The 54,618-nt window shown below is 69.5% G+C and carries 58 protein-coding genes (1 of these 58 only partly in view); 39 read left to right on the top strand and 19 right to left on the bottom strand.

What is annotated here, in order from left to right; all coding sequences use genetic code 11:
- Positions 1–186, top strand: the 3' end of a protein-coding gene (locus tag Afe05nite_RS18795) for a hypothetical protein (RefSeq protein WP_239117959.1). 411 nt of this gene lie to the left of the window's left edge; the window shows 186 of its 597 coding nt (coding positions 412–597); the start codon falls outside the window, past its left edge; its stop codon occupies positions 184–186.
- 5 nt (positions 187–191) lie between these two features.
- Here Afe05nite_RS18795 and eccB read toward each other — a convergent pair whose 3' ends face one another.
- From eccB to Afe05nite_RS18780, 3 genes are all read right to left on the bottom strand, one after another.
- Complete coding sequence (gene eccB / locus Afe05nite_RS18790) at positions 192–1,619, bottom strand: type VII secretion protein EccB (protein WP_203818433.1); 1,428 nt, start codon at positions 1,617–1,619, stop codon at positions 192–194.
- 44 nt (positions 1,620–1,663) lie between these two features.
- On the bottom strand, positions 1,664–2,785 hold the full coding sequence (locus tag Afe05nite_RS18785) for a magnesium and cobalt transport protein CorA (protein ID WP_203818432.1): 1,122 nt from the start codon (positions 2,783–2,785) through the stop codon (positions 1,664–1,666).
- A gap of 80 nt (positions 2,786–2,865) precedes the next feature.
- Positions 2,866–3,960 carry an aminotransferase-like domain-containing protein gene (locus Afe05nite_RS18780; protein WP_203818431.1) on the bottom strand — a complete coding sequence of 365 codons (1,095 nt, stop codon included), beginning with the start codon at positions 3,958–3,960 and terminating at the stop codon, positions 2,866–2,868.
- Between the two features lie 116 nt (positions 3,961–4,076).
- On the opposite strand from Afe05nite_RS18780, the gene Afe05nite_RS18775 reads away from it, so the two are divergent.
- From Afe05nite_RS18775 to Afe05nite_RS18765, 3 genes are read left to right on the top strand one after another with little or no spacing between them, the layout of a single operon-like run.
- A complete protein-coding gene (locus Afe05nite_RS18775) occupies positions 4,077–4,808 on the top strand; it encodes a phosphocholine cytidylyltransferase family protein (RefSeq protein ID WP_203818430.1) in 732 nt (243 codons plus the stop codon).
- Positions 4,796–5,857, top strand: a complete 1,062-nt coding sequence (locus Afe05nite_RS18770; protein WP_203818429.1) for an iron-containing alcohol dehydrogenase family protein — start codon at positions 4,796–4,798, stop codon at positions 5,855–5,857. Before Afe05nite_RS18775 ends, Afe05nite_RS18770 begins: the two co-directional genes overlap by 13 nt.
- Complete coding sequence (locus tag Afe05nite_RS18765) at positions 5,832–6,572, top strand: CDP-alcohol phosphatidyltransferase family protein (protein ID WP_203818428.1); 741 nt, start codon at positions 5,832–5,834, stop codon at positions 6,570–6,572. Before Afe05nite_RS18770 ends, Afe05nite_RS18765 begins: the two co-directional genes overlap by 26 nt.
- Positions 6,573–6,805: 233 nt before the next feature.
- Here Afe05nite_RS18765 and Afe05nite_RS18760 read toward each other — a convergent pair whose 3' ends face one another.
- Together Afe05nite_RS18760 and Afe05nite_RS18755 are read right to left on the bottom strand one after the other, a co-directional pair.
- Positions 6,806–8,311 (bottom strand): arylsulfotransferase family protein, encoded by a 1,506-nt coding sequence (locus Afe05nite_RS18760; protein WP_239117957.1) that lies wholly within the window; start codon positions 8,309–8,311, stop codon positions 6,806–6,808.
- 34 nt (positions 8,312–8,345) lie between these two features.
- Positions 8,346–9,506, bottom strand: a complete 1,161-nt coding sequence (locus Afe05nite_RS18755) for a glycosyltransferase family 4 protein (RefSeq protein ID WP_203818426.1) — start codon at positions 9,504–9,506, stop codon at positions 8,346–8,348.
- 25 nt (positions 9,507–9,531) lie between these two features.
- Here Afe05nite_RS18755 and Afe05nite_RS18750 point away from each other — a divergent pair, with 25 nt between their 5' ends.
- Both Afe05nite_RS18750 and Afe05nite_RS18745 read left to right on the top strand, forming a co-directional pair.
- Positions 9,532–10,392, top strand: coding sequence for an Fpg/Nei family DNA glycosylase (locus Afe05nite_RS18750; protein ID WP_203818425.1), 861 nt, complete (start codon positions 9,532–9,534; stop codon positions 10,390–10,392).
- A gap of 181 nt (positions 10,393–10,573) precedes the next feature.
- Positions 10,574–12,163: a sugar transferase gene (locus tag Afe05nite_RS18745; RefSeq protein ID WP_203818424.1), complete on the top strand. Its 1,590-nt coding sequence runs from the start codon at positions 10,574–10,576 to the stop codon at positions 12,161–12,163.
- A 57-nt stretch (positions 12,164–12,220) separates the two neighbouring features.
- On the opposite strand, the gene Afe05nite_RS18740 is transcribed toward Afe05nite_RS18745, so the two are convergent.
- Complete coding sequence (locus Afe05nite_RS18740; RefSeq protein ID WP_203818423.1) at positions 12,221–13,108, bottom strand: alpha/beta hydrolase family protein; 888 nt, start codon at positions 13,106–13,108, stop codon at positions 12,221–12,223.
- Between the two features lie 167 nt (positions 13,109–13,275).
- Between Afe05nite_RS18740 and Afe05nite_RS18735 the strand changes: the two genes are divergently transcribed.
- The 10 genes from Afe05nite_RS18735 (at position 13,276) to Afe05nite_RS18690 (ending at position 24,302) form a co-directional block, all read left to right on the top strand.
- The gene (locus Afe05nite_RS18735; RefSeq protein ID WP_203818422.1) at positions 13,276–14,469 is read left to right on the top strand and encodes a sensor histidine kinase; all 1,194 of its coding nucleotides are present in this window, start codon (positions 13,276–13,278) and stop codon (positions 14,467–14,469) included.
- On the top strand, positions 14,466–15,209 hold the full coding sequence (locus Afe05nite_RS18730) for a LytR/AlgR family response regulator transcription factor (protein WP_203818421.1): 744 nt from the start codon (positions 14,466–14,468) through the stop codon (positions 15,207–15,209). The genes Afe05nite_RS18735 and Afe05nite_RS18730 overlap by 4 nt, the downstream gene beginning before the upstream one ends.
- Before the next feature lie 344 nt (positions 15,210–15,553).
- Positions 15,554–16,234, top strand: a complete 681-nt coding sequence (locus tag Afe05nite_RS18725; protein ID WP_275407486.1) for a response regulator transcription factor — start codon at positions 15,554–15,556, stop codon at positions 16,232–16,234.
- On the top strand, positions 16,231–17,241 hold the full coding sequence (locus Afe05nite_RS18720) for a HAMP domain-containing sensor histidine kinase (RefSeq protein ID WP_203818420.1): 1,011 nt from the start codon (positions 16,231–16,233) through the stop codon (positions 17,239–17,241). The genes Afe05nite_RS18725 and Afe05nite_RS18720 overlap by 4 nt, the downstream gene beginning before the upstream one ends.
- 286 nt (positions 17,242–17,527) lie before the next feature.
- Positions 17,528–19,081: a DUF4153 domain-containing protein gene (locus Afe05nite_RS18715; protein ID WP_239117955.1), complete on the top strand. Its 1,554-nt coding sequence runs from the start codon at positions 17,528–17,530 to the stop codon at positions 19,079–19,081.
- Between the two features lie 31 nt (positions 19,082–19,112).
- The gene (locus Afe05nite_RS18710) at positions 19,113–19,496 is read left to right on the top strand and encodes a DUF485 domain-containing protein (RefSeq protein WP_203818418.1); all 384 of its coding nucleotides are present in this window, start codon (positions 19,113–19,115) and stop codon (positions 19,494–19,496) included.
- Positions 19,493–21,118 carry a sodium/solute symporter gene (locus Afe05nite_RS18705; protein ID WP_203818417.1) on the top strand — a complete coding sequence of 542 codons (1,626 nt, stop codon included), beginning with the start codon at positions 19,493–19,495 and terminating at the stop codon, positions 21,116–21,118. The genes Afe05nite_RS18710 and Afe05nite_RS18705 overlap by 4 nt, the downstream gene beginning before the upstream one ends.
- An 80-nt stretch (positions 21,119–21,198) precedes the next feature.
- Entirely contained in the window at positions 21,199–21,876 is a 678-nt protein-coding gene (locus Afe05nite_RS18700; RefSeq protein ID WP_203818416.1) for an SCO2207 family protein, read from the top strand.
- A 69-nt stretch (positions 21,877–21,945) separates the two neighbouring features.
- Positions 21,946–22,725, top strand: coding sequence for an ABC transporter ATP-binding protein (locus tag Afe05nite_RS18695; protein ID WP_203818415.1), 780 nt, complete (start codon positions 21,946–21,948; stop codon positions 22,723–22,725).
- The gene (locus Afe05nite_RS18690) at positions 22,722–24,302 is read left to right on the top strand and encodes an ABC transporter permease (protein WP_203818414.1); all 1,581 of its coding nucleotides are present in this window, start codon (positions 22,722–22,724) and stop codon (positions 24,300–24,302) included. Before Afe05nite_RS18695 ends, Afe05nite_RS18690 begins: the two co-directional genes overlap by 4 nt.
- A 3-nt stretch (positions 24,303–24,305) precedes the next feature.
- Here the strand turns inward: Afe05nite_RS18690 and Afe05nite_RS18685 are convergent, their stop codons facing one another.
- Entirely contained in the window at positions 24,306–24,533 is a 228-nt protein-coding gene (locus Afe05nite_RS18685) for a hypothetical protein (RefSeq protein WP_203818413.1), read from the bottom strand.
- 95 nt (positions 24,534–24,628) lie between these two features.
- Between Afe05nite_RS18685 and Afe05nite_RS18680 the strand changes: the two genes are divergently transcribed.
- The 8 genes from Afe05nite_RS18680 to Afe05nite_RS18645 all read left to right on the top strand — a co-directional run bounded on the left by Afe05nite_RS18680 (position 24,629) and on the right by Afe05nite_RS18645 (position 31,773).
- The gene (locus Afe05nite_RS18680) at positions 24,629–25,150 is read left to right on the top strand and encodes a flavin reductase family protein (protein ID WP_203818412.1); all 522 of its coding nucleotides are present in this window, start codon (positions 24,629–24,631) and stop codon (positions 25,148–25,150) included.
- Positions 25,151–25,270: 120 nt separating this feature from the next.
- A complete protein-coding gene (locus tag Afe05nite_RS18675) occupies positions 25,271–25,630 on the top strand; it encodes a DUF485 domain-containing protein (protein ID WP_203818411.1) in 360 nt (119 codons plus the stop codon).
- On the top strand, positions 25,630–27,306 hold the full coding sequence (locus Afe05nite_RS18670) for a monocarboxylic acid transporter (protein WP_203818410.1): 1,677 nt from the start codon (positions 25,630–25,632) through the stop codon (positions 27,304–27,306). The genes Afe05nite_RS18675 and Afe05nite_RS18670 overlap by 1 nt, the downstream gene beginning before the upstream one ends.
- Before the next feature lie 106 nt (positions 27,307–27,412).
- Positions 27,413–28,513, top strand: coding sequence for an LCP family glycopolymer transferase (locus Afe05nite_RS18665; protein ID WP_203818409.1), 1,101 nt, complete (start codon positions 27,413–27,415; stop codon positions 28,511–28,513).
- A gap of 22 nt (positions 28,514–28,535) precedes the next feature.
- On the top strand, positions 28,536–28,871 hold the full coding sequence (locus Afe05nite_RS18660; protein ID WP_203818408.1) for a rhodanese-like domain-containing protein: 336 nt from the start codon (positions 28,536–28,538) through the stop codon (positions 28,869–28,871).
- On the top strand, positions 28,868–29,653 hold the full coding sequence (locus Afe05nite_RS18655; RefSeq protein WP_203818407.1) for a glycerophosphodiester phosphodiesterase: 786 nt from the start codon (positions 28,868–28,870) through the stop codon (positions 29,651–29,653). Before Afe05nite_RS18660 ends, Afe05nite_RS18655 begins: the two co-directional genes overlap by 4 nt.
- Before the next feature lie 84 nt (positions 29,654–29,737).
- A complete protein-coding gene (locus Afe05nite_RS18650) occupies positions 29,738–30,856 on the top strand; it encodes a sensor histidine kinase (RefSeq protein WP_203818406.1) in 1,119 nt (372 codons plus the stop codon).
- 38 nt (positions 30,857–30,894) lie between these two features.
- Positions 30,895–31,773, top strand: coding sequence for a DUF5926 family protein (locus tag Afe05nite_RS18645; RefSeq protein ID WP_203818405.1), 879 nt, complete (start codon positions 30,895–30,897; stop codon positions 31,771–31,773).
- A 174-nt stretch (positions 31,774–31,947) separates the two neighbouring features.
- On the opposite strand, the gene Afe05nite_RS18640 is transcribed toward Afe05nite_RS18645, so the two are convergent.
- The gene (locus Afe05nite_RS18640) at positions 31,948–33,147 is read right to left on the bottom strand and encodes an arginine deiminase (RefSeq protein ID WP_239117954.1); all 1,200 of its coding nucleotides are present in this window, start codon (positions 33,145–33,147) and stop codon (positions 31,948–31,950) included.
- A 287-nt stretch (positions 33,148–33,434) separates the two neighbouring features.
- Between Afe05nite_RS18640 and Afe05nite_RS18635 the strand changes: the two genes are divergently transcribed.
- The 5 genes from Afe05nite_RS18635 to pheA all read left to right on the top strand — a co-directional run bounded on the left by Afe05nite_RS18635 (position 33,435) and on the right by pheA (position 36,916).
- Positions 33,435–34,172, top strand: a complete 738-nt coding sequence (locus tag Afe05nite_RS18635; RefSeq protein ID WP_203818403.1) for a hypothetical protein — start codon at positions 33,435–33,437, stop codon at positions 34,170–34,172.
- Positions 34,173–34,255: 83 nt separating this feature from the next.
- On the top strand, positions 34,256–34,714 hold the full coding sequence (locus Afe05nite_RS18630; protein WP_203818545.1) for a hypothetical protein: 459 nt from the start codon (positions 34,256–34,258) through the stop codon (positions 34,712–34,714).
- A 61-nt stretch (positions 34,715–34,775) separates the two neighbouring features.
- A complete protein-coding gene (locus Afe05nite_RS18625) occupies positions 34,776–35,165 on the top strand; it encodes an ACT domain-containing protein (RefSeq protein WP_203818402.1) in 390 nt (129 codons plus the stop codon).
- A gap of 24 nt (positions 35,166–35,189) precedes the next feature.
- A complete protein-coding gene (locus tag Afe05nite_RS18620; protein ID WP_203818401.1) occupies positions 35,190–35,879 on the top strand; it encodes a hypothetical protein in 690 nt (229 codons plus the stop codon).
- Between the two features lie 89 nt (positions 35,880–35,968).
- Entirely contained in the window at positions 35,969–36,916 is a 948-nt protein-coding gene (gene pheA / locus Afe05nite_RS18615) for a prephenate dehydratase (RefSeq protein WP_203818400.1), read from the top strand.
- On the opposite strand, the gene Afe05nite_RS18610 is transcribed toward pheA, so the two are convergent.
- From Afe05nite_RS18610 to Afe05nite_RS18600, 3 genes are all read right to left on the bottom strand, one after another.
- A complete protein-coding gene (locus Afe05nite_RS18610) occupies positions 36,913–37,653 on the bottom strand; it encodes an AIM24 family protein (RefSeq protein WP_203818399.1) in 741 nt (246 codons plus the stop codon). The genes pheA and Afe05nite_RS18610 overlap by 4 nt on opposite strands.
- Positions 37,654–37,717: 64 nt before the next feature.
- Complete coding sequence (locus Afe05nite_RS18605; protein WP_203818398.1) at positions 37,718–38,080, bottom strand: metallopeptidase family protein; 363 nt, start codon at positions 38,078–38,080, stop codon at positions 37,718–37,720.
- Between the two features lie 50 nt (positions 38,081–38,130).
- A complete protein-coding gene (locus Afe05nite_RS18600) occupies positions 38,131–38,559 on the bottom strand; it encodes an OsmC family protein (protein WP_203818397.1) in 429 nt (142 codons plus the stop codon).
- Between the two features lie 66 nt (positions 38,560–38,625).
- Between Afe05nite_RS18600 and Afe05nite_RS18595 the strand changes: the two genes are divergently transcribed.
- From Afe05nite_RS18595 to Afe05nite_RS18580, 4 genes are all read left to right on the top strand, one after another.
- Positions 38,626–39,378 carry a hypothetical protein gene (locus Afe05nite_RS18595; RefSeq protein ID WP_203818396.1) on the top strand — a complete coding sequence of 251 codons (753 nt, stop codon included), beginning with the start codon at positions 38,626–38,628 and terminating at the stop codon, positions 39,376–39,378.
- Positions 39,379–39,410: 32 nt separating this feature from the next.
- Positions 39,411–40,673: a serine--tRNA ligase gene (serS, locus tag Afe05nite_RS18590; RefSeq protein ID WP_203818395.1), complete on the top strand. Its 1,263-nt coding sequence runs from the start codon at positions 39,411–39,413 to the stop codon at positions 40,671–40,673.
- Positions 40,674–40,784: 111 nt separating this feature from the next.
- Positions 40,785–41,597: a Cof-type HAD-IIB family hydrolase gene (locus Afe05nite_RS18585; RefSeq protein WP_203818394.1), complete on the top strand. Its 813-nt coding sequence runs from the start codon at positions 40,785–40,787 to the stop codon at positions 41,595–41,597.
- Positions 41,597–42,400 carry an HAD family hydrolase gene (locus Afe05nite_RS18580; RefSeq protein ID WP_203818393.1) on the top strand — a complete coding sequence of 268 codons (804 nt, stop codon included), beginning with the start codon at positions 41,597–41,599 and terminating at the stop codon, positions 42,398–42,400. Before Afe05nite_RS18585 ends, Afe05nite_RS18580 begins: the two co-directional genes overlap by 1 nt.
- Here Afe05nite_RS18580 and Afe05nite_RS18575 read toward each other — a convergent pair.
- A complete protein-coding gene (locus Afe05nite_RS18575; RefSeq protein WP_203818392.1) occupies positions 42,397–42,969 on the bottom strand; it encodes a bacterial proteasome activator family protein in 573 nt (190 codons plus the stop codon). The two genes, Afe05nite_RS18580 and Afe05nite_RS18575, sit on opposite strands and share 4 nt — an antisense overlap.
- Positions 42,970–43,005: 36 nt before the next feature.
- Complete coding sequence (gene ddaH / locus Afe05nite_RS18570; protein WP_203818391.1) at positions 43,006–43,833, bottom strand: dimethylargininase; 828 nt, start codon at positions 43,831–43,833, stop codon at positions 43,006–43,008.
- A gap of 67 nt (positions 43,834–43,900) precedes the next feature.
- Here ddaH and Afe05nite_RS18565 point away from each other — a divergent pair, with 67 nt between their 5' ends.
- Together Afe05nite_RS18565 and Afe05nite_RS18560 are read left to right on the top strand one after the other, a co-directional pair.
- Positions 43,901–44,374 carry an Lrp/AsnC family transcriptional regulator gene (locus Afe05nite_RS18565; protein ID WP_203818390.1) on the top strand — a complete coding sequence of 158 codons (474 nt, stop codon included), beginning with the start codon at positions 43,901–43,903 and terminating at the stop codon, positions 44,372–44,374.
- 13 nt (positions 44,375–44,387) lie between these two features.
- The gene (locus tag Afe05nite_RS18560; protein WP_203818389.1) at positions 44,388–46,118 is read left to right on the top strand and encodes a beta-propeller domain-containing protein; all 1,731 of its coding nucleotides are present in this window, start codon (positions 44,388–44,390) and stop codon (positions 46,116–46,118) included.
- Between the two features lie 8 nt (positions 46,119–46,126).
- On the opposite strand, the gene Afe05nite_RS18555 is transcribed toward Afe05nite_RS18560, so the two are convergent.
- The 3 genes from Afe05nite_RS18555 to mobA are packed head-to-tail and all read right to left on the bottom strand — an operon-like array spanning position 46,127 to position 48,138.
- Positions 46,127–47,215 carry a T3SS (YopN, CesT) and YbjN peptide-binding chaperone 1 gene (locus tag Afe05nite_RS18555; RefSeq protein WP_203818388.1) on the bottom strand — a complete coding sequence of 363 codons (1,089 nt, stop codon included), beginning with the start codon at positions 47,213–47,215 and terminating at the stop codon, positions 46,127–46,129.
- A gap of 37 nt (positions 47,216–47,252) precedes the next feature.
- The gene (locus Afe05nite_RS18550; protein WP_203818387.1) at positions 47,253–47,492 is read right to left on the bottom strand and encodes a DUF6457 domain-containing protein; all 240 of its coding nucleotides are present in this window, start codon (positions 47,490–47,492) and stop codon (positions 47,253–47,255) included.
- A 46-nt stretch (positions 47,493–47,538) separates the two neighbouring features.
- Positions 47,539–48,138 (bottom strand): molybdenum cofactor guanylyltransferase, encoded by a 600-nt coding sequence (gene mobA, locus Afe05nite_RS18545; RefSeq protein ID WP_239117953.1) that lies wholly within the window; start codon positions 48,136–48,138, stop codon positions 47,539–47,541.
- 126 nt (positions 48,139–48,264) lie between these two features.
- Between mobA and fdhD the strand changes: the two genes are divergently transcribed.
- Positions 48,265–49,092 (top strand): formate dehydrogenase accessory sulfurtransferase FdhD, encoded by an 828-nt coding sequence (gene fdhD, locus Afe05nite_RS18540; protein ID WP_203818386.1) that lies wholly within the window; start codon positions 48,265–48,267, stop codon positions 49,090–49,092.
- A 161-nt stretch (positions 49,093–49,253) separates the two neighbouring features.
- Here the strand turns inward: fdhD and Afe05nite_RS18535 are convergent, their stop codons facing one another.
- On the bottom strand, positions 49,254–50,342 hold the full coding sequence (locus Afe05nite_RS18535) for a DUF4192 domain-containing protein (protein WP_203818385.1): 1,089 nt from the start codon (positions 50,340–50,342) through the stop codon (positions 49,254–49,256).
- A gap of 100 nt (positions 50,343–50,442) precedes the next feature.
- Positions 50,443–50,856, bottom strand: a complete 414-nt coding sequence (locus tag Afe05nite_RS18530) for a GNAT family N-acetyltransferase (RefSeq protein WP_239117952.1) — start codon at positions 50,854–50,856, stop codon at positions 50,443–50,445.
- A 146-nt stretch (positions 50,857–51,002) separates the two neighbouring features.
- Here Afe05nite_RS18530 and Afe05nite_RS18525 point away from each other — a divergent pair, with 146 nt between their 5' ends.
- The gene (locus Afe05nite_RS18525; protein ID WP_203818383.1) at positions 51,003–51,884 is read left to right on the top strand and encodes a fructosamine kinase family protein; all 882 of its coding nucleotides are present in this window, start codon (positions 51,003–51,005) and stop codon (positions 51,882–51,884) included.
- 6 nt (positions 51,885–51,890) lie between these two features.
- Here Afe05nite_RS18525 and Afe05nite_RS18520 read toward each other — a convergent pair whose 3' ends face one another.
- A complete protein-coding gene (locus Afe05nite_RS18520; RefSeq protein WP_203818382.1) occupies positions 51,891–52,643 on the bottom strand; it encodes a methyltransferase domain-containing protein in 753 nt (250 codons plus the stop codon).
- A 322-nt stretch (positions 52,644–52,965) separates the two neighbouring features.
- On the opposite strand from Afe05nite_RS18520, the gene moaA reads away from it, so the two are divergent.
- Together moaA and Afe05nite_RS18510 are read left to right on the top strand one after the other, a co-directional pair.
- Entirely contained in the window at positions 52,966–53,982 is a 1,017-nt protein-coding gene (gene moaA / locus Afe05nite_RS18515) for a GTP 3',8-cyclase MoaA (protein ID WP_203818381.1), read from the top strand.
- Position 53,983: 1 nt separating this feature from the next.
- On the top strand, positions 53,984–54,235 hold the full coding sequence (locus Afe05nite_RS18510; RefSeq protein WP_203818380.1) for a MoaD/ThiS family protein: 252 nt from the start codon (positions 53,984–53,986) through the stop codon (positions 54,233–54,235).
- Positions 54,236–54,618: the final 383 nt, after the last annotated feature.

Here is a 54,618-nt window from a genome sequence, read left to right as displayed (position 1 = left end):
GTCGGTGTCGGTGCGGCGTACGCGGCCAAGCGCCGCAAGGCCGCTCAGTGGGACGAGTACGACCCGGCTTCCCCGACCGCTCAGGTCGGCGGGGCCGACGACGCCGCGTTCGAGCCGGTCGAGCCGACGGCGTACACCACGCCGAACGGCACCGTGTCGGACCCGGCTCAGCAAAGCCCCCGGTAACGCACTTATTGACCCCGGGTGGGTGACGTCGTCTTGACGTCGCTCTCCCGGGCTCGGGCCGGATCGAGTGCCGGCCCGGGCGGCAGCAGCGAGATCAGCGCCGACGGCACCCGCTGAACCGCCACGTCGCTGTCGTAGCCGAGCTTTTTCAGCAGGCTGCGGCCGGCCAGTGGATAGGCGCGGCCGGTGTCGGTCACCACGATGATCGTGCCGGTGCCGGCGGGCGCCTCCGGCGTCGCCGTCACCTCGGCCACCACGCCACGGCCGCGGGTGAGGTGCCAGAAGTCGGCAAGCATCCGGTTGGGCTGGGCGCCGGCGGTGTCGACCGCCTCACTGCTCGGCAGCGTCGGATCGATCCGCAGCCCGTCCCCGATCGGCTTGTTGTCGGCCGTCGTGGTCGGCAGCGTCATGCAGGCCACCCCCGGGTTGCCGGGGTGCAGTGCCGGCACCGTGGCGGGTAGCGCGCCCGGGTCCCTGGTGTCGTTGAACTTGGTCTTCGACGTCGGCATGGTCAGATAGTCGCCGCCGATGTCGCGTGGGCTCCCCCGGCCGGCGACCTGCATGAGGATTGTCTGCAGCGGGGTGAGGACGGCCGCGCCGTCGGACAGGATGATCGAGACTTCCTTGCTCTGCCCGGTCACCAACTGACCCACCTCGAGGTTGCCGACCGGTGAGTCGTCCCCCACATTTCTGATCGCCGGCGCGACCAGGTCACCGCCGCGCGGGATGGCGTTGAGCCAGGCGGTCGAGACCTGCCACGGGTCCTGCGAGGCCCAGCCGAACGCGCGGGTGGTCGCGAGCAGCCGCTCGTCGGGGATGACGAAGCGGCGGTTGGCGTAGACCAGGTCGGTCTCGAACTTGTCCTGCACCAGCAGGGCCTCGTTGCCGTTCTGCGCGACCGTGCCGTCCTTGAGCTTGTCGCCGATCAGCAGGGTGCTGCGCGCCTCACCCTGCTCACCCTTGTTGTCGGTGCAGATCGACCAGCGCTCGGTGATCAGACTGCCAGGCAACGGCAGTGAGTCGGGAGCGTCCGGAATGCCGAGCGGCGGACCCAGCGGCACCTTGGCCAGCCGATCGGCCGCGATGCTCTTGAGCTGGGGCTCGTCACTGCTGGCCAGCAGCAGGCCGGAGGTGAAGTTGAGCACCGGGTGCAGCTTGGCGTCGGACTCCAGATAGACGAATCGGGCGCCGGAGCCCTTCTCCTGGAAGACCACGCTCGTGTCGGTCGGCTCCACATTGCTGTGTCCGGTCAGGACGCCGTAGATCGTGGCGCCGAGCACGGCGAGACTCGCGATCAGCAGGCTGACCAGGGCTGTCGTGCCGGCCCGGCGGAGTGGCGACTTGGACGGATCGGGGTCGTGCGTGACCAGCGCGGCCACCACCCGCTGAAGCGAGTACTGGTATGAATGCAGCTGATCCTGACGCGACGGCACCCCATCACTTTAGGGGTGTGCGTCGATGTGGAGGGGGCGGCCTCTCACAGCCAGCCGTTGCGGCGCAGCGCCCGGTACAGCAGAACCGAGACGCCGAGGATGATCGCCCACCAGGCCGGATAGCTGTAGAGCCAGTCCAGCTCGGGCATGTGCTTGAAGTTCATGCCGTAGACGCCGGCCCCCGCGGTCCAGACCGTGGCGATGGCCGCCCACGCGGCGATCTTGCGCATGTCGTTGTTCTGGTCGACGGTGACCTGCGCGAGCCGGGCCTGCAGGATCGAGTTGAGCAGATCGTCGAAGGACGAGACCTGCTCGACCGTACGCGTCAGATGGTCCTGCACGTCGCGGAAGTATTTCCCGATCCGCTTGGGCACGATCGCGACGATCGTGGCGAGCGGACGCTGCAGCGGCACCACCGCGCGCCGGAACTCCACGAGTTCCCGCTTCATCTGGTAGATCGCCTGGATCGGGCTGCCCGCACCGCGGGTGAAGACGCCCTCCTCGATGATGTCGAGGTCGGCCTCGACCTGGTCGGCGACCGCCAGATAGTGGTCGACCACCCGGTCGGTCACCGCGTAGGCCACCGCCCACGGGCCCTGCTCGAGAAGCGCGGCCCGCTCGGTCTCCAGGTCCAGCCGCACCGAGCCCAGCTCGGAGGCGTCGCCGTGGCGGACCGTGATGACGAACTGCTCGCCCACGAAGAGCATCATCTGGCCGGTCTCGACGACCTGCGAGGTCTCGGTGATCTTGTCGTGCGGCACGTACCGGGCGGTCCGCATGACCAGGAAGTGCACCGTGCCGAAGTTCTCCAGCTTGGGCCGCTGCTCGGCCTTCACCGCGTCCTCCACCGCCAGCTCGTGCAGGCCGTACGAGTGCGCGATGGCGGTCATCTCCTCCTCGCCCGGCTCGTGCAGGCCCAGCCAGACGAACGCGTCGTCCCGGGAGCAGGCCTCGCGAAGCGCCTCGTCGGGGGAGAAGGTGCCGGGCAGGCGCACGCCGGCCGCGTACACCCCGCAGTCGACCACGGCGCTCGCGGCCGGGTGCGGCCGTGACCCGTTCGCGAGGCCGTCCGTCGTGCCGAGGAGCCGGTTCATCGCCCGCAGCGGGGCGAAGGCTCGAACCAGCGGCTTGCTCCGGCTCCAAGTGCCGTTTTCACGCTCGCTCATGAGACCTCCCCCACTTGTTACGACGGGCACACCGAATGCGCCGGACGGGAAACGGTTACCCGCCCGGCGCAACGAGAACCTTAGGCGCGGACCTCTTCGATGGCCTCGGCCAGTCGGCGGACACCTTCGTCGATCTGGTCGACGGTGACCGCGGAGAACGCCAGGCGCACCGAGCTCTTGCCACCGTCGAGCAGGAAGTCCGTGCCCTTGACGATAGCCACACCCTTCTTCATGGCGGCCGGGAACAGCTTGTCCACGTCCACGTCGGTGGGCAGGTCGACCCAGAGGAAGTAGCCGCCGTCGGGCTCGGTGAAGACCGCGCCCGGAATGTGCTTGCGCAGCGAGTCGGCGAGCACCGAGGCCCGCTCGGCGAGCGCGGCGCTGACCGTCTCGATCGACTTGGCGATGTCGCCGGAGACACAGAACTGGTGCACGATCGCCTCGGAAACCATGCCGGGCGAGATGTAGAGGTTGGTGGCCTTCTTCGCGATCGCGTCGATGAGCGCGGCCGGGCCGACCAGGTAACCGACGCGGACGCCGGGGCAGACCGTCTTGGTGAAGCTGGAGGCGTGGACCACGACGTTGTCGGAGTCCATCGACAGCATCGAGGGCAGCGCCTCGCCGCGGAAGCGGATGTCGACGTACGGGTCGTCCTCGAAAATGATGAACTCGTATTCGACGGCCAGCGCCACCAGCGCGCGCCGCTTCTCCTCGGACAGCGTCAGGCCGGCCGGGTTCTGGTAGTTCGGGATGATGTGGGCGAGCTTGGGACGAACACCCGATTCGAGCAGGGCGCGCAGCTCGTCGACGTCGATGCCGTCCTCGCGCAGCGTGACCTGGTGCACCTTGGCCCCGAGCTGCTGGAGGCTGAGCAGCGTACGGTCGTAGGTCGGCTTCTCCACCACCACGGTGTCGCCCGGCCGCACCAGGTGGTTGAAGAGGAAGGCGTCCGCCTGCAGTGACCCGTTGGTGACGATGACCTGGTCAGCCGACACCCCGTGCTTCTCCGCGATCCACTTGCGGAGCGGGACATAGCCGACGGAGGTGCCGTAAGCGGTCATGCCGGAGGGGTCGGCGTCGAAGGCGCGCACCGCGGCGGCCTTCAGGCCCTCGACGTCGATGATGTCCAGCGACGGAGCGCCACGGGCGAAGGAGATCAACTGCTCAGCGGTCATGGTTTCCAGCTTACGAGCAGCCTCTATAGGATTTTTCTCTACCTCGTGCGGTCCGCGGTGTGAGACACCGACGGTTATCCTCGCGGGGCCACACGCATGCTTTGACAGGAGATCCCATGATCGGCTTGATTCTCGCGGCGGGCGCCGGCCGCCGCCTTCGCCCCTACACGGACACGCTTCCGAAAGCGCTCGTCCCGGTGGACGGCGAAACCACGATCATGGATATCTCGTTGTCGAACCTGGCCGCGGCCGGGCTCACCGACGTCACGATCGTCGTGGGCTACCGCGCCGGCGCCGTCGAGGAGCGGGTCTCCACGTTCCAGGAGAAGTACGGCGTCAAGATCAGCCTGGTGCACAACGACAAGGCCGAGGAATGGAACAACGCCTACTCCCTCTGGCTCGCCCGTGACCACTTCGCCCAGGGTGCGTTGATGGTCAATGGCGACACCGTACATCCCGTGAGCGTCGAGCAGACCCTCCTGACGAGTCGTGGTCCGAGCATCCTGCTCGCCATCGACAATCTGAAGAAGCTGGCTGACGAGGAGATGAAGACGGTCTTCCGGGAAGATGGACAGCTGGCCAAAATCACCAAACTGATGGACCCGGCGGACGCGTTCGGCGAGTACATCGGCGCCAACATCATCGAGCCCGCGGCCGCGGCCGGCCTGGCCGACGCCCTCAAGACCACCTGGGAACGCGACCCCAACCTCTACTACGAGGACGGCTTCCAGGAATACGCGAACCGCGGCGGCGAGGTGCGCGCGGCGACGATCGGCCAGGTCAGCTGGGTCGAGGTCGACAATCACGAGGACCTCGCCAAGGCGCGGGAGATCGCATGCCGCTACTAGCGCGCAGCATCCAGACGCCCCTGCACATCGACGTACGTCGCGGTGCGGTCGCCGACCTGGGTCGCATCCTGGCCGACGGCCGCATCTCGGCCGGCGGCGACGTCGCCGTCGTGGTCGGCCCCGGCCTCGGTGAACGGGTGGTGAACCTGATCCGCCCCACACTCGGCGCGGCCGACGTCTACACCACCGTCGGCGGCACCCTGGACGCTGCGCTCGAACTCTCCGGCAAGCTTCGCGCCCGCAGCTACGACGCGGTCGTCGGGATCGGCGGCGGCACCACCGTGGACACCGCGAAATACGCGGCCAACCGGTGGGGCCTGCCGATGATCTCGGTGGCCACCAGCCTCGCCAACGACGGCATCGCCTCACCGGTCGCCAGCCTCATCCACGACGGCATCAAGAACTCGTACGGCGTGCACATCCCGTTCGGCGTCGTCGTCGACCTGGACTTCGTCGAGAACGGCTCGGAGCGCGTCAACCGTGGTGGCATCGGCGACGTGATCAGCAACATCTCCGCGCTCGCCGACTGGGAACTGGCCCGCGAAGTGCGCGGCGAACCGGTCGACGGGCTCGCCGCCTCGCTCGCCCGGATGGGCGCCGAGGCGGTGCTCAACATGCCCGGCGACATGTCCGACGACGCGTTCGTCACGGTGCTCGCCGAATCACTTATCGCCAGCGGCCTGGCCATGGCGGTCTGCGGCAGCAGCCGGCCCGCCTCCGGCGGCTGCCACGAGATCATGCACGCCGTCGACTCGCTGTTCCCCGGCACCGCCTCGCACGGCGAGTTGGCCGGCCTGGGCGCGCTGTTCTGCACGTTCCTGCGGGGCGACGAACGTCGCTTCACCCAGATGTCCGAATGCCTGGCCCGGCACCAGCTGCCGCGCCTGCCCGCCGACGTGGACCTTGACGCGGGCCAGTTCGTCGAGGCGGTCGCGTTCGCCCCGCGCACCCGGCCCGACCGCTACACGATCCTCGAACACCTGGCCATGAGCCCGGACGAGATAAGCCGAAAGCTGGCCGACTATGTCGAAGCCGTCACCAACCGCTGATTCCGGCCCGGTCGCGGCCGCCCCCTCCGCCGCCGACTACTACGCGGTCAACCGCGGGGGCGGGCTGTTCAGCGAGGCTGTCAGCCAGCACCTCGGCGCCCGGATCGCGGTCGGCGCCCACAAGCGTGGCCTCGCCCCGTCCGTGCTCACGGTGTTCAACCTCGGCCTCGGCTGCCTGGTGTCCTTCGTGGTCATCGCGGCCGCCGGCCCGGTGGCCGAGGGCCGGGTCTGGGCCTGGCCGATCGGCCTGCTCGCGCTGATCGGCTGGCAGCTGGCGTACGCGTTCGACTGCTCCGACGGCCAGCTGGCCCGAGTCACCCGGCAGACCTCGATCGCCGGCGGGCGGCTGGACGTGCTCTGCGACGTGGCCGTCCAGATCTCCCTGGTCTCGGCCCTGGCCGCCACCGCCAAGGCGCAGGTGTCCGACACTCCCGCGTGGCTGCTCGCCGCGTTCGCCGGCACCTGGATGGTCAACCTGGTCACCTCGGTGATGCAGGGCGGCGAGCAGGCCGCGAGCATGGTGACGAGCCGCTCGCTGCCGATCCGCCTGGTCAAGCTGGTCCGCGACTACGGCGCCGTGATCGCCCTGGCCGGCCTGGTGCTGGCCGTCGCACCACAGTGGACGGTCTGGTTCATCGGCTTGTTCACCCTGGTCAACGCCGCCTTCCTGGCCGCCAGCATCATCTTCTCCGCCCGCACCGCCCTACGCGGCTGACCCGGCCGAAGATGACGCTCGGGCGAGCGGCTCTGCTGCTCAAGCAGTACCGTGCGCTCGATTGGTACCGGCGGTCAGCGTTGGAGGTTCAGAAGCTCGCCTACTTCTTGCACTGAATCATGTGCTGATCGCCATGCGGCTCGACTGTTAAGGAAAGCCCGATAGATCGCGTCGTCGACCAGCTCGTACGGCACGATTGCGCTCCCGTCGTCGCCGTGCAGCAGTCGGGTGACCTAGACGCGTACCGGGATTGCTGAGGAGGTGCCGAGCAGTTTGCCGGTGGCGTCGAGGGCTTCGGCGACGACGTACTCCGGGGTGCCGGGGACGGTCAGGGTGGTCTCGAAGCCGGACCGCGGGGCCTCGAGGGTGCCGGTCAGAGCGCCGGGCTGGGCTCCGTAACGCGCCCGCCAGCGGTTCACCCGGGTGGTGCCGTTCCAGCTTGCGCTGACCACCACGTTGCCGCCCAGGACGGTCAGGCCCAGGGCGGGCTGGTCGAGTGGCTCGCCGGTCCAGTCGACCTTGTAGGCGCGGTAGGACTGGTTGTCGAGGGGGATGTGGCCGGCCAGGCGGACGCTGCCGTCGACGTTGTGTTCGGTGAAGTGCGGCATCTGACCCCAGCCGATGAACGAGCCGCCGTCGGCCAGTTCGCGGAAGTTGCCCTGGGTCGGGGCGGACACCCGCTCGGGGTGGAGGTACTCGGCGACGAAAGCCGCGGTTTTCGCCGTCTCGTCGAGCTTGAGCACCAGCCCGCGGGAGTAGTCGCGCACCTTGGTCACGCCGGCGCCGTTGTCGAAGACGCTGTAGGAGCCGTCGCGGCGTTGGCGGAAGTCGTGCTGCCAGGCGAACTTCGCCTTCTCCTCGACCGTGAAGTCGGACTTCTTGCCGCCGAGCCGCCAGATCACCTTGCCCGACGATTTGTCCAACTTGTAAGCCGTCCAGGTGTGCCGGGACGAGATGATGATGTTGCCGTCGGCGGCCAGGCCGACCGAGTTGGCGTGGAAGTAGTCGTAGGGCAGATGGGCCGAGTCGCCGCCGGGCAGCGGGGCGTACGACTCGTCGAGCGGCACGTGCTCGCTTGCCCGCCACTCGAACAGCTTCTTGCCGGTGGCGATGTCGATCTCCTGGATCACCCCGTCGTGCAGCACCCCGTCGGTCGGGCCGCCCACCGGGCTGAGGTCGTACGGGATCGGGTCGTAGATCCAGAAGAGTGCCGTGTCCCGCGGGGTGATGACGAAGTCGTGCTGGTCGGCCTGCTCGCTGCCGGCCGCCCGCACCCGGGTGACCTCTCGGTAGGACCGGTCGGCAAGCACGAACTCACCCTGGCCGACGCCCTGCCCACCGGTGCCCCCGATGGTCCCCTCCCACCAGGTGAGCACCGGTTGGTTCCGGTATTTCTGCACCTTGAAGTCGATGGCGACGGTGGCCGGGTCGGGCACCTTCTTGAACCAGATCGGCGAACCCTTCTCGTCGACCATGAGGGGGCCCCACAGGCCGGTGCCGGACGCCGGTGACAGGCAGATGTAGCCGCCGACGGTGGCGTTCGCGGGCGTCGTGATCGTGACGTCCGGCATGGTCCGCAGGTCGGGCCGGGACCGGTACTTGGCGGGTGTGGGCGCCGGCTCGGTCGCTTTGACCGCCGGGGGTTCGGAGCCGGAGCCGAGCGCATAGCCGACTCCACCTCCGGTCACGCCGACGATGGCCGCGCCGCCCACACCCAAGAGCAGTTTTCTTCGATCCACCCGGAGAGCATTCCCCCGTGCCCCCATGCTCTACCTAGGTGCCAGCTGTGACTTCCCGATAGATGTCGAGCAGCCTGGCGGTCAGCACGTCCGGATGGAATTCGCTCAGATAGCGACTCCGGGCAATCTTCCCAAGACCGGCGGCCTCGTCGCGGGCCACCGGCAGGGCGGCGGCCAGCGCCGCCGGCTCCGGGGGCACCAGCCAGCCGGCTTCCGCCCCGATGAGGTACGGCAGACCGCCGACCGCCGTGCCGAGAACCGGGCGGCCGTCGGCCATCGCCTCCAGGATCACCGTGGGCAGCACGTCGTTCCAGGTCGGCACGGCCAGCACGACCGCCGCCGCGCGCCGGGCCTCGACCATCCGCGACCGGTCCAGAATGCCCGCGTAGGTGATGTCGGAGCGCTCGGCCGCGGCTTTCTCGGCGAGCGGCCGCAGTTCCCCGTCGCCGGCGATGAGCAGCGGGCCCAGCGAGCCGTCCGGATGCCGCTGCCACGCGTCCAGCAGCAGTTCGAGGCCCTTCTCCGGGGACAGCCGGCCACCGAAGAGGAAGCCCTCGCCCGGCGGGGACGGCTCGCCCGGGTCGGGATAGGCGTTCGGCTTCACCACGATGCGTTCGTCGGGGATGCCGTAGTCGCGCAGGTGGGCGGCGATCCGGTCGGTCAGGGCGACGTATCGCTCGACGGACTTCCAGGTGGGCCGGTGCACGGCCAGGGTGGTGGCCATCAGAGCGCTCTGCGCGGCCGATCCCCGGTAGCAGCGGTGCTTGACGGCCGGCCAGCCGACCAGCTTGCCCCGGCAGTCCTGACAGTTGTGGCCGTCCCGGAAGTACAGGCCCGACGAGCAGACCTGGCGGTAGTTGTGCACGGTCTGGATCACCGGCACCCCATGGGCATGGGCCGTCTTGATGACCCAGGGCGACAGCAACGGGTACGGGTTGTGCAGGTGCAGCAGGTCCGGGCGTTCGTCGGTCAGCAGTCGAGCCAGGTCACGCTGGGCCGGGCCGCCATAGATCGGCGAGATCGGCAGAAGCGCCTTCTGCACGGCCGGGAGCTCGCCGATCGAGTCCGAGCTGCGCTGGAACGGCAACACCTCCACCCCGACCGCCCTGAGCTGGGCGATCTCGGTGTCCACGATGACGTTCTCGCCCGAGGGGATCGCTTCCCGATAACGGTTGTGCGCAACCACCACCTTCATGGCCGGAAACGCTACCGTTGACCTCGTGCCGGAACTTCCCGAGGTCGAGGCGCTCGCCGCATACCTGCGTGAGCGCGCGGTCGGCCACACCGTGCAACGCCTCGAGGTGTCCTCGTTCAGCGCGCTGAAGACGTTCGATCCGCCCGCCTCCGCCGTCGCCGGGATGCCGGTTCGTGACGCCGGCCGGCATGGCAAGTTCCTCGACATCGCCCTCGGCGACGACCTCCACCTGATCGTGCACCTCGCCCGAGCGGGTTGGCTGCATTACCGCGACGCGTTCAAGTCGCCCGCCCCGCTCAAGCCGGGCAGCGGGCCGATCGCGATCCGGATGCGGCTCGACGACGGCTCCGGGTTCGACCTGACCGAGGCCGGCACCCAGAAGTCGCTGGCCGCCTATCTGGTGCGCGATCCGGCCGAGGTGCCGGGCGTGTCGCGCCTCGGGCCCGACGCGCTCGCCCTCTCCGAGACGGAGTTCGCCGAGCGCATCCGCTCGCGCAACGGTCAGATCAAGGGTGTGCTCGTCGACCAGGAGGTGCTGGCCGGCATCGGGAACGCGTACTCCGATGAGATCTTGCACGTCGCCAAGATGTCGCCGTTCGCGCTCACCGGCAAGATCACCGACGAGCAGATGGGTGAGCTCTACCGGGCGATGCGCGAGGTCGAGACCGACGCGGTGACCCGGTCGGTCGGGCAGAAGGCGGCCGAGCTCAAGGGCGAGAAGCGCGCTGGGCTGCGGGTGCACGCTCGTACAGGTCTGCCCTGCCCGATCTGCGGGGACACCGTGCGTGAGGTTTCCTTCGCCGACAAGAGCTTGCAGTACTGCGCTACGTGTCAGACCGGCGGCAAACCGCTGGCCGACCGCCGCCTGTCGAAGCTGATTCGATAGGCCCGATAGTTACTTTGTGTGCCTGAACAACTCGGTGTGGTAGAGCCTGTGCGACGTGCGCTCCGTTCGGCCGGTTCCATCGGTATAGTGGCCCGGTCCCAGGCAACGCGCTAAGGGTCGACGGGTGCGGGCCGTGGTGGCCGACAGCCGAAAGCTCGTGGCGGTGCGTAATCTTTTCCGGATGCGGGAGGACGTAGGCGAGGTGTCGACAAGCCTGCATCACCCGGTTACCGACAGCAGCCGGAGCAAACCCGTGCCGTACGACAGCTTCGAGTGGCAGCAGGAGCCGCCACCGAGCAACGGCGTACCCCGATCGGCCTGGAACCGGACGCACAAGCGCCTGTCCCGCTGGCACCGGCCGTACACGTTGGCGCTTGTCTTCCTTGATCTTCTTTCGGTCCTGCTGGCGAGCTATCTGGCCGCGACCTACCTGGAGAAGTCGAAGTCCGGCTTCGACAACCGCAGCCTGCTCTTCCTGCACGGCCAGGAGCTGTTCAGCTTCTTCGCCTACATCGTCCTGCCGCTCGGCTGGCTGATCCTGCTGTGGGCCAACGGCACCTACGACCGGCGCTATCTGGGTCTGGGCAGCGAGGAGTTCAAGCGGATCGTCCGCACGTCGGTCACGGTCGTGGCCGCCGTGTCGCTGCTCGCCTTCGCCACCAAGACCGGCCTGTCCCGTGGGACGGTCGCGATGGTGTCGGCGAGCGCCGCCTTCTTCCTGCTCACCGACCGGGTGCTCGCCCGGCAGGTGCTGCACCTGGCCCGCCGCCGGTTCGGCCACGGCGCACACCGGATGGTCCTGGTCGGCACCCTGCCCGAGGCGCTCGAGGTCTACACGGCGGTCACCCGCTCGCCGGCGGCCGGCCTCATCCCGGTCGCGATCCACCTGACCGACGGCTACGCGGCGGCCCGCGGCATCGAGACCCCGGTTCCCGTCTACGCGACCCGTGACCTGCTGTCCCTGGTGCGCGAGGTGGGCGCCGACACGATCGCGGTCTGCGGTTCGGCGAGCGCCGAGCCGGGCGAGTTGCGCCGGCTGGCCTGGCAGCTCGAGGGCACCGGCGTCGACCTGGTGGTGGCGCCGCAGCTCACCGACATCGCCGGCCCGCGCGTGCACATCCGCCCGATCGAGGGTCTGCCGCTGCTGCACGTCGAGGAGCCGACTCTCTCCGGCCCCGGCTGGCTCGCGAAGAACCTGCTCGACCGGGTCGCGGCCGGGCTAGGCCTGCTCTTCCTGAGCCCGTTCCTGCTGCTCATCGCGCTCGGCATCAAGATCTCCGACCCCGGGCCGGTCTTCTTCCGGCAGCCCCGGGTCGGCCACGAGGGCCGCACGTTCCGAGTGTGGAAGTTCCGCACGATGTACGTGGACGCCGAGGAGCGCAAGGCCACGCTGGAGGAGCTCAACGAGTCCGACGGCATGATGTTCAAGATGAAGGTCGACCCTCGGATCTTCGCCTTCGGGCAGAAGCTCCGGGCCACCTCGATGGACGAGCTCCCGCAGCTGATCAACGTGCTGAAGGGCGAGATGTCGCTGGTCGGCCCCCGCCCGTTGCCCGCCGACGACGGCGACTACCTCGGCGACGTCCGCCGGCGCCTGCTCGTCCGCCCCGGCATGACCGGCCTGTGGCAGGTCTCCGGTCGTTCCGACCTGAGCTGGGACGAAGCGGTGCGGCTCGACCTCTACTACGTGGACAACTGGTCGCTCACCTACGACCTTGGCATCCTGTGGCGCACCATCTGGGTCGTCCTCAAGCGCAAGGGCGCCTACTGACCTTTTGATGTTCCTCGGCGGCGTGCCGCCGAGGAACTTCAATGACGGCCTGAGGCGTCAGCTGTAGCTGCAGGTGCTCTTGTACGACGAGATGGTGGCGTCCGTCGGGTTGGGGCACAGGAACTGGTCGTAGCGGGTGTCGTTGTCGATGAAGCGCTTCAGCCAGGAGATGCTGTACTTCGCGATCGTGGTGTTCGACGACGTCGGCGCGCTGTGCGAGGCGCCCTTCAGCTCCATGTACGCCTTGTCGAGGGTGCTCGGCAGGCTGTTGTAGAACGCCAGGCCGTGCGAGGACGGCGGCGCGACGGTGTCGCTCTGGCCGGCGATGACCAGGGTGGGGGTCTTCACCGCGGTCCAGCTCTTGGTGCCGTGGTACGGCGCCATCGGCACGCTTGCCTTGATCGACGTACGGGTCCGGGTCGCCGACAGTGCGCCACCGCCACCCATCGAGTAACCGCTCACCCCGAGCCGGGTCGCGTCGATGCGGCTCTTCACGGTGCTGGTCCTGGTCAGGTAGTCCAGGGCGGCCAGCAGTTGGGTGCCGCGGGAGTCGGGCTGGTCGTAGACGCTGTTCGTGTCGATGATGAACACGACGAAGCCCTGCGACGCGATGCGCGGGCCGAGCCAGGCGACGGCCGACTGCACGTTCGTGAAGCCGGGAACGATCGCGACAGCGCCGAACGTACCGTCCGCGGTGCTTGTCGGGTAATAGATCGTGCCGCCGCCGAAGCCGCTGACGGCCGACTTCGCGACAGTGACCTTGGCGGTGGCATAGGGGCCGGTGGTGGCCTCGATGCTGGCCTTGGAGGGGGCCGGGCCACGCTCATAGGGGTTGGCCGCCAGAACGGGAGCTGTTGGTGCCGCCACGAACGCCAGGAGCATGGCGAACACGGCGATCAGGGCGTTGCGGACGGCAGCCCTCGATCGCCAGGACGATGTGAACATTTAGCTCTCCCCAGGGTATGGGTGTTGCTGCGAGGGACCCGACGAGGCTTCTGACCTCACTGGATCGATATTGCTCGATGCTGTTAAAAGTTGTTACCACTCGGTAATCCCAATTGGCCCCCTGCCAACAAGGTATGACCGGGCGTGCTGGCCATAACCTGTGTCGCGTGGCGGATCAGGTTGGGAGCGCTCTCGCGGTCATCGCGGTCATCGCCGCCCTGGCTGCCGCCGTGGTGGCGGTCGTTCGCCTCCGCGCGCGCCGCGGCATAGCCACCGCCATGCAACGGGCCACCTACGACGTGCTGCACACAGCCGCGCTCGCCGCCGAACCGCTGCGCGGCGGCCTCACCACGTCGAGCGCCGGAAAAGCGGTCCGGCATCTACGCGCGCTTGTCGGTGCGGTCGGTCTCTCGATCGACGACGGCGACCACTGCATGGCGTACGACGGACGCGGCACCCACCACGGCGAACAGTTCACCGCCGCCGCCCGGCGCGCTCTCGCCACCCACCGCACGGTCGTGCTCGCCGGCGGCGAACTGCCCTGCGACCGGGTCGACTGCGTGGTCCGCGGTGCCGTCGTCGCACCCCTGTCCGGGCCGGACGGCCGGGCCACCGCCGCCCTGGTCGCGGTGGCCGACGCCCAGCCGGCGCCGGGTCTCGTGCAGGCCACCGCGGAGACCGCCCGCTGGGCCGGCTCCCAGATCGCCCTGGCCGAACTCGACACCTCCCGGGAACGGCTGGCCCGCGCCGAGGTGCGAGCCCTGCGCGCCCAGATCAGCCCCCATTTCATCTACAACGCGCTGACCGCGATCGCCTCGTTCGTACGCACCGACCCCGAGCGGGCCCGCGAACTGATCCTCGAGTTCGCCGAATTCACCCGCTACTCGTTCCGGGCCCACGGCGAGTTCACCACCCTCGCCGAAGAGCTGCGCTCGATCGACCGTTATCTGACCATCGAGCGGGCCCGCTTCGGTGACCGGCTCCAGGTGCGCCTGCAGATCGCCCCCGAGGTGCTGCCGGTAAGCCTGCCGTTCCTGTGCCTCCAGCCGCTGGTGGAGAACGCCGTGCGGCATGGTCTGTCGCGTAAGCCGGGCGTCGGTATGGTGAGCATCGAAGCTCGTGATGCGGGCGCCGAATGCCACATAACGGTCGAGGATGACGGCGTCGGAATGGATCCGGCGGTGTTCGCGCCCGGCGACTCGGAAACCGACGACGGGCAGCACGTCGGCCTCACGAACGTCGACGAGCGCCTGCGGTCGGTCTTCGGCGACCGTTTCGGCCTGGTGGTCGAAACCGCACCCGGCGAGGGGACGAAGGTGAGCATGCGGGTTCCCAAATTCCATCCAGGTGTACGAGCATGACGCTCGTCGTGCTCGCCGTCGACGACGAGCCGCCCGCCCTGGACGAACTGGCCTACCTGCTGAACGCGGACGGCCGGGTCGCCCACGTGCACCGAGCCGGCGACGCCACCGAAGCCCTGCGGGTGCTGCGCGACACCGAAGTCGACGCGGTCTTCCTGGACATCCGCATGCCCGGCCTGGACGGCATGGAACTGGCCCGCATCCTGCGCCGCTTCGCCCGCCCACCGGCAATCGTCTTCGTGACGGCCTACGACGACGGTGCCGTCGACGCCTTCGACCTGGGCGTCACCGACTACGTCCGCAAGCCGGTCCGAGCCGAACGCCTGGGCGAGTCCCTGCGCCGGGTCGCCGGCGTGCGTCTCACCCCCGCACCCGCCCCCGCCGCCCCCCAGGACGAGCCCACCATCCCGGTCGAGCTGGCCGGCACCACCCGGATGCTCCCGCGCTCCTCCGTCCGCTGGGTCGAGGCCCAGGGTGACTACGCCCGCCTGCACACCTCCGACGCCTCCCACCTGGTCCGCGTCTCCCTGGCCACCCTCGCCGAACGCTGGGCCGACGCCGGTTTCGTCCGGATCCACCGCTCCTACCTGGTGCAGATCCGACTGATCACCGAGCTCCGCCTGACCAACTCCGGCTACGTCGTGGCCGTCGACGGCGTGGAGCTCCCCGTCAGCCGCCGCCACACCCGCGAGCTCAAGGACAAGCTCATCCGTGCCGCCAAGCACGACTGGACCCGCTGATTCCCACAGATCCACCGTTAATCCACACCGTTGTCCACAGGCTCACAGGGTTCTCCACAGACTTATCCACAGGCTCCGCCCCTGGCCTCGCTGCTCTGCGGCCCGCGGCGGGCTCGCAATAGCTGACAAAGTGGGCAAATCGTGAGCCAGGGTTGCGCTTGAGAGGGGCCAAGGAGGGACGGCGATCGAGGGGCATCTCCACAGTTCGTTCACAAAGTGCGCGCCCGGTCTGCACGGGTGATCAATAGGCTGCCTGTCGCGAGTTCGGCACGGGAGGCACGGGGGCTCTTCGGCCGGGCTTGCGCATACTCGGTTAGATCGCGGGCGGGCTGGAGGTGGCGTCGGTGGAGAAAAGGGTGCTTGTCGTCGAGGACGAGCGGACTATCGCCGACGCGGTGGCGGCTCGACTGCGGGCTGAGGGCTTTCTGGTCGAGGTGGCCGGGGACGGGCCGGGTGCGGTGGCCGCGGCTCGGCGTACGCCACCGGATGCGATCGTGCTGGACGTGATGTTGCCGGGGTTCGACGGGCTCGAGGTGTGCCGTCGGATTCAGGCGGAACGGGCGGTCCCGATCCTCATGCTGACCGCCCGCGACGACGAGACCGATCTGCTGGTGGGGCTTGCGGTGGGGGCGGACGACTACATGGTCAAGCCGTTCTCGATGCGGGAGCTCGCCGCCCGGGTGCACGCGCTGCTGCGCCGGGCGGCCAAGGGGGCGGCCGGGCCGGTCGGGCCGCCGACGTTGCGGTTCGGTGATCTGGAGATCAACCAGGCCGAGCGGCGGGTGCTTCGGGCCGGGGTGGAGGCCCGCCTGACGCCGACGGAGTTCGACCTTCTGGTGCATCTGGCCGCGCATCCGCGCACGGTTCTGCCGAGAGAGCGGTTGCTCGCCGACGTCTGGGGCTGGGCCGACGCGTCGGGTACGCGCACGGTGGACAGCCACATCAAGGGTCTTCGCCGGAAGTTGGGTTCGGACCTCATCCGTACCGTGCACGGGGTGGGCTATGCCCTTGAGGTCGAACGATGAAAAGCCTGCCCAGGCCGCTCGACCCGGTCCGATCCATCAAGATCAAGATTGGGATGATCCTGGTCGGGGCGGGGGCGGCCGGCATGATCTGGTTCTGGCTGTGGCTCGGCTGGTTCCCGCTCTGGACGTCGGTCACCGCGATGATCGTCGCGCTGACCACGCTGCAGTTCCTCGCGCACGGCATGACGTCGCCGCTGCGGGAGATGACGGTGGCGGCCCGGCGGATGGCGCAGGGCGATTACACCAGGCGGATCCGGGCGACCTCGCAGGATGAGGTGGGCCAGCTGGCCCAGACCTTCAACCAGATGGCCGCCGACCTCGCGGCGGCGGACCGGCAGCGGCGCGAGCTGATCGCGAATGTCTCGCATGAGTTGCGTACGCCCATCACCGCGCTCCACGGCCTCCTCGAGAACATCGTCGACGGCGTGGCCGAGGCCGAACCCGCGATGATGCAGACCGCCCTGGCCCAGACCGCACGACTCGGCCGCCTGGTCACCGAGTTGCTCGACCTGTCCCGGGTGGAGGCGGGCGTGGTCCCGCTCGATCGCCGACCGATAAACGTGCCCGACTTCCTCGACGACGTGGTCGCCGAGGCCCGAGTGAACGCGGCCGGCGCCGGCCGGGACGTCCGTTTCGAGATCGCCGCCCCGCACGCGGTGGTGCCCGGCGACCGCGAACGGCTGCACCAGGTCTTCGCCAACCTGCTCGACAACGCGGCCCGGCACAGCCCGGCGGGCGGAACCGTGCTGGTCCGCGCCGAACGCCGCGACGATCACCTGCTCATCGCGGTCGCCGACGAGGGTGACGGCATCCCGGCCGCGGAGCGTGACCGCGTCTTCGAGCGCTTCACTCGCGGTGAACGCCCGGCCGGTGGCGGCACCGGTCTCGGTCTGGCCATCGCCCGCTGGGTGGTCCAGATGCATCAGGGCACGATCGCGGTGGTCGACCCGGACCGAGACCTGCGCGGCTGCCACATCCACGTGAAACTTCCGCTGCACACCGCCTGATCCCACTCGTTTCGCCGGCCCGGTGCCCCCGGGCCATCCGACGCTGCCCTCCGGAGGCCTCGCCATGCCCGAAATCCAGCCACCAGCCGGCAACCAGCCGCCGCGAGGCAACCAGCCACCCCCTGGAAGCCAGCCACCGCACGGGAGCCAGCCCCCGCACAGCAGCCAACCGCCACACAGCAGTAGGCCGCCGCACGGGAGCCAGCCGCCGGGCGCGTGGCCGAGCGATCCGGCGTGGTTCAACGCGCCCGGCCCGGCGGGCGCGGCGACGGCGACGGCGACCAGGTTGCCGCCCGCGCTCAAGAACCCGATCGGGCCACCGACCGAGCACGGGCCCTGGCCGTCCGATCTGCTCTGGGGAAAGCAGTGGCCCGGCCCGGCCCGTAGTGCGCCGGCCGCCACCGTCGTCGCGATCGCGATTGCCGCCGTGGTGGCGGCGATCAGTCTGCCGCTCGACCGGGCCGGTGTCGGGTGGCTGGTGATGGCGGTAGCCGGGACCGTGGCCCTGGTGATCAGCGCGATCCTGCCGGAACCGCCGGCCAGTGGGCCGTCGCCGCTGGTCGTCAGGCCACGGCCGAAGCGGTCGGTCGACGCGTACGGCTGGGCCGGCCTGACGGTGGCGCTGGTCGCGGTCGGCACGTTTCGCTCGGCCGGTTGGCTGTTCGCGTTGTGCCTGTTGATGGCGACGCTGACAGGGGCGCTCGCGTTGACCGGCGGGCGGTCCATGCGCAGCATCGTGGCCGGCTACACGATGCCGCTGATCGCCGTGTTCCGGGCGCTGCCGTGGCTGCGACACGGCACGACGCGACTGCGTGGGCGGATCGGCGGGGGTACGGCGAACGTGCGGGTGCTGGCCACCGTCGTGGTGTCGATCGCGCTGCTCACCGTGTTCGGGGCGTTGTTCGCCTCGGCTGACGCCGCGTTCGCCGGCGCGCTCTCGCACCTCGCCCCGGACGTGGACGTTCCGTCGGCGTTCCGGTGGATCTTCGTATTCGCGCTGGCGGTGGCCCTGTTCGGCGGGGCGGCGTTCTTGCGTACGGCACCGCCCGACCTGACCGGACTCGACGGCACCGAGGGCCGCAAGGTCGCCCGGTTCGAGTGGGCGGTGCCGCTCGGCCTGCTCGTCCTGCTCTTCGCCGGCTTCGTGGCGGTGCAGCTCGCCGTCCTGTTCGGGGGGAACCGGCACGTGCTGGACACCGATGGGCTGACCTTCGCCGAGTACGCCCGGGGCGGCTTCTGGCAGCTCTGCTTCGTCACCGGTCTCACCCTGGTGGTGCTCGCCGGCGCCGCTCGCTGGGCGCCCCGCGAGAAACCAGCCGACCGCCTGCTGTTGCGTGTGCTGATGGGCGCCCTCGCCGGCCTGACGCTGCTCATCGTCGCGTCGGCGCTGCACCGGATGAACGTGTACGCCGACACCTACGGGCTGACCCGCCTGCGGCTGCTGGTCGCCTGCTGCGAGGGCTGGTTCGGCCTGGTCCTGGTGCTGGTGCTGATCGCCGGCATCCGGATCCGAGCGCCGTGGCTGCCCCGGGTGGCGATCGCCGCCGGGGTACTGGCTCTGCTCGGCCTGGCCGGCGCGAACCCGGACCGGGTGATCGCCGAGCACAACATCAAGCAGTCGCGCACGCTCGACGTCGCCTATCTGGGCACGCTGTCACCGGACGCGGCCACCGGGCTCGACGGTCTCGACTCGGCGCGGCGCCGGTGCGTGCTCGCCCACCTCGACATCGCGCTGCTGGAGAGCCCCGACGACTGGCGCGGCTGGAACCTCGGCCGGGTGCGGGCCCGTACGGTCATCGCGGATGCCGGGGACGTGAGCCAGACCTGGCAGTGCCCTTGACTTCTGCGGCCGGGCCGTAAGACTCCCGGACATGGACGGCGATCAGGCTCCGCGGCGTACGCGGGTGGTGCTGGGTGAGGTCGCGGCCCGGCGCCGCCCGACCGACCGCACCCACGCCGACCTCGCGGAGCAGACCCCGGTGGGCGAGGCGCTGGTGAAGGGTCTGGTCCGCGCCCAACTCGCGCTCGCCCTGCGCCTGGCGCTGGTGGTGGTGACCGGGCTGGGCGCGCTGCCGCTGCTGTTCGCGGTCGCGCCCGGGGTCGGGTCGGTGAAGGTGTTCGGGATCTACCTCCCGTGGGTGCTGCTCGGGGTTCTGTCGTTTCCCTTCCTGGTGGGCGTGGGCTGGGCGTACGTGCGGTGGGCGGAACGCAACGAGCAGGACTTCATCGCGCTGATCCGGAAGCCGGAACAGTGAACCCGTACCTCCTGCCGGGTTTGATCGTGGTGGTCCTGGTGACCGTCGGCATCGGCGCGTACGGCCTGCGGTTCGCTCGCACCACCTCGGATTTCCTGGTCGCCTCGCGTTCGGTGAGCCCGGCCTGGAACGCGGCGGCGATCAGCGGTGAATACCTGTCGGCGGCGTCGTTCCTCGGGGTGGCCGGGCTGATCCTGCGGTACGGCGTGGACGTGCTCTGGTACCCGGTCGGGTTCGCGGCGGGCTATTTGGCGCTGCTGCTCTTCGTGGCCGCGCCGCTGCGCCGTTCCGGGGCTTTCACGCTGCCCGACTTCTGCCAGGTGCGCCTTCGGTCGCTGCCGCTGCGCAGGCTGGCCAGCGTGTTCGTGGTGTTCATCGGCTGTCTCTATCTCGTGCCGCAGTTGCAGGGCGCCGGGCTGACCTTCACGACCATCACCGGTGGGTCCTACGCGTGGGGCGCGCTGCTGGTGGGAGCGGTGGTGACGGCGAACGTGGCGCTCGGCGGGATGCGGGCGATCACCTTCGTGCAGGCGTTCCAGTACTGGTTGAAGCTGACCGCGTTGGCCGTACCGGTCATCTTTCTGATCCTGCAATGGCAGTCGGACGGACGACCGCAGGTCACGCCGCCGGCCGGGACGACGTTCCCGGCCGCCACGTCGGTGGTCGTGTCGCAGGACGCGGTGGTCGACGGCCAGGTCGTCCACAAGGGAGACGAGCTGCACTTCCCGGCCGGGGCGGCGGTGCCGCAGGTGAGCACCGTGGATGCGACGTTCGGCGACGGCTGGTTGTTGCCCGGCGGCAACACCACGCTCTTCGCCACCTATTCGCTGATCCTGGCGACCTTTCTCGGCACCATGGGGCTGCCGCATGTGCTCGTGCGGTTCTACACGAACCCGAACGGAGCCTCGGCTCGACGGACCACGCTTGTCGTCCTCGCGCTCGTGGGGCTGTTCTACCTGTTGCCGACGCTCTACGGCGTGCTCGGCCGGGTCTATACGCCTCAGTTGCTGATGACCGGGCACACCGACGCGGTCGTGCTGACCTTGCCGGAGGCCGCGCTCGGGGCGGGCCATCTGGGCCGGCTGCTCGGGGCGCTGGTCACGGCGGGCGCGCTGGCCGCCTTTCTGTCCACCTCGTCGGGGCTGCTCACGAGCGTGGCCGGAGTGGTCTTCACCGATGTGCTGCACGCCGGCCGAACCGGGTCGGTGCGGGACTTCCGGGTGGCGACGTTGCTGGCGGCGAGCGTACCCATAGCTTTGTCGCTTTATGTCTCGAATATGGATGTTTCCCGCGTCGTCGGATTGGCCTTCGCGGTCGCGGCCTCCAGCTTCTGCCCGCTCCTCGTGCTCGGCATCTGGTGGCGCAAGCTCACCGATTTCGGGGCGATCGTCGGCCTCCTGGTCGGCGGCGGGGCCTCGATCGCGGCCGTCCTGCTCACCGTGCTCGGGCCGCCGCTCAGTGGCTGGCCGGCCCAGCTCATCGGGCAACCGGCGGCGTGGACCGTGCCGCTGGCGTTCCTCGCGATGATCATCGGCTCGCTGCTGACCAGCCGTCGCGTGCCGGCCGACGTGGGCGCCCTGATGCTGCGACTGCACGCGCCGGAGTCGCTGCGCATCATTTAAGGATGTTTAAGGTGCGACCCCCATCCCTCGTTCGGAGCGAGCCGTAGTTCTCGTCGACCACCGAGCAGAGGAGCGGGTCGATGAAGCGTTACCGCCGCAGTCGAGTCAACGGGGGAAACCGGAAGCTGCTGATCGGCGGCGTCGCGTTGGCGATCGCCGGTGGCGCGTTCGCGATCAGCACCGGGGTGAGCAGCGCCGGCGAGAACTGTGTCGGCCTCGACCAGGCGCTGCGGCAGAACCTGCAGTTCATCGCGGCACAGCGGGCGACCCCGGACGCCCTGTCGGCGGCCCGCATCGACAACCGGCAGGCGGTCGTCGATCTGATCAACCAGCGGCGCCAGGTGGCCGGCTGCGACGCGGACGTCGCCGGCGAGGTCGCCGGGGCCGCGGCTCCGGCCAAACCCGCGCCCGCCACCCCGGCCAAGCCGCCCACCAAAGCCCCGGTCAAGCCGCCCGCCAAGCCGCCCACGAAGGCCCCGGCCAAGCCGCCGGTGGCCGGTAACGGCAGCGGTGAGGTCGTCTGCAAGGGCTCGACCGTGACGCTCTCCGGTGAGGCCGGCGGCCCGTTCGCGTCCAGCGGCACCTTCCCGATCGGCACCACCCTCAAGGTCACGAACCTGGACAACAACAAGAGCATCACGGTCAGGGTCCAGACCACCTCCGGTAGCTGCGTGCTGCTCAACAACGCGGCCTTCGAGCAGGTTCGCGAGCCGGGCAAGTTCCTCATCCGGCGCGCTGTCATCGAACGAGTGGGTTGATCCCCAGGCCCGGACCATGCCGCTGAACGGGGGTGGTCCGGGTCGGCCGGATACCGATACCGTCGGGCCATGACGGTGCCAAGGCAACGCACGGAGGACCAGGTCGCGGCCATGTCGCTGCGCGGCCTCGTGAAGCATTTCGACACCAGGCTCGCCGTCACCGGGGTCAGCCTCGAAGTCCCCGCCGGGTCCTTCTTCGGCCTCCTCGGCCCCAACGGGGCCGGCAAGACCACGACGTTGTCGATGGCCGTCGGCCTCCTGCGGCCCGATCAGGGGCAGGCTTTCCTGCTGGGGTACGACGTGTGGGCCGACCCACCGGCGGCGAAAGCCCGGCTGGGAGTTCTGCCGGATGGAGTACGCCTTTTCGACCGCCTCACCGGCCCGGAACTGCTCGCCTACCACGGTCTGCTGCGCGGGATGGATGCCACGACCGTCGACCAGCGAGCCCGTGAGCTGCTGGAAGTGCTCGAGCTCGGGGCCGGCAACCGCACCCTGGTGGTCGACTACTCGGCCGGCATGAAGAAGAAGATCGGCCTCGCCTGCGCGCTGCTGCACGCACCGCGTCTGCTGGTGCTCGACGAGCCGTTCGAGGCCGTCGACCCGGTGTCGGCGGCGCTGATCCGCGACATCCTCCAGCGGTACGTCGCCGGCGGCGGCACGGTCGTCTTCTCCAGCCACGTGATGGAGGTCGTCGAGCGCCTCTGCGACCACGTCGCGATCATGTCGGACGGTGTGCTCCGCATGCACGGCCCGCTCGACCAGGTGCGCGGCGACCGCTCGCTGGAAGATGTCTTCGTGCAGGTGGTCGGCGGCCGGGTGGCCACCGGCTCCGAGCTGGCCTGGCTATGACGGTCTGGCCGTTCGTACGCCTCAAGCTGCGTCTCACCGCCAACGGACTACGCGGCCGACCCGCGCGAATAGTTCTTTTTGTCATGGGCGCACTGGTGGCCGGTTTCTTCGCCATCGCGGGTTACTCGTCATTCGCGGTGCCCGGCGTGCTGAACAGTTCGTTCGGTGCCGAGCTCACCCTGCCCCTGGGCGGTGCCGCCCTCGTGCTGGGCTGGCTGTTCCTCCCACTGATCTTCTTCGGCGTCGACGAGTCCCTCGATCCGGCCCGCTTCGCCCTGCTGCCGCTCACCCGCCGCACCCTGATCGCCGGCGTGTTCACCGCCGCCATGGTCGGGCTGCCCGCCCTGGCCACACTCGCGGCCACGGCCGGGATGGTCGACACCGCGGCCCGGCTCGGCGGCCCCGCCGCGGCCCTCGCCCAGGTCGTCGGCGTGCTCCTGGGCCTGTTCCTGTGCGTGGCCGTCAGCCGGGCGGTGACCAGTGCGTTCGCCACCGCCCTGCGTTCACGCCGCTCCCGCGACCTGGCCGCGATCATGCTGGCCCTGCTGGCCGCCGCCATCGGGCCCCTGCAACTGATCGCCCTGGCCGGCGCCCAGCGAGCCGACTGGGACACGGTCGCTTCGGTCGCCCGAGTGGTGGCCTGGACACCGCTCGGCGCCCCGTACTCGATCGGTCTCGATGTCGCCGCCGGTCACACCTGGCAGATCCCGCTGAAGTTGCTGATCGCCGTGGCGGCGATCACCGCCCTGCTGTGGTGGTGGAGCAGGACGATCGAGAGCGCGATGGTCGGCACCGCCTCCGCCGCCCGCCGGAAAACCGCGCCGACCACTCGCAACCCGGTCGAGCTGCTGCTGTTCCGGCGTGTCCCCCGCACCCGTTTCGGCGCCCTGATGTCCCGCGAACTGCGCTACTGGTGGCGCGACCCGAAACGCCGGGCCAACCTGATCACCTTCTCGATGGTCTCGCTGTTCCTTCCGGTCTCGGCCACGGTGAGCGCGGGCTCGCCGGCAAGCATGTCCCTGCTCGTCGGCACCCTGGCCGCCCTGGCCCTGGCCAACCAGTTCGGCTTCGACGGCTCGGCCTACGCCGCCAACATCACCAGCGGCGTCCCCGGTCGGACGGAACTCACCTCCCGAACGGCCGCCCACGCCGTCTACACCCTCCCGGTGTTGCTGGTCGGCGCGGTCCTGGTGGGCGTCCTGTCCGCCGATCCGGCCCGAATCCCGAGCACGCTGGGCCTGCTGCTCGCCGCGTACGGCGTGGGTCTCGGCCTGGTTCTCCCGCTCTCGGTCCGAGCCGCCTACGCGTTGCCCGAGTCCCCGAACCCGTTCGCGATGTCCTCCGGCGGCGGCGCCACCAAGGGCCTGCTGGCCTTGGCCGTGCTGCTCGCGGCCGTGCTGGTGAGCCTGCCGGTGCAGCTGATCGCCCTGTTCATCGGCCCGATCTGGCTGTGGATAGGTCTGCCGGTCGGGGTCGCCTACGGCATCGCGGGCTTCCTGATCGGTTCCGGCGTGGCCGCCGACCAACTCGACCGCCGCATGCCCGAACTCCTGGCCACCATCACCCCGAACCGGTGACCACTAGCGCTTCTTTCGCAGGCCGTCCCGCTTCACGAAGATGACTCGGCGTTGCAGTGCGTCGCCGTTCGGGCCCAGCACGTAACCGTCTATCCACAGCCAACCGTCGTAGGTGATGCGGGGATCGACCCGGATCACCCGGAAGGTCAGTGCCCGGTCGCCCTGGAACTGGACGCTGGCGGCACCTCCGACGCAGAGCACGTCGCCGGGTTGGGGCAACGCCTCAGTCATCCGCTGTCTCCCCATATCACCCAGTACGTACCTGGCCAAGGATGGGATTACGTTACACATAGGTAAGTATTTTTCTGTATCTGAAAGGTGACCCTGTGACGAGCGACGTACCGGGCGGCCGCATTCATCTGACCGACCCCTTCGCCACTCCGGACGAGGAGAAATCGGCCGTTCGCCGGCTCCGGGGCCGGCTCGCCGCACCGGTCACGCTCTGGACCGCGCCGGGGCCGGCCGGACTCACCGTGTCGTCGATGCTGGTCGCTGACGGTGAGCCGGGACGGGTCCTGGGGCTCATCGATGCGGAGAGCGAACTCTGGGACGCGGTGGAGAAGTCCGAATTGTTCACCGTGGCCCCGCTCAGCCCGGCCGATCGTCAGCGAGCCGACCGGTTCGCCGGGTTGATGCCGGCTCCCGGCGGGCTCTTCGCCGGCGACGACTGGCAGCAGACCGAGTACGGACCGGTACGGCCGGGGCTGTGGGCCGGCTGCCGACTGGTCGAAGCCCGGCCCTGTGGCTGGGCCCTTCTGATCGAGGGGGTCATCGAGACGATCACCCCCGTCGATCCGAAGCCGCCACTGCTTCACTACCGCGGTCGATATCGCGAGCTCGCCGGCTGACCGCCCACTCGGCGCACTCAGACCACCACTCGGCGCAGGGTCCGACCGGGCGTCGCCGCAACCCCGCAGGTCTTCGTACGTTCCCGGAAAAGTCCGCCCCCACGAAGGTGGTGATCCCCGGTGACGACAGAAGTACCCGCCTCGTCCTCCACCGAGAGATACCGGGCCGTTCAGCAGTCCGAGGATTTCCAGCGTCTGCGCTCCAAGCTGCGCAGCTTCATCTTCCCGATGACGGCCGCGTTCTTCCTCTGGTACCTGCTGTACGTCCTGCTCTCCGCATATGCCCGCGGTTTCATGGGCGCCAAGATCGTCGGCAACATCAACGTGGCCCTCGTCTTCGGCCTGTTGCAGTTCCTGTCGACATTCCTGATCGCCTGGTACTACTCGCGCTACGCGAGCCGGCAACTCGACCCGATCGCTGACGAGATCAACGCCAAGATGAACCGTGAGAAGGCCGAAGCCGCCGGGAGCGCTGAGTGATGCAAAGTCATTTCTTCGCCGCCGAGGCCACCACGTCGGGCTCCCGCGGGCTCACCATCACGCTGTTCCTGATCTTCGTGGCGATCACGCTGGCCATCACGATCTGGGCCAGCCGGCAGACCAAGACCGCCACCGACTTCTACGCCGGCGGCCGGCAGTTCTCCGGTTTCCAGAACGGCATGGCGATCGGCGGCGACTACATGTCGGCCGCGTCCTTCCTCGGCATCGCCGGCCTGATCGCGCTGTACGGCTACGACGGCTTCCTCTACTCGATCGGCTTCCTGGTCGCCTGGCTGGTGGCGCTGCTGCTGGTGGCCGAGTTCCTGCGTAACTCGGGCCGCTACACGATGGCCGACGTGCTGGCGTTCCGGATGCGGCAGCGACCGGTCCGGACCGCGGCGAGCGTCTCCACCATCGTGGTGTCGATCTTCTACTTGATCGCCCAGATGGTCGGCGCCGGTGCGCTGGTCTCGCTGCTGCTCGGGATCAAGCCCGGCCAGACGTTCCTGGGCATGGACGCGGACACCGCCAAGGTCGCCACGATCATCCTGGTCGGCGCCCTGATGATCGTCTACGTGGTGGTCGGCGGCATGAAGGGCACCACGTACGTCCAGATCGTCAAGGCGTTCATGCTGATGATCGGCGCGTTCCTGATGGTCATCCTGGTGCTGGCGCACTACAAGTTCAACCTGTCGGCCCTGCTGGGGGACGCCGCCAAGCAGTCCGGCAAGGGTTCCGCCTTCCTCGAACCCGGTCTCCGGTACGGCGTGGAGACGGCCGGTGACGCGGCGAAGACCTTCTACAGCAAGATGGACCTGCTCTCGCTGGGCATCGCACTGGTGCTCGGTACGGCCGGTCTGCCGCACATCCTGACCCGCTTCTACACGGTGCCGACCAGCCGGATCGCGCGTAAGAGCGTGCTCTGGGCGATCGGCATCATCGGGGTGTTCTACCTGTTCACGCTGGCCCTCGGCTTCGGCGCGGCGGCCCTGGTGGGCGGCAAGAACATCACCGCGCAGGACAAGGCGGGCAACACCGCCGCCCCGCAGCTCGCGCAGGCACTCGGCATCGATTACCTGGGCGGCAACACCGGCGGATCGATCCTGCTGGCGGTCATCGCGGCGGTCGCGTTCGCCACCATCCTCGCGGTGGTGGCCGGCCTGACGCTGGCATCGTCGTCGAGCGTGGCGCACGACTTCTACGCCAACGTGATCAAGAAGGGTGCCGCCTCCGAGCGCGACGAGGTGCGGGTCGCCCGGATCTCCGCCTTCGGCATCGGCGCGATCGCGATCGCGCTGTCGATCTTCGCGCAGAGCCTGAACGTGGCGTTCCTGGTGGCGCTGGCGTTCGCGGTGGCGGCGTCGGGCAACCTGCCGGCGATCATCTACAGCCTGTTCTGGCGGCGGTTCAACACCTCCGGGGCGCTGTGGTCGATCTACGGCGGTCTGCTCAGCGCGGTGTTCCTGGTCTTCTTCTCGCCGGTCGTCTCCGGCTCGGCGACGGCCATGTTCCCGCACAACGACTGGCACTGGTTCCCGCTGTCGAACCCGGGCATCATCTCGATCCCGATCGGCTTCCTGTGCGGCTGGATCGGCACGATGCTCTCGAAGGAGGACGACTCCGACAAGTACGCCGAGCTGGAGGTCCGGGCCCTGACCGGACACGGCGCCCACTAGGACGTTTACGCAGCGGAAGGGGGGAGTCACCCAATGACTCCCCCCTTTGTGCCGTCCGGGTGTCGATCAACGGGCGAAGGGGCGCGGGGTACGTAACCTTTAGAGCATGTCGCAGACCACCGGTAGAGCCGCCGTTCCGCCTCAGGGACCGAGGGAGTACCCCGGTGGTCCGTCACCGGTGCCGCCACGGGGTAACCCGTACAGCGGAAAGAAGAAGATCCGGCCCCGCTGGGGCCGCATCGCGCTCCTCGCCGGCCTCGCCGTCCTGGTCATCGCGGTGATCGTCGGGATTTCGCTGTACGGCTACGCGAGCAACCTCGACCAGGACCTCAAGCGCACCGACGCGTTCTCCGGCATCACCGGTGACCGCCCGGCCAAGTCCGTCGCGGGCGCGCAGAACATCCTGCTGGTGGGCAGCGACTCGCGCGACCCGGATGCCAAGGAGGACCAGGCCAACGCCTGGCGCGCCGACACCCTGATGCTCATGCACGTGCCGGCCGACCACAAGTCCGCCCAGCTCATCTCGATCCCCCGGGACCTGTGGGTGGTCGTGCCCAAGAGCAACAGCGCGGGGTGCAGCGACGGCAGCCGAGCGAAGATCAACGCCTCGTTCGCGTTCGGTGGCCTGCCGCGTGCCGTGCACACCGTCGAGTGCCTCACCGACGTGAAGATCGACCACGTCATGGCGATCGACTTCGGCGGCTTCAAGGAGGTCACCGACGCGCTCGGCGGCGTCGACCTGAAGGTCGACAAGACCATCACGTCGATCCACAAGCCGCACCGGGTCTTCAAGAAGGGCATGATGCACATGGACGGCGCCCAGGCGCTCGACTGGGTGCGTCAGCGCTACCAGTTCCCCCGCGGTGACTTCGACCGTCAACGCCACCAGCAGGAGTTCCTCAAGGCCCTGATGGAGAAGGCGACGACCAGCGGCACGATCACCAACCCGGGCAAGCTCAACAGCTTCCTCAAGGCGGTCACCGCCGCCGTCACGGTCGACCACGACTTCTCGCTCACCGACGCGGCCGTCGACTTCCGCAACATCCGGGGCGAGAACCTCACCTTCCTCACCAGCCCCAACAAGGGCAGCGACACCATCTCCGGCCAGTCGGTGGTGGTCTCCGACCGGGAGAAGGCACTCGCCCTCTACAAGGCGGTGTCCGGCGACAAAATGAATGACTGGATGGCGGCGAACGTCAAGAAGTGAGCGACCACGTAGGCTGAAAGTTGTGTTCGGACCTCAAGTACCCAGCGTGACTCCGGCCGAGGTGCCCTCGGATGCCTACCTGCTCGACGTGCGCGAGCCCGAGGAGTGGGCGGCCGGCCATGCGCCCGGCGCCCACCACCTGCCGATGATGGAGATCCCGCCGCGAATGGCCGAGGTACCCGACGACGTCGAGGTCGTCGTGGTGTGCCGGTCCGGCGGGCGCTCCGGTCAAGTCGTTTCGTACCTGCTGAACAACGGGTGGGACAACGTGCGCAACCTCGACGGCGGCATGCAGATGTGGGCGGCGGCCGGCCGCGAGATGGTAAGTGAGAACGGGCAACCGGCCCAGGTCCGGTGACCCACAGACCTCTCGTCTTCGCCCATCGCGGAGGCGCGGACGCGCTGCCGGAGCACACGCTCGGGGCCTACCTGCGTGCCCTCGAGGAGGGTGCGGACGGCCTCGAGTGCGACGTGCGGCTCACCCGTGACGGCCATCTGGTCTGCGTGCACGATCGCAACCTCAAGCGCACCAGCAACGGCCGCGGCCTGGTCAGCGGCAAGACCCTGGCCGAGTTGGAGCCGCTGAACTTCGGCTCGTGGCATCCCGGCTACCCGGCCGACGAGGACCTGCCCGACCTGAGCCGGCTGCTCACGCTCGACCGGCTGCTGACCGCGCTGCGTGAGTGCGGGCGACAGGTCCGGCTACTCATCGAGACGAAGCATCCGTCACGGCACGGAGCCGACGTGGAGCGCCGCCTCGTCGAGTTGCTGCGCCGGCACGGTCTCGCCGACGGCCGGCCGGACAACCTCGTACAGGTCACGGTCATGTCCTTCGCCGCCCTCGCCCTGCGCCGGGTCCGGACGCTGGCCCCCGCGATCCCCACGGTCTACCTGCTGGAGATCCTGCCGCCGGGGGTCGGGCGCGGGAAACTGCCGTTCGGCGCGCGCATCGCCGGGCCGGGCGTCGGCCTGGTCCGGGCGAGACCCGGTCTGGTGCCGGCGCTGCGACAGGCCGGCCATCAGGTGTACGTGTGGACCGTCAACGAGCCCGATGAGCTGGAAATGGTGCTGGAACACCAGGTGGACGGCGTGATCAGCGACCGCCCGGGGTTCGTGCTGGAACGCCTCGCGAAAGTGTGAGCTCGACCACGGTACGGTGAATCCGAGCAAGATCCGCGTCTCCGGCTCTGCCGAAAACGAAGGAAGCGAGGCAGACTCGCAGACATGCCGCAGCGTCCCGACTACGCCGCGCTGACCCGGGGTCAGATCGCGGTCCTCGATCGGCTCAACGCCGGCGAGACGGGTCTGCCTGTGGTGCAACGGGTCGTCCATCTCGCCGAAGAGGTGCTGGGCGGCCTCGGGGCCGGCTTCGTCGAATACTCGCCCGGCCACGGCCGGGTGGTGGCCGCGAGCGGCGCGTTCGCCCCCGCGATCGGCCGCCGGGTCGACGGCGGCCCGATCTTCGGTGACCTGCGTGGCGTCTTCGACGTCAAGTGCATGGCCGGCGACGAAGCGGTCGGTTCCCTGCACGTCTACTTCGGCGCCCAGACCCCCGAGCCGAGCCCCGAGCTGCACGCCGTGCTCGAACTGCTCGGCGCCCTCCTGGGCCGGCTCTACGCCACCCAGCGCGGCCTGTCCGCCGACGCCGACCAGGCCCGCCGCCAGGAAAACCGCGACCTGTGGGTGGCGGTGACCAGTCATGAGCTGCGCACCCCGGTGACGGTCATCAAGGGCTATGCCGACACGCTCACCAACCATTGGGACACGCTCGGCGAGAAGGGTCGCCAGGAGGCGGTGCGGGTGGTCGGCACCCGGGCCGGCGAGCTGGCCCGCCTGGTCGACCGGCTGCTGTCGGCGGTCAGCGAGGACGGCGAGATCGGTGGCGGGACGATCGGCCCGTTCGACCTCACCGAGACGCTGCGCGGCGCCGTCGACGAACTGCCGGCCGTCCTGCGGCACCGCATCCGGGTGGACAACCTGCCCCCGGAGCTGCCGAAGGCGTACGGAGATCGCGACTCGATCGCCACCATCCTCACCGAGCTGGCCACCAACGCCGAGAAGAACTCACCGCCGGACAGCCGGATCGAGCTGTGCGCCGCCGCCGACGGGGAGACGCTGCGCTTCCGCCTCTCCGATCGGGGCACCGGCATCAGCCCCGAACACGTCGAACGGGCCTTCGAGCGCTACTGGCAGGCCGAGGGCGGCGAGCGGCGCCCGCATCCCGGCGCGGGCCTGGGCCTCTACCTGGTGCGCCGCCTGGTGGAGCGTCAGCAGGGCTGGGTCTCGCTGCGTCCCCGGCCGGGCGGCGGCACCACCGCCGAGGTCCGCCTGCCGCGCGCCTGAATTTCTCTTCCGGAGCGAAGCGCCTAGGCTGTCTCGCCGTGAGCAAGCGTCGCAACCAACGCCAAACCGCACCCAAGCGTGAGAAGGTGCGCGACATCTTCGTCGCCCGTCCTTTCGAAGGACTCGCGGACGAGACGGAGTGGATCGCCCTCCGTGAGCTGGTCCCGGCCGCCTCGGCGCCGCTGACCCTCAAGCCCGAGATCATCGAGGAGTACGGCGACCGTCCGGTCACGCTGTCGACTGTGCTGCCGATGGCCTGGCCGGCGATGACCCGCACGGACGGCCGGGTGTTCATCGGCCTCCAGCGGCACGTCCAGTCGGGGGACGTCTCCCGCGACCTGTCGGTGGCGATCCTGGCCGCCCTGCGCACCGAGCCCGGCGGCACGGTGTCGGTGCCGGCCCTGCCCGGTGCGGGTCCGCGCCTGCAGGACATCCTGGTCGACGGCCCGCTCGAGATCACCATGCAGGAGGGCTTCGAGTACTGGCTCGACGCCGACCAGGCCGAGGACCCGAACGTGAAGGCGTCCCTCGAACGGGCCAACGCGTCGATCTACCCCACTGTGCGGCTGGCGGCGGCCAAGGCGGCGTACTGGTGCCGGGTGGCCCCGGACAAGGGCCACGTGCGCTGGGTGCTGCCGGAAGCCGAGGACCAGGCGTTGGACGCCCTGGCCCGGCTGTCCGCCGCGGGCGACCTGCTGCTCGCCGAGAACACCAAGTTCGCCGGCATGTTCCGGGCGCACGGCCTGCTCGTGCCGGTGTGGGACATCCCGGGTGAGGCCGAGGGCGCCGACTGGGAGACGCCGGTCGCCGACTTCGCCAAGCGTTACGCCGACACCCTGGCCGAGACCGGTCCGCTCGACGCCGACGCCCGGCGCGCCAAGCAGGGCCTGATCGGCCGCCAGCTGACGTTGCGCTGAGCCCTGCCGACGGAGCGGTTCGAAACAGCCGGGTTGGACCGCTCCGCCGGGTGCCCCGGTATCTGCTCTGGGCTGCACGTCGGTCTACGGCGGCAGCTCGATCCCGATGCGCAGCGCCCCGGCTCGTCGGCGTTCACGGTCGACGGCCGACGCCCTCGCTCGTGGTCTCGGAAGTCACTGTGCGCTGAGCGGAGCGCGCTCGACCGGGCAGCTCATGCACCTCGGGCCGCCACGGCCGCTGCCCAACTCCGAACCGCTGATCCGGACCACCTCGATGCCGGCCCGCTCGAGTTGGGCATTGGTCTCGATGTTGCGCTCGTAGGCCACGCACAGCCGCGGCGCGATCGCGAGGGTGTTGTTTCCGTCGTCCCACTGCTCGCGCTCGGCGGTGACCGGGTCGAGGCCGGTGTCGATCACCCGCAACCGATCGATGCCCATCGCGTCGGCGGCGGCTTCCAGGAACGGGCGCGGGGCCAGGGCGCGCGGCTCACCACCGGCGTCCGATTTGACGGTGTACGCGCGGAGCGTGTCCGCCACGTACGGGTACATCACCACCGCGTCCGTGTCGACCATCGTGCACACGGTGTCGAGGTGCATGGTGGCTCGTTCCTGGGTGATCGGCACCACCAGGATGGTGTGCGCCAGACCCGCCGCGAAGACCCGCCGGGCCAGCCGCTCGGCGCCGGCCGGCGTGGTGCGCTCGCCGACCCCGATGGCCAGCACGTCCGGCGCCAGTACCAGCACGTCGCCGCCCTCGACATGCTCCAGAGCCGGGTCGTAGAGCAGCTCCACTCCGGCGAACCGCGGGTGATAGCGGTAGATCGCCCGGGTGAGCGTGGTCTCGCGCTGCCGGGCCGGCATGGCCAGGCTGGTCACCGCGACCCGGTCGCGCACCCACACCGACGAGTCCCGGGTGAACAGGAGGTTGGGCAACGGATCGATGATGAAGTCGTGCTCGTCCATGAGCTCGTAGACGAGGCCACCCGGGCCCGGCTTCAGCTCCCGGTGGGCGAGCCCGGCCATCAGCACGTCAGCGAGCCGGCGCGGGTCCTGATCGGCGAGGTAGCGGCCGACCGAGTCGCGCAGGGTGTCGCCGAGCCGGCGGTCGTCGAGCACCGCGCCGGTCAGTTCGGCGCGTGCCTCCGCCACCGCGAGCGTCTCGGTGAGCAGGTCGGCGAGGTAGAGCACCTCGACGCCACGATCGCGCAGAGCCTCCGCGAACCGGTCGTGCTCCTCCTGGGCACGACCCACCCAGGGGATGCCGTCGAAAAGCAGTGAGTCGTTGTTTCGCGGGGTCAGCCGGGCCAACTCCGCACCGGGCCGATGGAGCAGGACCGTACGCAGCGGACCGACCTCGCTGTCGACGTAGTTCACCCCGTACTCCTCGCGTTCGCTTGATGACGTTCTGACTAGATCATGAGACATCGGTGCGCGCGAGCGAAGGTGAGGCTAACTTCGTACTTGAAAGCTTTGTGCTCGAAGCTGCCGAACCGGGGAGAGAACGCCGCGATGCACCATCCGCAAGAAAAATTCGTGCGTGAATGCGGCATTCATCCCCACTCACTCCAGCCTCTTTCGCCACGATGTCTTGCCTCCGTACCGGGGCATGCACGTACGGTAGTGAAAAGAGAGCCCGAAGAGACCTTTTGCCGGAGGTCGCAGTGACTGTCTTCCCGCGCCCAGCCCTTCCCGCGCCCTCCACAAAGGCGCTACCTACGCTCGATCGTCCAGTCCCGCCCCCAACCCCCCTCGACCCGGCGGCCCGCCCGTCGCCCGCCGAGTGGGCCCGACGCCGTCGTGCCGAGCGTGACGCCCGCCGACTCGAAGCCGCCGGCGCTCGCGCGCTGACCCGCCTCGATCGACTGGGTCCCAACTGGCACATCGTGGACTGGCCGCGCACCGACGCGCAGGTCTACTCCGAACCCGATCTCGCCGACGACCGTGCCGGATTCCTGGCCATCGGTCCGGGCGGCATCTACGCGGTGACCGTGGCCGACCACGGCCGGGCCCGCGTGCTCATCGCCGGCGACGTCGTGCAGATCAACGGCAAGCGCCCGGCTTACATCGCCGAGGCCCGCCGGGAATCCCGCCGCGCCAGCAAGGCACTCTCCGCCGCGGTCGGCCTGTCCGTGCCGGTCACCCCCGTGCTGACCTTCGTCGGCTCCGGCGTGATCAGCGTGCACGGCCTGCCGAAGGAGGTCCTCGTCTCGACCGACAAGGAGCTCGACCGGCTGCTGATCGCGGGCGGCTCGCGCATCTCGCCGGCCACCGCCAGCAAGCTTTCCGCCGTCGCGCACCACCCCGCTACCTGGGCAAACGCGCCATACCGCCCGGCCGGCGACTACCGGTGGCACCCTGACGGACAAACGGCCGCTGACAAGCGCCCAGCACGCCGGTAACGTTCCTTCCGTGCAGTCGTGAAGTTGACGCCGCGCCCACGCGTGGCGTCAACTTCATGATCCGAAGGAGCGAGGAGGACCGGGTGGGTCACATCGAGCTCTCCCTCTCAGGAGCGTTCGTGCCGCAGGCACGGACACCGGCCGAGGCCGAGTTCGTCACGAGCGTCGACCGTTGGACCTCGACGGTGACCGAGGCCCCCGAGCCGTGCCTGGTGATCGACACCACCACCACGATCCTGGCGCTGTCCGTCTCGTGCAGCGAGCTGTTCGGCCTGGGTAAACCGATCGAAGTGGTCGGGCAGCCCCTCAGCACCGCGATCCGCCTGATCGATTTCACCGCCCTCGCGGCCGCGCTCGACGAGGCCGACGTGGAAAAGATCCCGCCGCTGCTGGCAATCCGCAGCAAGCGCCTGGCCCGTGGATTGCTGCGGGTGGCGCCCATCCCGGGCGAGCCGCCGCTCACCGTCGACGCGATCACCACTCCGCTGCTGCACAACGACGAGGTGGCCGGCTCGCTGACGTTTTTCTCGCCGGTGCGTTGATGTGGCGTTTGCCGCACTGCGAGCGTTGGGCATTGACGAAACAAAACCGTAGTCTGCGTTAATGCTCGATCTAGATCTGCTACCGGAGGAGTACGCGGTGTGTCGGCTTCCGGCCGGCTCGCCGATTCCGGCTTCACTGGCCGCCGGTCCGGACGAAAAGGGCGTCATCTCGCTCAGTTGGGCGCCCGACGAGTTGTCGATCATCTGCCCGGCCGACCGGGTGCCGGACGACGCGACCGCCGACACCGCCTGGCGCTGCCTGCGTGTGGTCGGCCCGCTCGACCTGGCCCTGACCGGGGTGCTGGCCTCCCTGATCGGCCCGCTGGCTGAGGCCCGGGTCAACATCGTCACGTTCTCGACCTACACGACCGACTATCTTCTCGTGCCGGCCGTGCGGCTGAGCGAGGCGGTCGACACCCTCACCGCGGCCGGGCACCGCATCGCTTCCTGAGGCGTGCACGCCTAACATGTGCGCGTGTCCCCCCACACACGCCTCATCCCCCGCATGCTGATCCCCGCCACCTTGGGCCTACTGCTGTTGACCAGCTGCGGGAAGCCGCCGCGGGAACTTCCTTCATCGCCGCCGCTCAATGCGAGCCAGAGTGCGGTGCCGTTGACGCTCCCGCCGTCGCTGGGCTTGCCGCCACTCGGCCAGACACCGCTTCCCGGCCAGACCCTCCTGCCCGGCCAGCCCGCGCCCGGCCAGACCGGTTTTCCCGGGCAGCCTTTCCCCGGGCAGACCGGGCTTCCCGGGCAGCCCGCGTTCCCTGGGGTGCCTGGTCGGACATATCCGACTTATAGGTATCCGACGGTCGCGCCGACAAAGCTCGGGCCCGAGACCGTCTCGCCGACGCCTCGGCCGACGCCGGCACCCCGCTGCACCGGCTCACCCACCAACGTCCAGATCCTCGACCTGCTGAAGAAGCAGGCAGGCGTCCCGAAGGCCACCCTGAAGGTCGTCAACGGACCGTACTGCGCGACCGACTGGTCGTTCAGCGCGGTCGAGGTGTCCGGTTCGAACCCCGATCAGCTCGAGCCGCTGATGGTCGTCACCAGAGGCAAAGACGCCACCCTGGCGATCGTCGCGGCCGGCTCCGAAGTCTGCATCGCGCCGGTGCAGACTTCGGCCCCGCCCGGCATCCGAGTGCTGGCCTGCGGCTTCTGACCGCCGGCCGGGCGGCGCCCCGCTGATGCAGGAACGAGCGGCGCCCGCTGGTAGGCGGGTCGGGAACGGGCGGCGCCTAGAATCGCGGCATGCCCGGAACCCCGCCGACCCGTTTCGTCTACCTCGGTCCCGAGGGCACCTTCACCGAGGCCGCCCTGCGCACCATCCCCGCCGCCGAGCACGGGCTGCGCACGCCGGCACGCAGCGTGCCCGAGGCGCTCGAGGCGGTGCGCAGCGGGGACGCCGACGCCGCGCTGGTCCCGCTGGAGAACTCGGTGGGCGGCGCCATCCCGGTCACCCTGGACGAACTGGCCACCGGCAGCCCACTGATGATCACGCGGGAGGTCGTGCTGCCGGTTGAGTTCGTGCTGGCGGCCCGATCGCTCACGCCGCTCGCCGACATCCGGACGATCGCCGCGCACCCGCAGGCGTCCGCTCAGTGCCGCAACTGGCTGCGCGCGCACACGCCCGACGCGACCGTGATCGACGTGCTGTCCAACGCGGCCGCCGCGATCGCCGCGGCCGCCGGGGAGTTCGACGCGGCCCTGTGCGCGCCGATCGGGGTGCCGCGCAACCGGCTGACCGTGCTGGCCGAGAAGGTCGCCGACCACTCCGACGCGGTCACCCGCTTCGCCCTGCTCACCCGCCCCGGCCCGGCCACCGAGCCGACCGGCGACGACGTCACGTCGCTCGCTCTGTCGATCCGGCACGACCAGGTCGGAGCCCTGCTGTCGGTGCTCACCGAACTCTCGGTGCGCGGCGTCAACCTATCCCGGATCGAGTCGCGGCCCACCGGTGAGCAGCTCGGTACGTACGTCTTCTTCCTCGATTGCACCGGGCACGTGGCCGAGACCAGGATGGGCGAGGCCCTGAAGGGCCTGCGCCGCGTCTGCGCCGAGGTGCGTTTCCTCGGCAGCTATCCGCGGCACAGGCTCACCCCGGAGGAGCCGGTGCCGTCCCCGCCCGGCCTCTCGGACACCGACTTCGCCGACTCGGCGGCCTGGCTGGCACGCCTCCGAGCCGGCGACAGCGCCTAGTTGCCGAGGATGTTGCCCAGCAGGCCGCCACCCTGGCCGGACTGCTGACCGCTGCCGGTGCCGGCAAGACCACCCGGGGGCTCCTCGGAGGGCTGCACGACCACGAAGCCCTGACCGGCGAAGCTCATCGTGAAACGCTCGCCGGTGGAGCGGCCCAGCAGCGTGCCCAGGCCGAGCTGCTCGGCGCGGTGATAGCCGGTCTGCAGGCTCGCCGACCAGCAGATCGCGGCCTGCGGGTCGACGTATGTCGGCTGGTCCACGCTGAGCACCACCGGGGTGCCCTTGGTGGTGACCGCGATCCGGCCGTGCCCGCTGAAGACGCAGTTGAACAGGCCGGCGTTGGACATCATGCCGGCCCCGCCGACCATCTTGATGTCGTAGTTGAGGGTCGACTCGAACGCGAGCACGTTGGCCCCGTTGATGGAGAGGCCGTCGCCCGGCTCGAGGTCGATGAGGTGTACGTCGGCGGCGCGCTCGGCGAGGAAGACGTCACCCGTGCCGCGCACCCGCATCAGCGGCACACCCTCGCCGGTGAGTTTGGATTTGATGAACTTGCCGATGCCGCCGGAACCCAGCGCCTCGAACTGAACGTTGCCCTGGTACGCGACCATCGAGCCCTGGCGAGCCATGAACTCGCCGTTCAGCTCGGCCTTGAGCAGCTTCGAGTTCTGCAGACGCAACCCGGGCTGGGCCGACTCCTTCTCCAGGTTTTCCGCCGAAAAGAGCTCGCTGCGCATGAACGTCCTCCTGTGTGCGATGTGGCACCAGGGTAGGACCCCCCACCAAAAGTGGACTCCTCCGTCAGCCCCAACCCAGCTCATGCAACCGGTGATCATCTATGCCGAAGTGGTGGGCGATCTCGTGCACGACGGTGATCGCGACCTCGTCGATCACGTCGGTCTCGGTGTCGCAGACCCGTAGCGTCGCCAGGCGGTAGATGGTGATGCGGTCGGGCAGCACGCCCGCGTAGTCCCATCCCCGATCGGTGAGCGCCGTCCCCTCGTACAGTCCGAGCAGGTCCTCGCTGCCGTCGGGGGGCGCGTCCTCGACCATGAAGACCACGTTGTTCATCATCGACAGCAGTTCGACGGGCACTTCGTCGAGCGCCTCACCGACGAGTTCTTCGAAGCGCTCGCGACTCATCTCGACCGGCACAGTCCCCATTGTGCCGCGAGCGTGCCGGTGCGGGCTCGGGCCCGCACCGGGCTTTGCTGCTAGGCGAGCTTCGCGGAGAGCGTGATCTCGGTGCCCGGGGCGAGCAGCCGAGAGATCGGGCAGCCCTCCTTGGCGGCCTGGGCGATCTTCTGGAACTCGGAGTCGTCGATGCCGGGCACGGTGCCGACGGTCTCGAGGTCGATCTTGGTGACGCTGAAGCCGGCGTCGGTCTTGTCGAAGTGGAGCTTGGCCACGGTCTCGACCGCGGTGTCGGTGTAACCCGCGTCGGCGAGCGCCTTCGAGAACGCCATCGAGTAGCAGCCGGAGTGCGCGGCGGCGATCAGCTCTTCCGGGTTCGTCCCCTCGCCCTCTTCGAAGCGCGACTTGAACGAGTAGTTCCCCTGGTAGCCACCCTTGCCGGTCTTGATCGTGCCGGAACCCTCGGTGAGGTTCCCATCCCAGCGGGCAGTAGCGGTGCGAATAGGCATGCCCAAAACGCTAGACCATCCCGCGGGGCCTGGCCGGGCGACCGGGCACGGGCCATCATGGGTCTCATGCCCCCCGAGCGCCCCCCGATCGATCTCGACCCGCCGCCGGCCGAGACGGTGGCCGAGTTCGGCCCGGTGCAGGCACCTCCCACCGGGCGCCGCCGGCAGCTCGCCGACCTCGGTCGCGGCCTGACCACCGACCGGCGGCTGGTGCCGCTCGCCGCGCTGCTCGGCGCCGTCGCCCTGCTCGCATCGCTCGTCTCGGAGTGGCAGGTCACCACCGTCGACGCGGCGGTCTTCGGCTCCGACGGGGACTTCGGGGACCGCCCGGTGCCGACCGACATCTCCGAGCTCGGTGCGCTCGGTGCCGCCTTCCTGGTCGGTGTCTTCCCGCTCGTCGTCGCCGTGGTGCTGACGATCTTCGGGCCGCAAGCCGGGCGCCGCTGGGTGCGGCTCGCCGGGCTCAGCGTGGGCGGCACCCTGTTCGGGCTGCTCTTCGCGCTCATGGTGTCGATCGGCGGGCAGAGCCGGGTGGTGCCCAATCTCTACAGCATGTCGCTCGATCCGGGGCAGATGCACATCGGTTACGGCCGCGGCCTCTGGTGCGCGGCGGCCGGGGTGTTCTTCGCGATGCTGGCGCTTTACTACTCCGACCGGTCCGGCTCCTGGACCTGGCGGCGCCCGGCCACTGACGGCGACGAACAGGTGCCGGTCGACGAGCCGTTCGAGCTCACGGTCGGGCCGGCCAAGCCGTTCACGATGCTGGGCAACGATCACGACACACCCAGCGGTTCGGGACGACAGGGGATATCCGGGTGAAGTCGGTACGGGCGCGCCGGTAGGCTCGCCTCGTGATTGACCTGCGCCTGCTTCGCGAGGACCCCGAGCTGATCCGTGCCAGCCAGCGTCTGCGCGGCGAGTCCACCGACCTGGTGGATGCGCTGCTGCGCGCCGACGAGGAGCGCCGGGCCGCCACGCAACGGTTCGAGGCTCTCCGGGCCGAGCAGAACTCGCTGAGCAAGCAGGTGCCGAGGGCGTCCGGCGACGAGAAGGCGGCGCTGCTGGCTCGCACCAAGGAGCTGGCCGGCGAGGTCAAGGCGGCCGCCGCGGCCACCTCGGCCGCCGACGACACGCTGCGCCAGGCGCAGCTCGCGGTGCCCAACATCGTGCAGGACGGCGTGCCGCCGGGTGGCGAGGACGACTTCGTGGTGCTCCGCGAGGTCGGTGACCGCCCGGTGATCGAGAACCCGAAGGACCACCTCGAGATCGGTGAGGCCCTCAAGGCGATCGACACCGAGCGCGGTGCCAAGGTCTCCGGCTCGCGCTTCTACTTCCTGACCGGGGTCGGCGCCCTGCTCCAACTCGGCATGCTGCAGATGGCGATCAACCAGGCGGTGGAACACGGCTTCACCCCGTCGATCACCCCGAGCATGGTCAAACCGGAGTCGATGGAGGGCACCGGCTTCCTCGGCGCCCATGCCAGCGAGGTCTACCGTCTCGAGGCCGACGACCTCTATCTGGTCGGCACCTCGGAGGTCGCGCTCGCCGCGTACCACGCAAGCGAGATCCTGGATCTCGAAGCCGGACCGATGCGCTATGCCGGCTGGTCGTCGTGCTATCGCCGGGAGGCCGGGTCCTACGGCAAGGACGTGCGCGGAATCCTTCGGGTGCACCAGTTCGACAAGGTCGAGATGTTCTCGTTCTGCAAGCCGGAGCAGGCCGCCGAGGAGCACCAGAAGCTGCTCGCGATGGAGGAGGAGATGCTCGCCAAGGTCGAGATCCCCTACCGCGTGATCGACGTGGCGGCGGGCGACCTCGGTTCGAGCGCGACGCGGAAGTTCGACTGCGAGGCCTGGGTGCCGTCGCAGGAGCGCTACCGCGAGGTCACCTCGACGTCGAACTGCACGACGTTCCAGGCGCGGCGGCTCAACATCCGCTACCGCGACGCCGACGGCAAACCGCAGACCGCGGCCACCCTGAACGGCACGCTCGCGACCACCCGGTGGCTGATTCCGATCCTGGAGAACCACCAGCAGCCGGATGGTTCGGTGCGGGTGCCCAAGGCACTCCAGCCCTACCTCGGTGGTCGCGACGTCTTCGAACCGGCCCGCTAACGGGCAATACATCTGCCCGCTACCAAAAGTCATAGTCGCTGCTAGCTGCGCAGGTGTACCGTTTTCCTTCCGCCCTCCGCGGGGGTCAAGCCCCACCCTCGGAGGTTATCGATGGTCAAGCCTGGACTCCCCAAGCTGATCGCGACGGATCTCGACGGCACACTGGTGCGCAGCGACGACACCGTGTCCGCGTACACCCATGAGGTTCTCGAACGAGTCCGGGCCGCCGGCATTCGGATCGTCGGCGCGACCGGCCGGGGGCCGCGCCTGACGTCGCTCACCCGTAACGACATCCGGGTGGCTGATTTTCTGGTGCTCGCCCAAGGCGGCTGGGTGCTCGACCAGGCCGAGTCGAGCTACCTGCTGCGCTCCCGGCTCGCCGGATCGACGCTGGCCCGGGTGCTGGCCGACCTCGAGGCCGAGGTCGGTGCGCTCTCGGTGCTGGTGGAAGCGCTCGAGCACGACGACTCCCCGCTGTGGGGCGACTACGACCCCACCTGGCGCTATCCCGTGGTGGTCGAGCGGCGCGAGCGAGCCGAATGCCTCGGCGGCGATGTGATCAAGGCGTTCGCCCGGTCGTTCGACTATCACGTCGACGATCTGCTCGAGGTGGCCCGACGCATCGTTCCGCCGCACGTGGCCTCGGTCACCCAGGCCGGCCTCGACTATGTCGAGATCTGCCCGGCCGGCGTCGACAAGGGCACCGGCCTGTCGGTGGTCGCCGAGGCCGTCGGGGTCGACCCGCGCGATGTGCTGGTCTTCGGCGACATGCCTAATGACCTGCCGATGTTCGCCTGGGCCGGGTGGAGCCGGGTGGCGGTCGCCAACGCCCATCCGGCCGTCATGGCGGTGGCCGACGAGGTGACGTTGTCCAACGACGAGGACGGGGTGGCGGTCTATCTCGACAAGTTACTGTCGAGGTGATGGCTCAATACCCTTTCCAGCTTGTCGCCTCGGACATCGACGGCACCCTCATTCGCGACGACGGCACGCTGAGCAAGGACACGCTCGAGGTGATCCGCGCCCTGCCTGTCCCTTTCGTGCTCGTGACCGGCCGTCCGGTCCGCTGGCTCCGGCAGCTCTACGACCAGATGCCGGAACCGGTGCCGGCGGTCTGCGCCAACGGCGCGGTGGTCTACGACCCGCGGACCGATCGCGTGCTGCGCGCCCAGCCGCTCGCCGCCGACATCCTGCTCGACGTGACGAAGCGACTGCGGGAGGCCGTTCCGGACATCACCCTGGCGGTCGAGGTCGACGAGGGCCGGTCGTTCTGGCACGAACAGGCCTGGCCGGTGCGCTGGGCCAAACCGGACCAGACGATCCGGGCCATCGCCACCGCCGAGGAACTCACCTCGGTGCCGGCCGTGAAGCTTCTCGTGCGCTCGGCCAACTACACCGCCGATGAGTTCTACGAGCTGGTCAGCGGCCTGCTCGGAGAGATCGCGACGGTGACCCACTCGTCCAGGAGCGCACTGGTGGAGATCTCGGCGGCCGGGGTGACCAAGGCGGCCGGGCTGGCCTGGCTGTGTTCCCTGTCCGACATCGAGGCGAGCGGGGTGCTGGCCTTCGGCGACATGCCCAACGACATCCCGATGCTGACGTGGGTCGGCCACGGGGTGGCGATGGGTAACGCCCACCCCGCCGTCCGCGCGGTGGCCGACGAGGTGGGTCTCACGAACGAGGAGGACGGCGTGGCGCGTTATCTGCGTGACGCCTTCGACCTCTAGAGATATTGCCCGGTCGGCCCCTCGCCCGGGTTTTGCGGCTGACCCGGCATGCCGGGCAGGCGACCCATCGGAAGCGCCGGGCGGCCACCGCCCGCGCCACCACCGCGCATCTGCTCCAGTTGGAGGCGGGCGGCCATCTGCTGGGCTACCAGAGCGGCCTGGATGCCGTGGAAGAGGCCTTCGAGCCAGCCGACCAGCTGAGCCTGGGCGATGCGCAGCTCGGACTCGCTGGGCGGGGTCTCACCCTCGAACGGCAGCGACAACCGTTCCAGCTCGTCGCGCAGCTCGGGGGCGAGACCGTCCTCGAGCTCGGTGATGGAGCGCTGGTGAATCTCCCGGAGCCGGCCGCGGCTCGCCTCGTCGAGCGGGGCGGTCCGCACCTCCTCGAGCAACTGCTTGATCATGCTGCCGATGCGCATGACCTTGGCGGGCTGCTCGATCAGGTTGCCCGGCTCCTCAGGGGTCAGGGTGCCGTCGGACTCGACCGTGCCCATCGGGCGGCCGTCCGGCCCGACCACGATGACGGAGCCGTCTTCCTGCTTCTCCGCGGTGCGGTTGTCGTCGGTCATGCGATCCATCTTCCCGCACGCGTTCCACGCTCTGCTTCAGGGCCTTAGCTCGGCCACCGCGCACTTCACGCTGCCGCCGCCCCGCTTGAGCTCGGTCAACTCGACGGGCACCGGGTGGTAACCGGCGGCGCGCACCTTTTCGGCCATCGCGGTGGCTTCGGTGTTGAGCACGACGTGACGACCGTCACTTACCAAATTGAGCCCGAACGCCTCGGCGTCGGCCCGGTCGGCGAGCACCGCGTCCGGGAAAAGCTGCGCGAGCACCCGCTGCGAGGAGACCGAGAACGCGTCGGGGTAGTAGGTGACGTTGTGGTCGTCGAGGGCGGCCAGCGCCGTGTCGAGGTGGTAGAAGGCCGGGTCGACCAGCCGGAGGGAGACGACCGGGCGGCCGAGCATTTCCTGGGCCTCGGCATGCGCCTTGGAGTCGGTGCGGAAGCCGTAGCCGGCCAGGATCAGGCCACCATGCGCCTCGGGGAGGTAGGCGAAGTCGCCCTCACCCTCGTTGACGTGCTCGGCCGCCTGGTAGCTCCACTGCGACGTCTCGTAGAAGTCGCGATGCGCCGCGGCCTCGTCGGCGCGCTGCGGATAGCGGAAGCGCGCGCCGTAGACCGTGCCGTCGACCGAGAAGGCGCCGTTGGCCGCGTAGACCATGTCGGGCAGGCCGGCGACCGGGGCGAGCACGTGGACGGTGTGGCCGAGGTCGACAAGGGTCGTACGCAGGAGATCCCACTGCTTGACGGCAAGCGCCGCGTCGACCGGGACGGTGGTGTCCATCCACGGATTGATGGCGTACTCGACCGTGAAGTGCTCCGGCGGACACATCAGATATGTCCGGTTTCGCGGCAAGCGCTCCGTCTGGCTCATGAGGTAAAGCGTAAGTAGGCTTGAGCGTACGAAACAGCGAGAAATCTTGTGTGATGGAGGCGAATCGTTGCAGATGGACGCCGTAGACCAGCGAATCATTGCGTTACTGGTCGCCGATGCGCGAGCGTCGTACGCGGAAATAGGGTCAAAGGTCTCGCTCTCCGCGCCGGCGGTGAAGCGGCGGGTCGATCGTCTCCGCTCGGACGGGGTGATCAAGGGCTTCACCGCCGTGATCGAACCCTCGGCGGTGGGCTGGACGACCGAGGCGTTCGTCGAGCTGTTCTGCACCGGGCGGACCACTCCCGCACAGATCACGGTGGCGACCCGGCGGCACCCCGAGGTGATCGGCGCCTACACGGTGTCCGGGCAGGCCGACGCGCTCGTCCACCTGCGGGCCGCCGACATCGGGCACCTCGAGCAGGCCCTTGAACGGCTGCGGGCCGAATCGTTCGTCACCTCGACCCGCAGCATGATCGTGCTGTCCCGGCTGGTGGAGACTGCGACCGTGGCCCCGGCGCCGGAACCGACCATCTCGGGCTAGCGTCCAACCGGCCATGCGCCGACCGGTTCTGCTTCTCGCCACGCTCCTCACCCTCGGTGGCTGCACCACCGCCGCCACGCCGGGCCCGGCCACGCCGTCGGCCCGACCGCAGCTCGACCTCGTCGCCTTCGACTCCTGCGACAGCCTGCTGACCGAACTGCGGGCGGCGACCCAGCGCACCGTCACGAGCTACGGGCTCACCGCGCCGATGCCGGAGTCCTGGTCGGGCGTCGGGCGGGCCGCCTCCACCCCGCCGCATTCCAGCACCAACGTGCACGAGCCCGGCGTCGACGAACCGGACGTCGTCAAGACCGACGGCCGGCGGATCGTCACGATCGACCGGGGGACGTTGCGGGTGATCGACCCGGCCACCCGGTCGGTGACCGGCAGCGTGGCGCTCGGTTCGCCCGGAGCCGCCCAGCTGCTCCTGTCCGGCGACCACGCGCTGGTGCTGACCGCTGAGCGGACCATGGCGGGCCGGCTCCGCGGCGGGTTGCTGCCGCCCAACGGCAATGTGGACCTGACATTTGTCGATCTGACCGGTGCTCCGAAAGTGCTCAGCCACTATCGGAGCGTGGGGCGGGTGGTGGATGCCCGGCAGACCGGCAACGTTGCCCGGGTGGTGCTCAGCTCCATCCCCCGGATCAACTTCCCGACGACCGCCGCCCGCGACGACGTCCTGCTGCGGGAGAACCGGGCGGCGATCGGCACCGCACCGATCGACGCCTGGCTGCCGTCATGGCAGGTGACCGGCGGCGGGTCGGCCGCCACCGGTCGGCTCGGCTGCGACGACGTGCGGCGGCCCAAGTCGTTCTCCGGGGCGAGCCTGCTCACTCTGCTCACCTTCGACCTGAACGCGCCGGCCCTCGACAGCGGCAACCCGCTGGGTGTGGTCGCCGACGGCGAGATGGTCTACGGGACGCCGTCCACCCTCTACATCGCCAACGACCGAACAGCGGAGCCGGGCACCGAGATCTTCCAGTTCGCCACGCCGCCGACCGGGGGCAAACCGGTCCTCGTCGGCTCCGGAACGGTTCCCGGGACGCTGCTCGACCAATACGCGATGTCCGAGTGGGACGGTCGGCTGCGGGTCGCCACGACCGCGAAGAACGAGTCAGCCGTGCGGGTGCTGGAGAACCACGGCGGCGATCTGGTGCCGGTCGGCGAGGTCGGCGGGCTGGGGGCCGACGAGCAGATCTATGCCGTACGTTTCCTCGGGTCCCGCGCCTACGTGGTGACGTTCCGGCAGACCGATCCGCTCTACAGCCTCGACCTCAGCGACCCGACCGCGCCTCGCGTCACCGGTCAACTGAAGATCACCGGCTATTCGGCGCACCTTCAGCAGGTCGGCGAGGATCGCCTCGTGGGCGTCGGTCAGGAGGCCAGCCCTGATGGCGTACGTCAGGGGATGTCGGTCTCGCTGTTCGATGTCGGCGACGCCACCCCGCGCCGCCTCGATCAACACGTGACGGCGCGGGCGGTGTCCGATGCCGAATTCGATCCGCGTGCGCTGCTGTGGTGGCCCGCGACCAGCCTGCTTGTCCTGCCGGTCAAGGGGTCCCGCGAAGGTGCGACCGGTTTCCGAGTGGAGGGCGACAAGCTGCGGGAAGTCGGCCACCTCGACGGCTACGTGCGGCGCTCGCTGGTGATCGGCGACAACCTGTGGACCCTCGGCGACGGCGGCCTGACCGTCGCCAGCCTGTCCACTCTCGACACGCTGGCGACGGTGCGGTTCCAGAAATAGGTGCCGGTCTAGAGGTACATGCCGGTGCGGTGATCTTCGGTGGGCTGCTTCGACGGCGCGGGTTTGTCGCCTTCGCCGAAGAAGCGCTTGCCGCCGAACTCGCCGTGCAGCCGGTCGTCGAGCTCGTCGGCCAGGCCGGTCATCACCTGCACCGCGAGCATGAGGTGGGTGGCCTGGAAGTTGCGGCCGAAGACCGGGATCGACGCCCACACCGTGTCCTGCGCGATGTAGAGACGGCCGATCGGCATCCGGTTGGTCAGCTCGGACAGCTTGACGTAAAGATCCTCGGTCGGCTCGACCTCGGTGAGGATCGGCGAGAAGACGTCGACCAGCGGCGGATTATCCCGGACCCGGACGAAAACCATCGCCGAGCCGGCCCGGATGCCGATGTCCCCGTCGGTGTCCACCTGAAGCTGGTCGACAGGCGTCTTGGTCATCGTCGCCACAACCGTGCGCACCCGCTCCTCGAGCGGCACGTCGTCGGCCGCGGTGGCGAGCGCCGCCGACAGCCCTTCCTCGTCCAGGTCGTCGAGGTCGTCGAGGTCGAGAACCTCGCCGATGCCCGGCTCGTGCCGCGCGGTGGCCAGCGGCGCCGACTCGATCGGCTCGTCGTTCTCGTCGTGCACGAGATAGACCAGGAACGCCGGGTGCGGCGCACCGTAGACGTCACGCAGGGTGCGGCTGACGATGGTGGCCAGGCTGCTGGCCTTGGCCTGGGTGGAGCTCAGGCCGAACGAGTCGCCCGAACCCGGCAGCACGCCCGGCGGCGACCAGCCCAGAGCCACCAGGTCGGCGACCGTGGCCCGGTCCATGCGGTAGCCCTCGGGCAGTTCCGCGTTGCCGACCGCAAGCGCCTCGACCACCCCGGCGGGCAGCACGCGCAGGCTCACCGAGTAAACGGCGAGCCCGGTGCCCGACGCCGTCGGGTCGAGTGTCACGTCCACGTGCGCGCCCGGAGCGAGTGTCGGCACCAGTGCTGCAAGCGCACTCGCGAACTCGCGCCAGGCCTCGGTCACCTTGGCCCGCAGGTCAGCCGTGCTCGGTTCATCGAGCAGGATGTTGTCGTTCGACTCATCTGCGGCGCTGTCTGCCGTCATGATCCCACCTCCGTCTCCGTCACCTTATCGAGAGACCTCAGGAGGCGGGTTTCGACCACGAGAGCGCAAGCTGAGAAAGCCGATCCGCCACGTCCGCGGGATCCGCGCCGCGCCCCACCGCGACCCCCATGAGGTACGCGGAAACGGGCGCTCCCGGCCGGACGACACCGTGGGCGACGTCGCGAGCCACGTCGAGCACCGCCTTGACCGGCACCTCCGCCGCGTCCAGGCCCAACTCCTCGCTCGCGGCCTCGACCCAGGCCTCCAGCTCGCTCATCGTGGCCCCTTCTCCCGTGCTTCCCCGGCTTGGCGCCAAGGTCGGGTCACCTGGCCCATTCTTCGGCGGTGCGGAGGTCGTCGTCGGTGTCACAGTCGAACCACGGCGGCGGGCCCGGCCGGCGCCAGGACACCTCGGCCACCCGCAGGTATTCCATCAACTCGCGAACCGAGGCCCCGGCCAAACTTCCGCGTTCCTCCTCGAGCCGCGCCACGGCGTCACGCAACGCCGCGGTACGCCACACGCCGCACAGCATCTGCCGCCGGCCCTCGGCGTCGCGGTAGACCGCCCCCTGCATCGGCGCCGACTCGGCGGTCAGCCGCAGCACGTCGATCGCCTCGCCGGTCAACAGCGGAAGATCGGCGGCCAGCAAGGCGGTGAACGTGACGTTCGCGGGCACGAGCGCGAGACCCGCCGCGGTGGCCGCGACCGGGCCGCTGCCGGGCGGCTGCTCCCGGGTGGAGTGCACGGGAACCGGCAGGTCGGGCGGCACCGGGCCGACCACGATCCGCGGATCGGCATCATGCACCGCGGCCAGGACTCGGGTCAGCATGGACTGACCGCCGACGGGCACCATCGGCTTGTCCGCGCCGCCCATCCGCCGTGCCGCGCCACCGGCCAGCACCACCGCCGCAAACCCTCCCACGTACGTACCGTATCCCGAGCGCGTGTCGAGCGTGACCGCGCGCTCACTTCGCGGTCGTGGATCACTATCGGCCGCGCGCTGTTTCCGGCCTCCCGACATCGATGCTCGCGGGCATAGGCTCGACCCATGGCACGTACGTCGACCCGGCGACCGGTCGTGAAGATCAACCTGAACATGGCCGGCGCTCCTCGGCGCGGACCGGACGAACTGGCCGCCGAGGAACCGCTCGAGATCCGGGTGCGCAAGCGGCCGCTCGCCGTCACGATGCGCACGCCCGGACAGGACATCGACCTCACCATCGGCTTCCTCCTCAGCGAAGGGATCATCAGCTCGGCCGAGGACGTGGTGACCGCCCAGCTGTGTGCCGGCACCGACACCCCCAACACGTACAACGTGGTCGACGTGACCCTCGGCGCCGACGTGCCACCGCCGGTCACCGACCCGAGCCGGAACTTCTACACGACGAGTTCCTGCGGTGTCTGCGGCAAAGCGAGCATCGACGCGGTGCGCACCCGCTCGCAGTTCGACGTGTCCGGCGACCCCACCGTCGTGCCCGCCGGCACCCTTGCGGCGCTGCCCGACCTGCTGCGGGCCGCCCAGCGCACCTTCGACCGCACCGGCGGACTGCATGCGGCCGGGCTGTTCACGGCGGCCGGCGAGCTCGTGGTGTTGCGCGAGGACGTGGGCCGGCACAACGCGGTCGACAAAGTGATCGGTTGGGCCGCGCGCGAGGGCCGGTTGCCACTCACCGGTCACCTGCTGCTGGTCTCCGGCCGCGCCAGTTTCGAACTCACCCAGAAGGCTTGGATGGCCGGAATCCCGCTGCTCGCGGCGGTGTCGGCACCGAGCACCCTGGCCGCGGAACTGGCCGACGAGGCCGGGATGACCCTGGTCGGCTTCCTCCGCGGCGCCACGATGAACGTCTACACGGCAACTCACCGCGTAACCGTCTGAGCACTCCGAGTCTTGCCTCCGCGCTGGAGGTTCGCCGGAGTGGCCGTCGATCGGACCGCCTTCGCGCACCTTCACCCGCCGGGCGGCGCCGGCCGCGCCCGCAACCGCTGCCCCGCAACCGTTGCCCGCAACTGGTGCCCGCGACCGGTGCCCGCCGCCGGTCACAGCGATTGGCGGCGGGTGCCGCGACGAATCCGCCGCCCGGCACCGGCCGCCGGCCGACCCCGCTTCTTGTCCTTCGCCCTCGCCTGCTCGGCCTGATTCCTGGCCGATGATGGCTCCGTCCCCGGCGGGTGCAGGGCCACCAGCGCCGTCGGCCCGATTCCGGCGCTCAAGATCCGGTCGAGGGCACCGGCTATCCGATTGCCCGGATTTTCTCGCAGGGCTCGGTCGAGCGCGACACGTGCCAACGCTCCGTCACCGGACTGCCAGGCGGCGAATCCGAGCACACAGGCCGGGCCCGGCGCATAGACCGGGTCGACGAGGCGCAGCACCTCGTTCCACAACCGCATCCGCCACTCCTCCGGGCCGGAGCGCTCCAGGGCATAGTCGAGCACCACCGACTCGACCATCAGGACACCCAGCCAGGCGACCTCCTTGCATGACGGCATTCGGCCCGCACGCGCGACTCGCTCGGCCTCCCGGATCGCCTGCCGTCCGGCTTTACGCACCAGGCGCCCGCCGCGTCCAGCCTCGACGTCCGCCGCGGTCAGGTCGGTGAAGCGGGCTTGGGCTTTCACGGTGGCCTCCGCCATCTCCCGGCGCACGGCACCCTCGGCCGGCGCCACCCGAGCGACCAGCGCCTTCCGGTCGGGCAGCGCCACCAACCCGCGATAGACCGCCTCGGCCGCCAGGTCGGACCGGCACGGCGTGCCGTCGGGCGGGCAGCACGAGGGATCAGCGCACGTGTAGGACCACCAGCGTCCCTCGGTGATCCGGAGTGCCTCGGTGACCCGCACCCCGGTTGGCTCGAGGGCGGCCAGCAGGGCGTGCACCGCCGGGGTCACCGCGGGCGGTGGCCCGTAGCCGAGGACTATCACCTCCGGAGCTCGCTGGAGCGCGATCATCTCGGCCACGTCGTCGAGTGCCTCGGCCGGCGGTGGCAGGTCGTAGCGCATGCCCACGACGACGATCCGCCGGGCGAGGCACAGCACGACGATGCTGTCGGTGGGATGGAAACCGATGACATAGGGCGCGTAAGCGACTGCCTCGGCGGCGGAACGGACGGTGATCGAGCAATCCGGGGTCATGCCGATGAGCTTGGCGTCCCGAGCCGATCAGGGAAGTGCCAAAACGTGAGCCTGTGGACAACGCACCGTTGTCCACAGGCTCCAAAGAATCTTGTGCGACCTACGAGCGGAACTGCATATCGTGCAGTTCCACCCCTTCCCGGTGCCGCTCCTGAGGGTGCCGCCCGAGGTCGAGGGTCAACTCAACAGAGGAAAGCACGTCGTAACCGGCCGCGTGCAGGCTCCGGATGGCATCCACGTTTCGCGAGTCCGGCGAGATCGTCAGGGTGGTCATGTTCCGCTTCTTGGCCTCGTTCGCCACGTGTCTCAGCAGTTTGCGCCCCACACCCTTGTGTCGGTGAGAGACCGTGACGACGATCGGCTCCACCACGCCGACCCGCCCCCGCATGGTCAGCCCGACCAACCCGATCACCCCGTCGTCCGCGTGATCGGCCACCCAGAGCCCGCTCAGATCGAGACGGGTCAGATATTCCTCGAAGCCCTCGCCCCTGTCGTCGGCCGGCTCCCCATACATGCTGTTGTGTTGATTGGTCAGCTCAGACCACAGTCGCCGACCCGCGGAGTGGTCACCCGGACGGTACGAACGCACTGTGACAGGGCTCATGCCGACATTTTGACTCCGATTTCGGGCGTCCGTGAGCCGAAGTGGAAGATAGCCCCGTGGACCAGGCGTACTTACGCGCGCACCCCGAGCATCTCCCGACATTTCTCACTCACCAGCGCATCCGCGAGACGCCGGTGGGGGGCGGCAGCGTCTCCGCCGCGAGCCGCCTGACACTGGACGACGGCACGTCGTTGTTCGCCAAGACCTGGGCTGCCGGCGACCCGCCGACCGGCTTCTTCGAGGCGGAGGCCAACGGTCTGCGCTGGCTGGCCGAGGCCGGCGCGGCCACCCCCGAACTGCTGGTGGTTCTTCCCCAGATGATCGCTCTGGACTGGATCGATTCAGCGCCCGCCACCGCGACCGCCGCCGAACGCCTCGGCCGCGCCCTGGCCGCGCTGCACGGCGCCCCGGCCGAGGCATTCGGCGCTCCGTGGCCGGGCTACATCGGCCCGCTACCCATGGACAACACCCCACACCCGGGCCCGTGGCCGGCCTGGTTCGCCGAGCGCCGGCTCTGGCCCTACCTGAAGTCGTCGGCCGCCAACGGCGCCCTGTCCCCGTCCGACACAGCGGTCGTCGACCAGGTCCTCGACAGGCTGGCCGACATGACCGAGGACGTGACGCCAAGTCGCACCCATGGCGACCTCTGGCCCGGCAACATCCTGTGGTCCACCGGCGACCGGGCCTATCTGATCGACCCCGCGGCCCACGGCGGTCACCCGGAGACCGATCTGGCCAATCTCCATCTGTTCGGCGGCGCCGCACATCTCGACCGCATCCTGTCGGCATATCTGGAGGTCCGCCCCCTGGCCGACGGGTGGCATGCCCGGATTCCCCTGCACCAACTTCATCTGCTGCTGGTGCACGCGGCGGCCTTCGGCGGCGCCTACCAGAACGCGGTGGTCACGGCCGCGACCAAGGCGCTGCGCGCGTTCTGACGCGGGTCAGACCGGCTTGTTCGCCTCGATCAGGAAGCGCTGGGAGTGAGCGACGAACGGGCCGTGCTCGCTGATCTGTGTATGCAGGGCCGCCAACCGGTCGGAATAGGCGGCGACCGTGAAGTCCGGGACGGTCCAGATGACCTTGCGGAGAAAAACGATCACGGCCGCTACGTCGAAGAACTCCATCCGTAGCGCCTCGGAGCGCAGGTCCACCACGGTCAGGCCGGCCTCGATCGCGGCGATGCGTGCGCGCTCAGGATCGCGGACCGGGCTAACCGGTTGCGAGCCCATCATGAAGTCGGTCAGTTCACGCACTGAGCCGGCTCCGACCTGCTGCGAGAAATAGGTGCCGCCGGGTGCTAGCACCCGGGCCACCTCGCTCCAGCGGGACGTGGCCGGGTGGCGGCTGACGACCAGATCGAACGAGCCGTCCTCGAAGGGAAGGTCGTCGTTCTCGTCGACCTCCACCACGCGACCGCTTAACGCGGCGAGTCGTTCCCGGGCCAGCGCCGCGTTGGGTGACCAGCCCTCGGTGGCCACCAGTGTCGGCGGAGCCCCGGGTATGCCGGCGAGCACCTCACCCCCGCCGGTCTGCAGGTCGAGCGCCCGACCGGCGCGGGCCATCCGGTCACCCATCAGCCGCGCGTAGCCCCACGAGGGCCGCTGCTCGGTGGCACGTCCCGCGAACCAGGAGAAGTCCCACCCTTCGACGGGAACGCTCTGGCCTTCGGCGACGAGTTCCGCAAACGACTTCACGGCCCGACCCTTGCAGTCCGCTCGCCGCCGATCAACCGCATTCCGCTCCGCCAACTGTCGAGGTCGAACTGGAATCCGGCGTCTGTTCTGGCGACAACGGCCAAGGGCGCGTCGTTGACGGGTTCTCGCACTTGCCAGGCCGCTTGGGGAATCTTCGCCGCAGGTGCCCGCGTGGATCGGGGAAGCGGGCCGCAACCGGCTCCACCGGTGGAATCATCGCCCGGCCCGGCGTTGCCCAAAGCACTGCTTCGCCAGCGGCAGTCGGCTATGTCAGCCGCTAGATTCGTAGTCATGAGAGAAGCGGGACGGTCTCGGACGGTGGGTGCCGTCTGTGCTTGAGCTCGCAGATCGATTCGGGCGCGTGGCCAGGGATCTTCGGGTCTCGCTCACCGATCGGTGCAATCTCCGCTGCACTTACTGCATGCCCGAGGAAGGGCTCGCCTGGTTACCGCGCGAGGAGCAGCTCACCGACGACGAGGTGCGCCGGCTCATTCGGATCGGGGTCTCGATGCTCGGGATCACCGAAGTGCGATTCACCGGCGGGGAACCCCTGCTCAGACGCGGGCTGCTCGACATAGTGCGGGACGCCGCTTCGCTCACACCGCGGCCTCAGCTGATGCTGACGTCGAACGGGATCGGGCTGGAGCGGCTGGCCGTGCCCTTGCGCGAGGCGGGGCTCGACCGGATCAACGTTTCGCTGGACACCCTGGACCCCGAGCGCTTCCAGGCACTCACGCGACGCGATCGGTTCGCTGACGTCATGCTCGGTCTGACCGCGGCCAACGCGGCCGGACTGACGCCCGTGAAGATCAATACGGTGCTCATGCGGGGCATCAACGACGACGAGGCGCCGGCACTGATGCGTTTCGCGCTGGCCAACGGCTACCAACTGCGATTCATCGAGCAGATGCCGCTCGACGCGCAGCACCGGTGGGACAGGCACACGATGGTGACCGCCGACGAGATCCTGGCGGCGCTGCAGGAATTCGATCTTCAGCCTGACTCGGTTTCACGTGGAACAGCGCCGGCCGAGACCTGGTTGGTGCCCGGCCATCTGGATGCCGCCGGGAACCCCGCCCGAGTAGGCGTGATCGGCAGCGTGACCAGACCATTCTGCGGAGATTGCGACCGTACTCGGCTGACCGCGGACGGACAGGTCCGCAACTGCCTGTTCGCGACCGACGAGAGCGATCTGCGCAAACTTCTTCGTGCCGGAGCGTCCGACGACCAGATCGCCGAGGCATGGGTGATCGCCATGCGGGGAAAGCGGGCCGGCCACGGCATCGACGATCCCAGCTTCCTGCAGCCCGCCCGCCCGATGTCCGCGATCGGAGGGTGACATGTCCTCGAGCTTGACCGTCCGCTACTTCGCCGGTGCCCGAGCTGCCGCCAACGGTGTCTCCGCCGAGCCGGCCGAGGCGACGTCACTCGACGAGCTGACCCAGTTGCTGTCCGACCGCCACGGCGAGCGGCTCGCCATGGTGTTGAAGTCGGCGAGCTTCCTGGTGGACGGCTTGACCTGCCACGACCGTCGCGCCCCGCTACCAACCGGCGCAACGATCGACGTGCTGCCGCCGTTCGCGGGCGGCTGACACCGCGGCCGACTGGCCCCACCCCGGCTGACTGGCGACCGCGGTCGGCTCACACTGCGCCCGACTGACCACCATGAGGCCGCGTTCCCTTACAGCTTCAGCGCGACGCTTCGCACGGTGACGACGAGGTGCGGGGTTACCGCAGGTGCGGGCGGGGGCCGGTGCACTACGCGAGGCGGCCACCAGCACCGGTAGCGAACTGGGGTCGAGGCAACGCGGCAGGTAGGGCGTGGGTCCAGGGCGAAGATCGGTTCCCAGGGCCGGGGGCAGAGGCCAAGGCGCGAGGTCGGCGGAACCAAGGTCAGCCCGGTGAGGCCGCCGCTGGGGCACACGACTGGGGCGCAGGGTGATGAGCACGCTGCGGGTGCGCACTGCTGGAGGTG

Source organism: Paractinoplanes ferrugineus (genome assembly GCF_016862195.1).
Lineage (GTDB): Bacteria > Actinomycetota > Actinomycetes > Mycobacteriales > Micromonosporaceae > Actinoplanes > Actinoplanes ferrugineus.
This window is presented reverse-complemented; position numbering and strand designations above follow the sequence as displayed.

Bases quoted from the DNA above. Each gene is read 5' to 3' on its own strand.
- Afe05nite_RS18775 (WP_203818430.1), top strand. From the start codon at position 4,077: ATGATCGGCTTGATTCTCGCGGCGGGCGCCGGCCGCCGCCTTCGCCCC.
- Afe05nite_RS18600 (WP_203818397.1), bottom strand. From the start codon at position 38,559: ATGCCTATTCGCACCGCTACTGCCCGCTGGGATGGGAACCTCACCGAG.
- Afe05nite_RS18555 (WP_203818388.1), bottom strand. From the start codon at position 47,215: ATGACGGCAGACAGCGCCGCAGATGAGTCGAACGACAACATCCTGCTC.
- Afe05nite_RS18740 (WP_203818423.1), bottom strand. From the start codon at position 13,108: ATGTTCACATCGTCCTGGCGATCGAGGGCTGCCGTCCGCAACGCCCTG.
- Afe05nite_RS18585 (WP_203818394.1), top strand. From the start codon at position 40,785: ATGGTCAAGCCTGGACTCCCCAAGCTGATCGCGACGGATCTCGACGGC.
- Afe05nite_RS18560 (WP_203818389.1), top strand. From the start codon at position 44,388: ATGCGCCGACCGGTTCTGCTTCTCGCCACGCTCCTCACCCTCGGTGGC.
- Afe05nite_RS18745 (WP_203818424.1), top strand. From the start codon at position 10,574: ATGCGGGAGGACGTAGGCGAGGTGTCGACAAGCCTGCATCACCCGGTT.
- Afe05nite_RS18610 (WP_203818399.1), bottom strand. From the start codon at position 37,653: ATGCGCAGCGAGCTCTTTTCGGCGGAAAACCTGGAGAAGGAGTCGGCC.
- Afe05nite_RS18770 (WP_203818429.1), top strand. From the start codon at position 4,796: ATGCCGCTACTAGCGCGCAGCATCCAGACGCCCCTGCACATCGACGTA.
- Afe05nite_RS18575 (WP_203818392.1), bottom strand. From the start codon at position 42,969: ATGACCGACGACAACCGCACCGCGGAGAAGCAGGAAGACGGCTCCGTC.
- pheA (WP_203818400.1), top strand. From the start codon at position 35,969: ATGCCCGGAACCCCGCCGACCCGTTTCGTCTACCTCGGTCCCGAGGGC.
- Afe05nite_RS18670 (WP_203818410.1), top strand. From the start codon at position 25,630: ATGCAAAGTCATTTCTTCGCCGCCGAGGCCACCACGTCGGGCTCCCGC.
- Afe05nite_RS18710 (WP_203818418.1), top strand. From the start codon at position 19,113: ATGGACGGCGATCAGGCTCCGCGGCGTACGCGGGTGGTGCTGGGTGAG.
- Afe05nite_RS18665 (WP_203818409.1), top strand. From the start codon at position 27,413: ATGTCGCAGACCACCGGTAGAGCCGCCGTTCCGCCTCAGGGACCGAGG.
- fdhD (WP_203818386.1), top strand. From the start codon at position 48,265: ATGGCACGTACGTCGACCCGGCGACCGGTCGTGAAGATCAACCTGAAC.
- Afe05nite_RS18535 (WP_203818385.1), bottom strand. From the start codon at position 50,342: ATGACCCCGGATTGCTCGATCACCGTCCGTTCCGCCGCCGAGGCAGTC.
- Afe05nite_RS18510 (WP_203818380.1), top strand. From the start codon at position 53,984: ATGTCCTCGAGCTTGACCGTCCGCTACTTCGCCGGTGCCCGAGCTGCC.
- Afe05nite_RS18785 (WP_203818432.1), bottom strand. From the start codon at position 2,785: ATGAGCGAGCGTGAAAACGGCACTTGGAGCCGGAGCAAGCCGCTGGTT.
- Afe05nite_RS18690 (WP_203818414.1), top strand. From the start codon at position 22,722: ATGACGGTCTGGCCGTTCGTACGCCTCAAGCTGCGTCTCACCGCCAAC.
- Afe05nite_RS18530 (WP_239117952.1), bottom strand. From the start codon at position 50,856: ATGTATGGGGAGCCGGCCGACGACAGGGGCGAGGGCTTCGAGGAATAT.
- Afe05nite_RS18720 (WP_203818420.1), top strand. From the start codon at position 16,231: ATGAAAAGCCTGCCCAGGCCGCTCGACCCGGTCCGATCCATCAAGATC.
- Afe05nite_RS18605 (WP_203818398.1), bottom strand. From the start codon at position 38,080: ATGGGGACTGTGCCGGTCGAGATGAGTCGCGAGCGCTTCGAAGAACTC.
- Afe05nite_RS18685 (WP_203818413.1), bottom strand. From the start codon at position 24,533: ATGACTGAGGCGTTGCCCCAACCCGGCGACGTGCTCTGCGTCGGAGGT.
- Afe05nite_RS18755 (WP_203818426.1), bottom strand. From the start codon at position 9,506: ATGAAGGTGGTGGTTGCGCACAACCGTTATCGGGAAGCGATCCCCTCG.
- Afe05nite_RS18550 (WP_203818387.1), bottom strand. From the start codon at position 47,492: ATGAGCGAGCTGGAGGCCTGGGTCGAGGCCGCGAGCGAGGAGTTGGGC.
- Afe05nite_RS18700 (WP_203818416.1), top strand. From the start codon at position 21,199: ATGAAGCGTTACCGCCGCAGTCGAGTCAACGGGGGAAACCGGAAGCTG.
- Afe05nite_RS18650 (WP_203818406.1), top strand. From the start codon at position 29,738: ATGCCGCAGCGTCCCGACTACGCCGCGCTGACCCGGGGTCAGATCGCG.
- Afe05nite_RS18580 (WP_203818393.1), top strand. From the start codon at position 41,597: ATGGCTCAATACCCTTTCCAGCTTGTCGCCTCGGACATCGACGGCACC.
- Afe05nite_RS18780 (WP_203818431.1), bottom strand. From the start codon at position 3,960: ATGACCGCTGAGCAGTTGATCTCCTTCGCCCGTGGCGCTCCGTCGCTG.
- ddaH (WP_203818391.1), bottom strand. From the start codon at position 43,833: ATGAGCCAGACGGAGCGCTTGCCGCGAAACCGGACATATCTGATGTGT.
- Afe05nite_RS18695 (WP_203818415.1), top strand. From the start codon at position 21,946: ATGACGGTGCCAAGGCAACGCACGGAGGACCAGGTCGCGGCCATGTCG.
- Afe05nite_RS18765 (WP_203818428.1), top strand. From the start codon at position 5,832: ATGTCGAAGCCGTCACCAACCGCTGATTCCGGCCCGGTCGCGGCCGCC.
- Afe05nite_RS18625 (WP_203818402.1), top strand. From the start codon at position 34,776: ATGCTCGATCTAGATCTGCTACCGGAGGAGTACGCGGTGTGTCGGCTT.
- Afe05nite_RS18730 (WP_203818421.1), top strand. From the start codon at position 14,466: ATGACGCTCGTCGTGCTCGCCGTCGACGACGAGCCGCCCGCCCTGGAC.
- Afe05nite_RS18595 (WP_203818396.1), top strand. From the start codon at position 38,626: ATGCCCCCCGAGCGCCCCCCGATCGATCTCGACCCGCCGCCGGCCGAG.